The organism is Hydrogenophaga sp. (genome assembly GCF_019264445.1).
Taxonomy (GTDB): domain Bacteria; phylum Pseudomonadota; class Gammaproteobacteria; order Burkholderiales; family Burkholderiaceae_C; genus Hydrogenophaga.
Genome location: NZ_JAHVAB010000009.1, coordinates 1 through 42,137 on the forward strand (window position 1 = coordinate 1; position 42,137 = coordinate 42,137).

At 62.1% G+C, this 42,137-nt stretch carries 38 protein-coding genes and 5 pseudogenes; 32 read left to right on the forward strand and 11 right to left on the reverse strand.

Going from position 1 to position 42,137, the window contains the following annotated elements; all coding sequences use genetic code 11:
• Window positions 1-187, forward strand: a 187-nt coding sequence (locus KXJ60_RS00765) for a hypothetical protein (protein ID WP_291123459.1), incomplete at its 5' end; no start/stop codon positions are given.
• On the opposite strand, the gene KXJ60_RS00770 is transcribed toward KXJ60_RS00765, so the two are convergent.
• From KXJ60_RS00770 to merT, 3 genes are read right to left on the reverse strand one after another with little or no spacing between them, the layout of a single operon-like run.
• Window positions 161-385 carry a GDCCVxC domain-containing (seleno)protein gene (locus KXJ60_RS00770; RefSeq protein WP_291123394.1) on the reverse strand — a complete coding sequence of 75 codons (225 nt, stop codon included), beginning with the start codon at window positions 383-385 and terminating at the stop codon, window positions 161-163. The genes KXJ60_RS00765 and KXJ60_RS00770 overlap by 27 nt on opposite strands.
• A complete protein-coding gene (merP, locus tag KXJ60_RS00775) occupies window positions 382-678 on the reverse strand; it encodes a mercury resistance system periplasmic binding protein MerP (protein ID WP_291123395.1) in 297 nt (98 codons plus the stop codon). The genes KXJ60_RS00770 and merP overlap by 4 nt, the downstream gene beginning before the upstream one ends.
• Entirely contained in the window at window positions 678-1,067 is a 390-nt protein-coding gene (merT, locus tag KXJ60_RS00780; RefSeq protein WP_291123397.1) for a mercuric ion transporter MerT, read from the reverse strand. Before merT ends, merP begins: the two co-directional genes overlap by 1 nt.
• Window positions 1,068-1,109: 42 nt before the next feature.
• Here merT and KXJ60_RS00785 point away from each other — a divergent pair, with 42 nt between their 5' ends.
• Window positions 1,110-1,550: a MerR family DNA-binding protein gene (locus tag KXJ60_RS00785; protein ID WP_291123399.1), complete on the forward strand. Its 441-nt coding sequence runs from the start codon at window positions 1,110-1,112 to the stop codon at window positions 1,548-1,550.
• A 35-nt stretch (window positions 1,551-1,585) separates the two neighbouring features.
• On the opposite strand, the gene KXJ60_RS00790 is transcribed toward KXJ60_RS00785, so the two are convergent.
• On the reverse strand, window positions 1,586-1,996 hold the full coding sequence (locus KXJ60_RS00790; protein ID WP_291123401.1) for a DUF305 domain-containing protein: 411 nt from the start codon (window positions 1,994-1,996) through the stop codon (window positions 1,586-1,588).
• Between the two features lie 592 nt (window positions 1,997-2,588).
• Here KXJ60_RS00790 and KXJ60_RS00795 point away from each other — a divergent pair.
• The 19 genes and pseudogenes from KXJ60_RS00795 to KXJ60_RS00885 all read left to right on the forward strand — a co-directional run bounded on the left by KXJ60_RS00795 (window position 2,589) and on the right by KXJ60_RS00885 (window position 21,772).
• Complete coding sequence (locus tag KXJ60_RS00795; RefSeq protein ID WP_366017791.1) at window positions 2,589-3,290, forward strand: hypothetical protein; 702 nt, start codon at window positions 2,589-2,591, stop codon at window positions 3,288-3,290.
• Window positions 3,277-4,215: an NAD(P)/FAD-dependent oxidoreductase gene (locus KXJ60_RS00800; protein WP_291123452.1), complete on the forward strand. Its 939-nt coding sequence runs from the start codon at window positions 3,277-3,279 to the stop codon at window positions 4,213-4,215. The genes KXJ60_RS00795 and KXJ60_RS00800 overlap by 14 nt, the downstream gene beginning before the upstream one ends.
• Window positions 4,216-4,220: 5 nt before the next feature.
• Window positions 4,221-4,532: pseudogene (locus KXJ60_RS00805) on the forward strand (HAD family hydrolase); the annotation flags it as partial.
• A pseudogene (locus KXJ60_RS00810) lies at window positions 4,524-4,740 on the forward strand (hypothetical protein); the annotation flags it as partial. The pseudogenes KXJ60_RS00805 and KXJ60_RS00810, both read left to right, overlap by 9 nt.
• 253 nt (window positions 4,741-4,993) lie before the next feature.
• Window positions 4,994-5,260, forward strand: a complete 267-nt coding sequence (locus tag KXJ60_RS00815; RefSeq protein ID WP_291123403.1) for a zf-TFIIB domain-containing protein — start codon at window positions 4,994-4,996, stop codon at window positions 5,258-5,260.
• A 55-nt stretch (window positions 5,261-5,315) separates the two neighbouring features.
• Window positions 5,316-5,456 (forward strand): annotated as a pseudogene (locus KXJ60_RS00820) (helix-turn-helix domain-containing protein); the annotation flags it as partial.
• 276 nt (window positions 5,457-5,732) lie between these two features.
• Window positions 5,733-6,032: pseudogene (locus tag KXJ60_RS00825) on the forward strand (integrase core domain-containing protein); the annotation flags it as partial.
• A gap of 857 nt (window positions 6,033-6,889) precedes the next feature.
• Window positions 6,890-7,360 carry a hypothetical protein gene (locus tag KXJ60_RS00830; RefSeq protein ID WP_291123405.1) on the forward strand — a complete coding sequence of 157 codons (471 nt, stop codon included), beginning with the start codon at window positions 6,890-6,892 and terminating at the stop codon, window positions 7,358-7,360.
• Between the two features lie 79 nt (window positions 7,361-7,439).
• Window positions 7,440-8,585, forward strand: a complete 1,146-nt coding sequence (locus KXJ60_RS00835) for an efflux RND transporter periplasmic adaptor subunit (protein ID WP_291123407.1) — start codon at window positions 7,440-7,442, stop codon at window positions 8,583-8,585.
• 40 nt (window positions 8,586-8,625) lie between these two features.
• A complete protein-coding gene (locus KXJ60_RS00840) occupies window positions 8,626-11,748 on the forward strand; it encodes a CusA/CzcA family heavy metal efflux RND transporter (RefSeq protein WP_291123409.1) in 3,123 nt (1,040 codons plus the stop codon).
• Window positions 11,741-12,043 (forward strand): DUF3240 family protein, encoded by a 303-nt coding sequence (locus KXJ60_RS00845; RefSeq protein WP_291123410.1) that lies wholly within the window; start codon window positions 11,741-11,743, stop codon window positions 12,041-12,043. The genes KXJ60_RS00840 and KXJ60_RS00845 overlap by 8 nt, the downstream gene beginning before the upstream one ends.
• A 23-nt stretch (window positions 12,044-12,066) precedes the next feature.
• Entirely contained in the window at window positions 12,067-13,284 is a 1,218-nt protein-coding gene (locus tag KXJ60_RS00850; protein WP_291123412.1) for a TolC family protein, read from the forward strand.
• A 15-nt stretch (window positions 13,285-13,299) separates the two neighbouring features.
• Window positions 13,300-14,601 carry an MFS transporter gene (locus KXJ60_RS00855; protein WP_291123414.1) on the forward strand — a complete coding sequence of 434 codons (1,302 nt, stop codon included), beginning with the start codon at window positions 13,300-13,302 and terminating at the stop codon, window positions 14,599-14,601.
• A gap of 147 nt (window positions 14,602-14,748) precedes the next feature.
• Window positions 14,749-15,087 (forward strand): PepSY domain-containing protein, encoded by a 339-nt coding sequence (locus KXJ60_RS00860; RefSeq protein ID WP_291123416.1) that lies wholly within the window; start codon window positions 14,749-14,751, stop codon window positions 15,085-15,087.
• 197 nt (window positions 15,088-15,284) lie between these two features.
• Window positions 15,285-15,851 (forward strand): phosphatase PAP2 family protein, encoded by a 567-nt coding sequence (locus KXJ60_RS00865; protein ID WP_291123417.1) that lies wholly within the window; start codon window positions 15,285-15,287, stop codon window positions 15,849-15,851.
• A gap of 14 nt (window positions 15,852-15,865) precedes the next feature.
• Entirely contained in the window at window positions 15,866-18,505 is a 2,640-nt protein-coding gene (gene mprF / locus KXJ60_RS00870) for a bifunctional lysylphosphatidylglycerol flippase/synthetase MprF (RefSeq protein ID WP_291123418.1), read from the forward strand.
• Between the two features lie 209 nt (window positions 18,506-18,714).
• Entirely contained in the window at window positions 18,715-19,740 is a 1,026-nt protein-coding gene (locus KXJ60_RS00875) for a permease (RefSeq protein WP_291123420.1), read from the forward strand.
• 126 nt (window positions 19,741-19,866) lie between these two features.
• Window positions 19,867-21,381, forward strand: coding sequence for a Do family serine endopeptidase (locus tag KXJ60_RS00880; protein ID WP_291123421.1), 1,515 nt, complete (start codon window positions 19,867-19,869; stop codon window positions 21,379-21,381).
• Between the two features lie 157 nt (window positions 21,382-21,538).
• Window positions 21,539-21,772 carry a hypothetical protein gene (locus KXJ60_RS00885; protein ID WP_291123423.1) on the forward strand — a complete coding sequence of 78 codons (234 nt, stop codon included), beginning with the start codon at window positions 21,539-21,541 and terminating at the stop codon, window positions 21,770-21,772.
• Window positions 21,773-21,895: 123 nt separating this feature from the next.
• Here KXJ60_RS00885 and KXJ60_RS00890 read toward each other — a convergent pair whose 3' ends face one another.
• Window positions 21,896-22,609 (reverse strand): phosphatase PAP2 family protein, encoded by a 714-nt coding sequence (locus KXJ60_RS00890; protein ID WP_291123425.1) that lies wholly within the window; start codon window positions 22,607-22,609, stop codon window positions 21,896-21,898.
• Window positions 22,610-23,127: 518 nt separating this feature from the next.
• On the opposite strand from KXJ60_RS00890, the gene KXJ60_RS00895 reads away from it, so the two are divergent.
• From KXJ60_RS00895 to KXJ60_RS00905, 3 genes are all read left to right on the forward strand, one after another.
• Window positions 23,128-23,787, forward strand: coding sequence for a response regulator transcription factor (locus tag KXJ60_RS00895; protein ID WP_291123426.1), 660 nt, complete (start codon window positions 23,128-23,130; stop codon window positions 23,785-23,787).
• Window positions 23,787-25,160, forward strand: coding sequence for an ATP-binding protein (locus tag KXJ60_RS00900; protein WP_291123428.1), 1,374 nt, complete (start codon window positions 23,787-23,789; stop codon window positions 25,158-25,160). The genes KXJ60_RS00895 and KXJ60_RS00900 overlap by 1 nt, the downstream gene beginning before the upstream one ends.
• Window positions 25,161-25,273: 113 nt before the next feature.
• Entirely contained in the window at window positions 25,274-25,666 is a 393-nt protein-coding gene (locus KXJ60_RS00905; protein ID WP_291123430.1) for a YkvA family protein, read from the forward strand.
• 24 nt (window positions 25,667-25,690) lie between these two features.
• Here KXJ60_RS00905 and KXJ60_RS21645 read toward each other — a convergent pair whose 3' ends face one another.
• The gene (locus tag KXJ60_RS21645) at window positions 25,691-26,413 is read right to left on the reverse strand and encodes a phosphatase PAP2 family protein (RefSeq protein WP_363318043.1); all 723 of its coding nucleotides are present in this window, start codon (window positions 26,411-26,413) and stop codon (window positions 25,691-25,693) included.
• A 12-nt stretch (window positions 26,414-26,425) separates the two neighbouring features.
• Window positions 26,426-28,090: a phosphoethanolamine--lipid A transferase gene (locus tag KXJ60_RS00915; protein WP_291123432.1), complete on the reverse strand. Its 1,665-nt coding sequence runs from the start codon at window positions 28,088-28,090 to the stop codon at window positions 26,426-26,428.
• 360 nt (window positions 28,091-28,450) lie between these two features.
• On the opposite strand from KXJ60_RS00915, the gene KXJ60_RS00920 reads away from it, so the two are divergent.
• The 7 genes and pseudogenes from KXJ60_RS00920 (at window position 28,451) to KXJ60_RS00950 (ending at window position 34,708) form a co-directional block, all read left to right on the forward strand.
• Window positions 28,451-29,254: a hypothetical protein gene (locus KXJ60_RS00920; protein ID WP_291123434.1), complete on the forward strand. Its 804-nt coding sequence runs from the start codon at window positions 28,451-28,453 to the stop codon at window positions 29,252-29,254.
• Between the two features lie 4 nt (window positions 29,255-29,258).
• A pseudogene (locus tag KXJ60_RS00925) lies at window positions 29,259-29,933 on the forward strand (VIT1/CCC1 transporter family protein).
• 120 nt (window positions 29,934-30,053) lie between these two features.
• Window positions 30,054-30,560 carry a cupredoxin family protein gene (locus tag KXJ60_RS00930; protein ID WP_291123436.1) on the forward strand — a complete coding sequence of 169 codons (507 nt, stop codon included), beginning with the start codon at window positions 30,054-30,056 and terminating at the stop codon, window positions 30,558-30,560.
• A 213-nt stretch (window positions 30,561-30,773) separates the two neighbouring features.
• Window positions 30,774-31,043: a copper-binding protein gene (locus tag KXJ60_RS00935; RefSeq protein ID WP_291123455.1), complete on the forward strand. Its 270-nt coding sequence runs from the start codon at window positions 30,774-30,776 to the stop codon at window positions 31,041-31,043.
• 24 nt (window positions 31,044-31,067) lie between these two features.
• Complete coding sequence (locus KXJ60_RS00940; RefSeq protein WP_291123438.1) at window positions 31,068-32,903, forward strand: copper resistance system multicopper oxidase; 1,836 nt, start codon at window positions 31,068-31,070, stop codon at window positions 32,901-32,903.
• An 11-nt stretch (window positions 32,904-32,914) separates the two neighbouring features.
• Window positions 32,915-33,610, forward strand: a complete 696-nt coding sequence (locus KXJ60_RS00945) for a copper resistance protein B (protein ID WP_291123441.1) — start codon at window positions 32,915-32,917, stop codon at window positions 33,608-33,610.
• Between the two features lie 57 nt (window positions 33,611-33,667).
• Window positions 33,668-34,708 (forward strand): site-specific integrase, encoded by a 1,041-nt coding sequence (locus KXJ60_RS00950; protein ID WP_291123443.1) that lies wholly within the window; start codon window positions 33,668-33,670, stop codon window positions 34,706-34,708.
• A 238-nt stretch (window positions 34,709-34,946) separates the two neighbouring features.
• On the opposite strand, the gene KXJ60_RS00955 is transcribed toward KXJ60_RS00950, so the two are convergent.
• Complete coding sequence (locus KXJ60_RS00955) at window positions 34,947-37,991, reverse strand: Tn3 family transposase (protein ID WP_291123444.1); 3,045 nt, start codon at window positions 37,989-37,991, stop codon at window positions 34,947-34,949.
• Window positions 37,992-38,222: 231 nt separating this feature from the next.
• Here KXJ60_RS00955 and KXJ60_RS00960 point away from each other — a divergent pair, with 231 nt between their 5' ends.
• Window positions 38,223-38,729 (forward strand): hypothetical protein, encoded by a 507-nt coding sequence (locus tag KXJ60_RS00960; RefSeq protein ID WP_291123457.1) that lies wholly within the window; start codon window positions 38,223-38,225, stop codon window positions 38,727-38,729.
• Window positions 38,730-38,804: 75 nt separating this feature from the next.
• On the opposite strand, the gene KXJ60_RS00965 is transcribed toward KXJ60_RS00960, so the two are convergent.
• The 3 genes from KXJ60_RS00965 to KXJ60_RS00975 all read right to left on the reverse strand — a co-directional run.
• Window positions 38,805-39,578, reverse strand: coding sequence for a hypothetical protein (locus tag KXJ60_RS00965; protein WP_291123446.1), 774 nt, complete (start codon window positions 39,576-39,578; stop codon window positions 38,805-38,807).
• Entirely contained in the window at window positions 39,572-40,525 is a 954-nt protein-coding gene (locus KXJ60_RS00970; protein ID WP_291123448.1) for a hypothetical protein, read from the reverse strand. The genes KXJ60_RS00965 and KXJ60_RS00970 overlap by 7 nt, the downstream gene beginning before the upstream one ends.
• Before the next feature lie 148 nt (window positions 40,526-40,673).
• On the reverse strand, window positions 40,674-42,137 hold a 1,464-nt coding region (locus KXJ60_RS00975), incomplete at its 5' end, for a site-specific integrase (RefSeq protein ID WP_291123450.1).

The window sequence follows — 42,137 nt, forward strand, 5'->3', positions numbered from 1 at the left end:
CGTCGGTAGCGGCATCAGCGAACATCAAAATCTCCCAGAAACTGATGCCTATTGGAATTCAAACCGGGAGTTTTGGGTATCCGTGATCACCCCGAAACATAAGCATTCATGCGGGCGTCAGGGGTTTTGCAGGAGCGACTACATCTTGGTCAGCATAAACTCAGCAGGCCCCGCCGCCACTCATTGAACCTCCCTCTTGCATCGGTGGGCACGGCACCGTTCCGTAGGAGCAGAACACGCAGCAGTCACCCGCCTTCGGCCGAAGGACCGCGTGGCATGCTTCGCACTCATAAAACCATTGGCATGCATCGGTGGGCATGAGTTCAGCTCTGGCATGCCCACACTGAGGACAGGTCAACACCGACGTCAGCAGCACCTCGGTCAAGGCCTGACTCCCGTGACGGTTGACGGGAAGCCGGCGTCCTTGGTCGCCCGGATCAGAGCGTCCAATGAAACCTGGGTATCGTCGTAAACCACCGTGGTCTCCCGCCTGCCCAGGTTGGACTTCACGTCGACCACGCCACCCAGTTTCGTCAACGCCTTCTTGACCGTGATCGGGCAGGTGGCGCAGGACATGCCGGGGACGGAGAGCGTGGCGGTTTGCTGCGCTGCCCATGCAAGCGGACTCAGCACAAATCCGACAGCGATCAAGATGTGTTTCACAGCCAGGCCTTTCATCAATAGAACCAGTGGGCGATCAGCGGGAATGCCATCGCGGTGGCGAGCAGCAGCACCACGACACCGAACAGCAGTTTGTAGGTGCGGTTGACGCGGGGAATCGCACACACCTGACCTGGTTCGCAGGCAGGCGCTGGCCTCCAGATGCTTCTTGCAGCAAAGAACAGCGCCGCCAGCGATGCACCCATGAACAGCGGTTGATAGGGCTCCAAGGCCGTGAGATGGCTGATCCAGGCACCCGAGATGCCCACCATGATCAGCACCAGAGGACCCAGGCAGCAGGCCGATGCAAAGTGGGCAGCCAGACCACCGGCCAGCAGGGCTTTGCCGCCGTGCTCAGTAGCGGGACCGAAGGTGGGTGTGTTTGGGGTGGTGGTGTGCGGTGGCATGGGATAACCTTAACGCCGTACCCAAGTACGGAGTCAAGCGACATGAGCGATATCCACACACGCGGTGAGCCCAGCATGACGATCGGCGGATTGGCCAAGGCCGCCGAGGTCCATGTCGAGACCATCCGCCTTTACCAGCGCAAGGGATTGATGCCTGAGCCGCTGCGCCGCTGCGGCGGAATTCGGCGCTATGCAGAAGCGGACCGATCTCGACTGCATTTCATCAAGTCGGCGCAGCGCCTGGGATTCAGCTTGGACGAGATAGCCGAACTGCTGCAGCTCGACGATGGCGCCAGTTGTGTGCAAGCCCGAACCAAAGCACAGGCCAAGCTCGCGGATGTGCGGGCCAGGCTGGAGGACCTGCGCCGGATGGAAGGTGCGCTGGAGGAGCTGATCCGTCTGTGTGGCGCATCAAGGGGCAAGGTGCCATGCCCGCTCATTGCGGCCTTGGAGGGACTCCATCAGATCGTGTTGGTGAGCTGAGTGGTATGCCCGCCGGGCCCGCACAAAGCGCGAAATTACTTCTGCTTGGCAAGCCACTTGTCGAACTGAGCAATCTCTTTCTTTTGCGCCACGATGATCTGCTTTGCCATGGCCTTCATCTCGGGTGACTTGCCAGTCTTGAGCTGCATCTCGGCCATGTTCAAAGCCTGCTGATGATGAATTTTCATCATCATTGCGAAGTCCTTGTCGGTGTCGCCCGACATGGGCATCTTTTGCATTTCCTCCATGCCCATCATCATGGAACCTTTCATGTCGTGTGCCCCTTTGGCGCCTTTGTGCATATCGGCCATAGGCATCGTCGCTGGGCCAGTGGCTGGCGAGGACTGTGCCTGCGCCGACAGGGACATGAGAACAGTCAGCGAAATGGCACACAGAGCCTTGACAGGGACAGCGGTGAAGCGTTTTGTGGTGAGTTGTTGGTTCATGTGACTTCCTAAAAAGTGCCAGAAGGCGGATTGACCATCATCGGCACAGATGCTCGCATTGACTGTGCGCTGGCGTACCTCTGAGTCGCACGCAGTTGCTGAATCGAAGTCTTTAACCACGCCGCACCACCCAAGACGGACACAAGTTCGATACCGGTGGCGCTGGGACTGTTGGCCTTTGAGCGTGCTGGCGAGAACGCGGGCATGGAGCTGGGCACAGACCTGACCATCAAGATGACCGCGTGCGTGGGCGTGGCACCGCACCACACGCGGTACCGCTCCTGTCTGGGTAGGCCAGCGCACAGACGCGCAGCCTGGAACCTTCGTATTCTCGGGTTGGTGCTGCCAGCGCTTCGTGACTTCGAATGGTCACTTCACCCCGCGGGGACGTCCTTACAACCCATCCGCGCTCATGGCTCATCAAAAGGGAAGCCGGATGCAAATCGGTATGGTTGGATTGGGTCGAGGCAGTGCCAGCACAGTGCGGCGCTTGCTCAGCGACAGTCACTTGTGCGTGGTTCACGACGTGCAGCCGGCTCCTGGCGCTGGTCTTGTCAAGCACGGCGCCACTGGGGCCGCGTGGTTGAAGGAGATGGTCTCCAAGCTAGGCCAGCCGCGAACGAGCTGGTTGACGGTGCCGGCCGAGGTTGCCGATGGGGCGCATGGTGATCTGGGTGTGGTCGAAGGTTGGTGGCCGACTTTGTCTTCCTTGGCGCCGGGCATCGACGCTGCACTGCGGATTTCTGGCCGTAGGGCCGGCGCGAGCACGGCGGAATCAGGCTTCTTTTTGCGCTGCGGCCCACAAGGGTCCGGGCACTTCGTCAAGATGGCCCACAACGGCATCGACCACGGCGTGATGGCGGCTTACGCAGAAGGCTTGAACATCCTTCGCCGTGCCAACGTCGGCCGGCACGACCGACCAGAGCAAGCCCGGCCCGGTGCCGAGACCACGCCGCTGCGCGATCCCGGGTTGTGTCGGTTCGAAATGTACCTGCCGGAGATTGCCGAGCTGTGTTGGCGCGCCCGCGTCATTGAGTCATGGCTGCTCGACCTGACCGCCACTGCCCCGCCGAAGGATCGCGAGCTGGTCGGAATGGTGGCCGTGTGTCGAATTCATGAGAAGGCCGCTGGACCATCCAGACGGCCATCAATGCAGGGGTGCCGGTGCTCAGCGCCGCGCCGTTCGAGCGTTTCACGTCGCGCGGCGATGTCGACTCTGCAAAGCGGGTCCTGTCGGCCATGCAGCACGGGTTCGGCGGCCATGCGGAGAGGCCAGCGTGATGACATCCGATGAGCGAGCCAGCGCTGCAGGCCTTGACAGCAGCGACATCCTGGACTGCGTGGTGGTCGGCGGCGGACCCGCCGGGTTGACTGCAGCCCTTTACCTGCGGCGCTTTCATCGCCGGGTGCGCGTCATCGACGCTGGCGCTGGTCGTGCCCGGAAAATCTCGCGTTCGCACAATGTGGCGGGCTTCCCGGACGGCGTGGCCGGGGCGCAGTTGCTGGACCTGATGCAGCGACACCTGCGCCAGGCCGGCGGGGATGTGATCGCTGACACGGTCGCCCACATCGAACGCAGCGCCAACGGCTTGTTTGTGATTGATCTGACGGGAGGTCCTGCAAACGAACGGCTGTTGGCGCGCAACATCCTGCTGTGCACCGGCGTGAAGGACAGGCTGCCGCCGCTGCCCGGCGCCGATATGGTCCAGGCCGCCGACCTGCTGCGCTACTGCCCGGTGTGCGACGGCTACGAACACACGGGCCAGCGTATCGGCGTGATCGGAAACTCGAGTCACGGCGTCAGGGAAGCCGCCTTCCTCCTCGAAGCCTTCAGCAGCGACGTGTGGTTCGTCGAAGTCGAAGGATCCAACGAAGACTTGGAACCCGTCTTGCGGCGCGCTGGCGTGCGCCGGTTGGCGGGCCTTGCCCGGCATCTCGGCGTCGACCACGACCAGCACGCGCTGGTGACGACGGAGGATGGCGCCGTGCACCGTTTCGACGTGCTGTACGCCGGTCTCGGCGTGGATCCTCGAACGCAATTGGCGGCGTCCCTGGGCGCCGCACTCAGCGCGTCGGGAAGCATCGTCACCGATGCGCATGGACGCACCAACATCGACAACTTGTACGCCGCAGGCGATGTGGCGAACGCGCTCGACCAAATCGGTGTGGCCGTCGGCCATGCTGCCATCGCCGCCACCGCCATCCACAACAGCCTCTGATCCGAATGGCCTCGTTTGCATCCACCGTCGCACGGGCACAAACCGGGGGCGATGCTAACGAGGGCATCGTGTTCCTGCTCGACGTGGACAACACGTTGCTCGACAACGACCAGGTCATCGCCGACCTGCGCAGCCACCTGGAGATTGAGTTCGGTGCCACCAGTGCGGCACGCTACTGGGCAATTTTTGAGGGCTTGCGCAGGGATCTCGGCTATGCGGACTACCTGGGTGCGCTGCAGCGCTACCGTCTCGATGGCGAGATCGGGCAAGGCAGTGACCAGCGTTTGCTGCAGATGTCGGCTTACCTCATCGACTATGTGAGCCCGCAGCAGCGCCACACCGGGCAGGATCAGGCCATCCTGGCCGCACGCGCTGTATCTCCAGGCCCAGGAGCGCCACCCGGCGCGCTGGTCGGGCGCTACCAGAGACTGGTCGCTCATCGACGTGGTGACCCTCAATCCCGAACGCGACGAGGTGGTCAAGATGGCTGCCTGCGTTCAACATACTCAGCTCAAGGCTGCGTGACTCAGGCGACAACTACATTGACGCGCGCCGGGGCATCGAGCATCGACGAAGTGCGCATGAGCAAGCGGCTGCCTGATCAGCTCGACAAACGAACTTGTAGAGGAGGTTCGGAGGCAAAGCGTGCGAAGATCGATGCATGGAAATGGAGTGCTTTTTCCAGCACCCGTGTGCTTGGCAATGGTGGTTTGCGGCTTGTGTGTCGAGCAAATCGGCGATACACGGTCATCCCAGTGTTCTCATCAAGGAATAACAAATGAAATGTCCTCATTGCGCCGAAGCCACGCTGGTTATGTCCGAGCGCCAAGGTATCGAAATCGACTATTGTCCACAGTGCCGGGGGGTGTGGCTTGACCGCGGTGAGCTAGACAAGCTGATAGAGCGGGCGGTGTCCCCTGCTCAAGCTCAGCAGCCTCAGAGCACCTTGCAGCAGCGTCGACCAGACTTCGTCGATTCTGATCATGGCCGTTCGGGTGGACACTACAAGAAGCGAAAGTCTTGGTTGGGTGAGATATTTGATTGAAATCGGGCGGATTCAAGTCTGAAGTGCAACACCTGCCACCGAGTAAGGTCCGCAGATGCAAAGCACCCCAGCCAGGCGTTACCAACACCTCCAGCCTGAAGACCGCGTGACGCTGGCCAGCTTGATCCAGCATAAGTACAGCGTTCGCGCCATGGCCCAAGTCTTGGGGCGATCCCCGAGCACGGTCAGCCGCGAGCTGCGGCGCAATGCTCAGCCGGCAGGCTACGCCAGCACCCCAGCGCGTGCCTGCGCCCAACGGCGGCGTCTGCAGGGCCGCCCACTAGGCAAGCTCCATCGTGATGGCCTCCTGTTCGGGGTGATGCGTCACTTCCTGGAGCAGCGCTGGTCACCCGAACAGATTGCCCTGACACTGGCCTGCATCTTTCCCAGAAGCCATGAGCACCGCGTGTCACACGAGACCATCTACAACTGCATCTACAACTGCATCTACGCTCAGCCCGTGGGGGAGCTCAACGGCGCGGCGTTTCGCTCGCGCGAGTTCGCACGGGCCTGCCAGGCGCTGGGCATCGTGCACAAGTTCACCAGGGCCTACCGACCACAAACCAACGGCAAGGCCGAGCGCTTCATTCAGTCGGCTCTGCGCGAGTGGGCCTACGGTTGGATTTACCAGAACTCGGAGCACCGCACACAGGCCCTGGCCGGCTGGCAACACCACTACAACTGGCGCCGCCCCCAAAGTGGCATCGGCGGATTGCCTCCCATGTCCAGACTCAGCTCGTCAAGAAACAACCTCTTGACTCTTCACATTTAGCCGCACAGATCAGCAGCACGTTCTGATTGATCGCTGCGTGCTCCAGGCTTCTTCATGCCGCCGAGGCCGGCATGGCGTCCTCGCCATGTCGGATAACTGGGCGCCAAACCACCGCTGCAACGCCGACACGAGCGCTGCGTTTCCCGGGGAGTAGCTCAGCTCGGCGTTGGAATGGATATCCTTGTAGGTGAGGCAATGTGACCCGGGCTGGACGCCTTCAACTCGGCCAGACCGGGCATGTCCTGGCCATGAATGCGGGTGGGCCCCGAAAAATCGCCCTAAAGAAACTGGTCGCGAATCTCCCGCAGATGCAGGCGCGTGAGCCTCACCTTGCTCGGTGTCGCTGGCGTTTTCACCACCATCTGCTGAATCCCGCTGGGGTCGTCTTCGTGAAGATGTGGGTGGCTGCGGCCAGAGTGAAGGGAATGACCCTTCACGGGTCGCTGATCAGCGGTTCGGTATTGCTCCGCGGCGCCGTCGGACACATGGCTAGGCCTAAGGGTCGCCCGTCGCAAATCTCCAAGCCTGTATCCTCCCCACTAGGATAAGATGCAGCCGTGGAATCAATTGGGATTCACGTTTCGCATGACGCTGTTGCAAGGCACGTAGGTGGGTCCACGGCCATTTTATGAACGTGATTGATATGTTGTTGGAAGATGGTGTCTGTCTTGACGTGGCGCAGCGGTGGCATGCTGTTGCTGCGGAGAGTAAGCAACTGATTTATGACCACATCGATCACTGTCTCGACTACGCCCTGGGTGCATCCGTCACCTCGTCGCGTTAGGCGCTGGGCGATTTCACGCTAGTCACCAAGCTCCTTTGATTCGACCCCACTCACGACCTAACCCGCGTCCGCCATGACACCGACAGCCCAGCCGCCCGAGCACCAGCGTCCCTGCGACGCCGCAGCGCTGCTGCGTCTGGTGTTCAGCTGGCTGCTGGTGGCCGTGCTGGCCGTCGATCTGATCACCTCGCCACTGCATGCTCACCGCCACGACGGAGATTGGGCGGTCGGTGCACGCCTCGCGGCCTCCGCAGAACATCCGAGCGAACTGTTCGGTGCAGACAGCGTTGGCGTCTCCACGCATGTTGATCGGGACGATGGACCTAGCATCTCGCATTCGATCACAGCCTTGCGAGGTTCGATCGAAGTGATGATCGGTGCAGAGCCCTTGGATGAGCATGCTACTGGACATTGGTTCGTTTCAGCGCCGCGGTCGTCCAGTCGTGCCGCAGCATGGGTCTGGCCACCAGACGGGCACCGAGCAGGAGCCGGTGCCTTCAAGAGCCTGCCGCCCCACGGCAGGGCGCCGCCCGTCCACGCCTGAAGCCCCGCCGCAGTGCCGCCCGCGCTGCGCTAGCACTCGCCCCGGCATCGGGGCGAGGCCTTCTGTTCGTGGAGTTCCTATGCCTATCCATCTTCGCTCTTGCGGCGCCTTGCGCGCTGCTGCTTACCTGTCCCTTGCTCTAAACAACGCCGTGCTGGTGCCTGCCTTGGCCGCCGAACCCAATGCCGAGTTCGTCGTTTCCGCCGAACAGATGAAAACGCTGGGCGTCACGCTGCTCAAACTCGAACAACCAGCCGCCATCGCCGGCATCGCGTATGCCGCCAAGGTGACGCTTCCCCCTGGGCAGGAACAGATGGTCAGTGCGCCAGTTGCAGGGGTAGTGGATCAGTTGCTCGTCGGCGAGCAGCAGGCCGTCAAGGCCGGCCAGCCGCTGCTGCGGCTGAACAGCCCGCAGTTTGGGGAAATGCAACTCAAGCTGCTCGAGGCCGCCAGCCGAGCCCGGTTGTCGCAGCAGACGTTGCAGCGCGAGAAAGCGCTGCTGACCGAAGGCATCATTCCCGAGCGGCGAGTACAGGAGGCCGAGTCTGCGGCGCAGGACGATGCCGCTCGCCAGCGCCAGGCCGAGGCGGCGCTTCGGCTGGCGGGTATCGACGCAGGTTCGATCCGACGCATCGCCGCCGGCGGCACGGTACAGGACGGCGTGGTGGTTCGGGCCCGTGCCGCCGGGGTGGTGCTGGGCGTCGACATCAAGCCAGGCCAGCGCGTGCAGGAGGCCGATGCACTGCTGCGCCTGGCCAGCCTGCAGACCTTGTGGCTGGACATCGCCATGCCGGCAGACCGCCAGCCGGCCACGCTGCTCGAGAAAAACAAGGCGGAGATCGAGATCGTGGGCCGAGATGCGGTGGCCATACCCTTGTCCGTAGGCGCCATGGTCAGCGACAGCCAGACCGTCACGCTGCGTGCGCAGGTCACGCGTGGCGCCGGCCGGCTGCGCCCCGGTGAGGTGGTGCAGGCTCGGGTGCCGTTTGCGGCCAACGCCGCTGGCTGGGCGCTGCCGCTGCAGGCGGTTACGCGGCAGGACGACCAAGCTTTCGTATTCGTGCGCACCGACAAGGGCTTCATCGCCCGGCAAGTGAGCGTGGCATCGAGTGCCGGCGCCTCGGTGCAGGTCACCGGCGATCTCAAGCCCGGGCAGGAGGTGGCGACCGCCTCGGTCATCGCGCTGAAGGCGGCGTGGCAGGGCAAGAGCGGAGGTGACAAGTGAACACCATACTCATACCGCTTTCCACGACGGGAGTTCGACCATGCTGAACCGCCTCGTGCAATTCGCGCTCACGCAGCGCCTATTCGTGCTGCTGGCCGCCGTGCTGCTGGCCGGCTTCGGCTGGTATGCCTTCCGCACGCTGCCCATCGATGCCTTCCCCGACGTGTCGAGCACGCAGGTGAAGATCATCATGAAAGCGCCGGGCATGACCCCGGAGGAGATCGAGAGCCGCATCGCGGTGCCGATCGAGGTCGAGATGCTGGGGATCCCGAAGCAGCGCATCCTGCGCTCGGTGACTAAGTACGGCCTGGTCGATGTCACGGTCGATTTCCAGGACGGCACCGACCTGTACTGGGCGCGCCAGCAGGTGGCCGAGCGGCTGAACAACATCGTCGGCGACCTGCCCTCTGGCATCACCGGCGGCATCGCGCCGATCACCACGCCGCTGGGCGAGATGTTCATGTTCACGATCGAGGCGCCGCAGCTAACGTTGGAGGAGCGGCGCAGCCTGCTCGACTGGGTCGTCCGCCCCGCGCTTCGTGCGGTGCCCGGCGTGGCCGACGTGAACGCCCTGGGCGGGAAGGTGCACAGCTTCGAGGTGCTGCCCGACCCGGCCAAGCTGCAAGCGCTGGGCCTGTCGATGGCTCAGATCAAGACCGCCGTCGAAGCGAACAACCGCAACGACGGTGCTGGCCGCCTCGGTGAGGGCGGCGAGGTGCTCTTGGTACGCACCGAAGGCAGCATCAAGACGCAGGATGACCTGCGCGCAGTGGTAGTGGCGCGCAAGGACGGCAATGCCGTGCGCCTGGGCGACGTGGCGCTGGTGCGCGACGGCAGCACCACGCGCTACGGCGTCGTCACCAAGGACGGCAAGGCCGAGGCCGTGCAAGGCCTGGTGCTGGGCCTGGCCGGCGCCAACGCGCAGCAGGTGGTGAATGGCGTGAAGGCCAAGATCGCCGAACTGCAGCCCACGCTGCCGCCGGGCGTGACGCTGCAGGTCTTCTACGACCGTGCTTCGCTCGTCGAGAAGGCCGTGGGCACGGTTTCCAAGGCTCTGCTCGAGGCCACACTGATCGTGCTGGTGCTGCTGGGCGCCTTTCTGGGCAATTTGCGCGCCGCCGTGGCCGTGGCGGTGGTGCTGCCGCTGGCTGCGCTGGGCACCTTCATTCTGATGCGGGGCTACGGCATGTCGGCCAACCTGATGAGCCTGGGTGGTCTGGCCATCGCTTTGGGCATGCTGGTGGACGCGGCCATCGTCGTGGTGGAAAACATCGTGCAGCACCTGGGCCGGCAGACCGCCGGCGGCAAGCTACCGAGGTTGCACATCGTGCTGCGCGCGGTGCGTGAGGTGGCCGTCCCAGTGGCTGCAGGCGTGCTGATCATTGTTACTGTGTTCCTGCCGCTGCTGACGTTGCAGGGCTTGGAGGGCAAGTACTTCATTCCCGTCGCACTGACCATCGTGTTTGCGTTGGCGAGTTCGCTGCTGTTGTCACTGACTGTGATCCCGGTGCTAGCCTCGTTCCTGCTTAAGCGCGTCTCGCACGACGAACCCTGGCTACCGCGCCAACTGCTGCGCCTGTACGAGCCGACGCTGGCCTGGGCGCTGAAGCGGCAGACGGTGGTTTTCGTAGTGGCGGGGGCCCTGCTGGTGCTCGCAGCTGGCGTCTACACCCAGGTTGGCAAGACCTTTCTGCCCGAGATGGATGAGGGCGACATCATCGTCGGCATCGAGAAGCTGCCCTCCGTGAGCCTGGAGGAAACAGCGGCACTGGACCTGATGGTCCATCAGACGCTGATGAAGAACATCCCTGAGATCACCGGCGTGGTCGCACGCGCCGGCTCCGACGAAATCGGCCTCGACCCGATGGGCCTGAACCAGACCGATACCTTCCTGGTGCTGAAGCCGCGTGCGGAATGGAGCATGGCGAGCAAGGATGCGCTGATCGATCGCATCCGCGAGGTACTGGATCAAATGCCCGGCATCAGCTACAGCTTCACCCAGCCGATCGACATGCGCGTCTCGGAAATGATCATCGGCGTGCGCGGCGACCTGGCCATCAAAATCTTCGGCCCCGACCTCACCAAGCTCAACGAGTTGGCGGCGCAGATTGAGGGGCTGATGAAGACGGTGGCGGGGAGTCAGGACGTCTACACAGTCGAAAACGATGGCGTGCAGTACCTGCGCGTGGTGGTGGACCGCCTAGCAGCCGGGCGCTACGGCCTCTCGGTGGAAGACGTGCAGGATGCGCTGCGCGTGCAGATCGAGGGCCAGCGCGCTGGCACCGTGATCGACGGTAACCAGCGCATCCCCATCGTCATCCGCGGGCCGGACATGGTCCGGCTCTCACCGGCCGATTTCGCCGCGCTGCGCATCGCCACGCCAGACGGGCAGAACGTGCCGCTGGAGACCGTGGCCAAGCTCACCCGAGAAAGCGGCCCGGTGAAGATCGACCGCGAGATGGGTAGCCGCTACAGCGTGGTCATCGCCAACGTCACCGGGCGCGACCTGGTGGGCTTTGTCGACGAGGCCAAGGCCAAGGTGGACGCCGAAGTGAAGCTGCCCACCGGCTACCGCATCAGCTGGGGCGGCCAGTTCGAGAACCAGCAGCGTGCCGCGGCGCGCCTGGCGCTCGTGGTGCCGCTGGCGATTGGGTTCATCTTCCTGATCCTGTTCTCCACCTTCGGCTCGGTCCGGCAGGCTTTGCTGGTGCTGAGCAACATCCCGTTCGCCATGGTCGGCGGCATCGTGGCGCTGTGGGTCACGGGAGAATACCTGTCGGTGCCGGCCTCGGTGGGCTTCATCGCGCTGCTGGGCATCGCGGTGCTCAACGGCGTGGTGCTGGTGAGCTACTTCAACCAGTTGCACGCCGAAGGGGATGACCTGCTCACCAGTGTGACGCAGGGCGCGCGAAGGCGCTTGAGACCGGTGCTGATGACGGCTTCGATCACGGCCTTCGGCCTGATCCCGCTGCTGTTTGCCACCGGGCCGGGTTCGGAGATCCAACGCCCGCTGGCCATCGTCGTGATCGGCGGGCTGATCACTGCCACCGCGCTGACGCTGATTCTGCTGCCCATCCTCTACCTGCGCTTTGCGCATCCGCGTCCGGCTTCGCGCGCGGCCGAGCGCGAAGCTGCCCTGCCCACGGAGGTCGCCCATGGCTGACTTTTGCCTGACCCTGATCTGCCCACCAACGGTGGAGGAGAAGCTGCTCGACGTTTTGCTGGCGCAGGCCGACGGCGAGGTCTTCACCAGCACGCCGACCCACAGCCACGGCAGTGGCCAGCAGCGGCTCAGCGCCACCGAGCAGGTGATGGGCCGCAGCCGAGCGATGCAGATCAACGTGCTGCTGACCACCGAGGAACTCGGGCAGCTGCGCGACCTGCTGCAACGCGACTTTGCCGGTACCGGTGTTCGTTACTGGGCCACGCCGCTGGCCTTCGAAGGGGAGTTTTCATGAAACGATTTGGACTGGCAGGGATCGTGGCCCTGCTGATTGGCACAGTGGCTGCCGCACAAGGCGTGGCGACGCCGAGAGATTTGCCCTCGACCGAACTGGCTGTGGCCTGGATCGACAACGATCCGGCCGTGATCGAGGCGCAACGCGCCTTGGCCGCAGCCGGCCACGGTGCAGCGGTGCTGGCCGCCGGGCCGCACGAATGGACGGCCAACGCCAGCACGCAGCGGCGCAACGTGGGCGGCGTCGGCAACACCACCGAATGGTCGATCGGCGTCGAGCGCGGCATCCGCATCGGTGGCAAGGCCGGGCTCGACCGCCGACTGGGAGAGGCCGACATTGAGATCGGCCGCGCCCGCGTGGGTGAAGCGAGGCGCGAGGTGGCGCGCGCCTTGTCGGATTTGTGGCTTGATGTGCAGGCAGCCCATGGCGCACAAGTGCTGTTGAAGGAGCAACTGTCGTTTGCAGAGGCCAACCTGGCCGCCGTCGACAAGCGCAAACGTGCCGGCGATGCCTCGGAGCTGGACCTCAGCATCGCGCAGTCCGACTTGGCCGAGGTGAGACTCCAGGCCAGCCAGGCCGACTCCGCACTGGCCAAGGCGCGTGCCAAGTTGACGCTGCGCTTCCCGAAGGCCTCGCCGGCGCTGGGGGCGTTCTCCGACCCGACCGAACCGCCATGGCCTGAGGTCCGCTGGCGCGAGCGCATCCTGGCTGGGGCCGGACCGCTCAAAGTGGCTGACGCGCAGCTGCGCAGGGCCGAGCTTGCAGCCTCGCGAACCCAGGCCGACAAGGTGGCGGACCCGACCGTGGGCGTGTTCACGTCGAATGAAGCCTTCCGCAACGAGCGCGTGGTCGGCATCAGCGTCAACATTCCTTTCGGTGGAGCGGTGCGTGAGCGGCGACTCCAACAGGCGCTGCAGGAGGTGGAGGTTGCACGTGCGGCGCTCGACCGCACCCGCCAGGGCACTGAGATCCAGATAGCAGAGACCTTTGCGGACGCCGTTGGCAGCGTCGAGCGCTGGCGCATCGCCGAGCGGGGCGCGGAGGCCGCGCGCGAGAGTGCCCGCCTTACCCAGCGCGCCTACACCCTCGGCGAGGTGGACTTGCAATCGCTGCTGCTCGTCCGCCGCCAGTCCCTGAATTCGCTGCGCGCAGCGGGTGAGGCGCGCGCTGAAGCCCTGCGCTGGAACCACCGCCTGTTGATCGACGCCCACTTGATTTGGGAGCTCTCATTGGACCAATGACCGGAGATATCTGCCATGTTCGACGTGCTTTCCAACACCGTCTATCGCCGACTGTTCTTCGCCCAGGTCATCGCCTTGCTCGGCACCGGCCTGGCGACGGTCGCCTTGAGCCTGCTTGCCTTCGACCTGGCCGGGTCCGACGCGGGTGCGGTGCTTGGCACCGCACTGGCGATCAAGATGCTGGCCTACATCGGGGTGGCGCCCGTCGCGCAGGCGTTCGCCGAACGGCTGCCGCGGCGTGCGATGCTGGTCGGACTGGACCTGATGCGTGCAGCGGTGGCGCTGCTGCTGCCCTTTGCCAGCGAGGTGTGGCACATCTACGTGCTGATCTTCGTCTTGCAATCTGGCTCGGCGGCGTTCACGCCGGCTTTCCAGGCCACCATTCCAGACGTGCTGCCCGACGAGCGCGACTACACCAAAGCGCTGTCGCTGTCTCGCCTGGCCTACGACCTCGAGAACCTGGCGAGCCCGGCCATCGCAGCACTGCTGCTGGGCGTCATCAGCTACCAAGGCCTGTACGTTGGCACGGTGGTGGGCTTCCTTGCATCTGCGGCACTGGTGCTGTCGGTGATGCTGCCGCGCGTGGAGCCGGGGCCGCCGCGCAGCATCTACGAACGCACGACGCGCGGTCTTCGCATCTACCTTGCAACACCCCGGTTGCGCGGGCTGTTGGCGCTGAATCTGGCCATCGCTGCCGGCAGCGCGATGGTCATCGTCAACACCGTCGTGCTGGTTCAGGGCCGTTTTGGTCTGACACCCAACGCGACCGCGTTGGCGCTGGCGGCCTTTGGCGGCGGCTCGATGCTGGTGGCGCTGTGCCTGCCGGCGCTGCTCGACCGAAGACCTGAGCGGCAAGTGATGTTCAGCGGTGCTGCGCTGATCGCTTGTGGGCTGCTTGCCGGATGGTTCGCGGCGTCGCGCTATGCCACGCTGCTGCCGCTGTGGTTCGCGCTCGGCGTGGGCTATGCGCTGGCGCAGACACCATCGGGGCGGCTGCTGCGCCGTTCGGCACACGAGGGCGATCGGCCAGCGCTGTTCGCGGCACAGTTCGCCCTTTCGCACGCGTGCTGGTTGCTGACCTATCCGCTGGCAGGGTGGCTCGGCGCGCGCGGTGGCATCGAGGCGAGCCTGCTCGCGCTCGGTGTGCTGGCTGGCGTGGCCACACTGCTGGCTCTAAAGCTCTGGTCTGCCGACGACCCCATCGCAATCGAACATCGTCACGACAATCTGCCGCCAGGTCATGCTCATGCGGTCATCGCCGACGGAACACATGGCCACGCCTACGTCATCGACGATGAGCACCCGCACTGGCCATGACCATCGGCCGAACTGTACGGAAATCTAAACTTCCAGGGATTCAGGGAGGTCCAGTGTGAAGCCTAAGCGGGGCCTAAGTCATGGGCGAGATAGTTCATCTGTCGGTTGGCAGTACCGCCCTGACACAACTCCCAAAAGGAACTCACCATGAACCGCAACACCAAAATCTCCGCGCTCTTGCTCGCTGCTGGCCTGGCCACGGCTGGCACGCTGGCCTTTGCAAAGGCCAATGAAAACGACGCAGTCACCGACCTGGCCAAAGCCAAGATCTCGCTGAGCCAGGCCATCACGGCGGCTGAAGCACATGCCACCGGTAAAGCCGCAAAGGCCGAGCTGGAGAGCGAGCGAGGCGCCTTGCACTACGAGGTGGAGGTCGTCACGGCCGACGCCAAGGTCTTCGACGTCAAGGTCGACGCGGCCGACGGCAAGGTCCTGTCCAGCCAGCTCGACGAGGCCGACCAGGGCAACGACAAAGACGACTCTTGATCGAACACAGGAGGGGCGCATGGCGCCCCTCCTGGCGTTGCGTTTTCGCTTCGCGCACGCGCTCGATGGTCGTCTGAACGCAGCGCTTCCCGTGTCTCCCAAACTGAACCAGGCACCCGGCTACCCGCCGTCGCTGTGGCTACCTGCCACACGCCCATCACGTCGGCCCCCAGCCTCACTGCCCACGAAAGCGCCCCATGAACGCGGTCAACATTCAGCTGTTCGATTTATTGAATCTCAGCGCCAATGCATCACCGTGGCTTGTCAAATTGGCGATACTGACATCCACCGTCCTGCCCGGTTTTCTACTGTCATCTGTGATTTCGGCCATTGCAATTGGGCGCCCCCGCTGGCGCATCACAGCCATTCAGGCCACACTCGCGATGGCGCTGAGCTTGCCGATCGCACGCCTTCTGGCATCGGTCATTGACGCTTCGAGGCCATTTGTTTTGGGTCTTGGGCACCAGTGGATGGCGCACGCGTCCACACCTGGATTTCCAAGCACCCATGCCACGGTTGCTGCCGCCTTCGCTGCGGCTGTTTGGTGGGGCAACCCCAAGTCATCGCAGCGTTGGCTTGGGCCCTTCGCTGCTCTTGCGATCGGGTGGAGCCGGGTCGCAACGGGGGTTCATTTCCCGGTCGATATCTTGGCCGGTTTTGCGTTGGGAGGCACCGTGGGCTGGAGTATCGTGCAGGGGTGCAGCTACATGGTGAGGCGCGTCGACAATCGGCGCTCGGCTGCGTTTCAGCAATCAAACCTATAGCCCACGTCCAAATTGTGAGCCGCGTCAGCACCAGTTTCACGGCAGGTACACCGCCGGCAAGGCTGCCGTCAATCCCATGGCGGTGGCTGGTCGCGCTGGCGGGCGCGGTCCTGCTGGCGTGGATGTTCTGGGCGATGCATCAACAGCTGGGCGCGTTGCGCTTGGTGGACGTTCAGCAGGCTTGGCACGCTGTTCCGCTCTCTTCGGTAATTTGGGCGGGACTGGCAACGCTGCTGAGCTACGTGGCTTTGATGGGGTACGACGCGCTTGCCTTGCGGCAACTGGGACACCACCTGAGCGCAACGCGGACGTGTCTGGCCTCGTTCGTGGCAACCGCTATTGGAAACAACGTGGGGGTGGCGCTGGTCAGCGCAGGTGCGGTGCGCATGCGCTTGTACAGCAACTGGGGCCTTTCAGCCAGCGAAGTCGGTGTGCTGATTGGGATCGTCGGCACAACGTTTGGTGTTGGCGTTGCCCTCTGCGGTGGGCTTGCTCTGCTGCTGGAGCCGCCATCCATGCTGGCAACGCTGCAGATCAACACGGCTTGGGGACGCGCTGCGGGGGCGTTGCTGCTGCTGATCCCTGCGGGATACCTGGGACTGGCCTTGCGAGGGGCACGATCCCTGCAATGGAAGAGCTGGGTCATGCACACGCCTGGACCGCTGCTGGCACTGGGACAAATTCTGCTCGCGGTGGTTGATCTGGGCGCGGCTTCACTCGCTCTTTGGGTGCTGCTACCCGACACGGCGCCAGCATGGCCTGTTTTCCTCGGTGTGTTCGTGCTTGCGGTCGTCTTGGGAGTCGTGAGCCATGTGCCAGCAGGTTTGGGTGTTTTCGAGGCCGTGATGATCCTGGGCCTGCCGTCCATTGCGCACGAACAGCTGTTGGCGTCGATCCTTGCCTATCGAGTGATTTACTACTTCGTGCCGCTGGGCCTTGCCGGCGCGCTGGGTGGCGCGTTGTCTCTCAAAGGAAGTTTCGCTGGACTTAAAAAACTGGAAGCCTTTACCCAGCCATTGATCAACTGGATCGCGCCACCCGTGGTCAGTGTTGCGGTGTTTGTGGCGGGGACCCTGCTGCTGTTGTCGGGCAGTCTTCCAGCCCAATTTGATCGTCTGTCCTTGCTCCTGACACTGGTGCCGCTTCCAGTGATTGAGGTTTCTCACTTGGCCGGCAGCCTCATCGGGCTGGCCATGGTGGTTCTGGCGCATGCGCTGTACCGCCGGATTCGAGTGGCTCACCAGTTTGTCAGCTGGCTTCTGGTGGCAGGGGTATTGGTGTCTCTTTTGAAGGGCGTTGACGTTGAAGAAGCCATCATCGCGGCGCTGGTTTGGGTGCTTCTGTGGTCGAGTCGAGCGGTCTTCGACCGGCCCGCTCGGATGGGTTTGCGGCTTCTCGGGCCGGAGAATTGGTTTGCTGTTGCCGCGGTTGTGTCCGCAACAATCGTGCTTGGGCTGTTCTCATACAAGCATGTGGACTACTCCGCCGACCTGTGGTGGCAGTTTGCATTGCGGGGTGATGCGCCGCGTTACCTTCGAGCGGCTGTGCTCGTTGCAGGCCTGACTCTGACCATGGCACTGTGGCAGCTCTTGAGGCCGCAGCCTGTTGAACGCGAGGTTCCCTCAACAAACGATCTGGCGAAGGTGTCAGAAATCATCAAAACGTGGCCTGTGGCGGACGCAGCGCTGGCCTTGCTTGGGGACAAGCGCATTCTTTTCGATGATGAGGAAGACGCGTTTTTGATGTACCAGGTTCAGGGCCGCAGCTGGGTAGTGATGGGCGATCCGATCGGATCACCGCAGGCGGCCGAGAGACTCGTGTGGCGGATACGGGAAATGACAGACCGACACGGTGCACGACCGGTTTTTTACCAGGTGGGGGACACCCGATTGGGCATGTATGCAGATCTCGGGCTGGTCGCGATCAAAATGGGTGAAGAGGCGCTGGTTTCTCTGGGCCAGTTTTCTCTGGACGGTCCTCATCGTGCCAATCTTCGACGCACGCACAGGCGCGCCCAACGAGATGGGATGAGTTTCGAGATTGTGTCGGGGGCTCAAGTGGCGGACTTGATGGAGGAGTTCCGGGAGGTGTCTGACTCATGGCTTCGCAGCAAGGGCGCACATGAGAAAGGATTCTCGCTGGGCCGTTTTGATGAGCCCTATCTGCGTCACTTCCGCTTTGGGGTGGTCAAGCATGGCGACCAAATCGTGGCATTTGCCAATCTCTGGACCGCCGATGGCAAGGGGGAGTTGTCGATTGACCTGATGCGACACCGGCATGACGCTCCTGATGGAACCATGGATTTCCTGTTCACAGAGCTTATGCTTTGGGGCGCTCATGAGGGGTATGCGTTCTTCAACCTGGGGATGGCACCCCTTGCCGGATTGGATTCACGCCCCCTGGCGCCGCTGTGGCATCGGCTGGGAACGGCACTGTTTCGCAATGGAGAACAGTTCTACAACTTTCAAGGTCTGCGCGCTTACAAGAACAAGTTTGGGCCGGTGTGGCGATCGAGGTATCTCGCAGCGCCCGGGGGTATCGGCCTGACGGGCGCCTTGATCGATGTCGCCGCGCTGGTCAACAAGCGGATGTCCACGGAACGTGTTGATCAATCGCAGCGCGACCCTTTGCCCAGTGATTCCGTCGCGTCGTAGTGCCGCGCCAGGAGGCTGCGCAGGAGCGCCCAAGTCCATTTGGCTGTGCCCTCGCAGTCCGTGAGGCGAGAGGCGCGACGTTGATGAGCTTGTTGCGGTACCGTCTTCAGAGAGGCATTCCTGCTCGAGAAAACACGTGCCCCGGGCGCTCCTTATACATCGGTCAGATGTGTTCGCACCTGGCATGAAATGAGTGAGAAAACCGAAGCATGATCCAACCAACCGACTTCAAACTGAGCACGGCTGCCATTTCGGTGGTGGGTGTTGCGCTGCTGTGGGTGCCCATCCTGTCGCTGCACCTGACGCCTGCGTTGTTCGCCGCACTGCTCACCTTCGGCGGTTCGCGCGCTACATCTGCGATGCTCCGCCGTATCTGGCCGGCGCTGCGCCACTCGCAGGGGTGGGGTTTGATTTTGTTTGTGTTGGTGGTCGTGCTGACGACGTCTTTGCTGGTTGAGCAAGCAGCCGAGGCAACGGCCGCGGGCGGTGGCTATGCAGCGGTCCTTCAACAAATGGCTGCGGCGCTGGATCAGTTGCGACTGACGTTGCCACCGTGGCTGGCCAGCCATGTGCCGGCTTCGCTTGAGACGCTGCGAACCGCTGCTGTGGGTTGGCTCACGTCGCACGCCGCACAAGTACAACTTTGGGGAGGGCACACCGTTCGAGGCTTGGGGTACGCCCTCGCAGGTATCGTGATCGGTGCACTGCTCACGCTTCAACGGGCAGATCGGGAGGTCGGTGTCGAGCGCAAACCTCCCCTGAGTTTGGCCGTCAGCAACCAGTTTGATGGCCTCGTCACCAGTTTCACGGCCGTGGTGTTCGCTCAATTTCGAATCGCTGCCGTGAACACAGCGCTTACCGCGGTGTACCTGTTGGGCGTGCTGCCTCTGTTGGGGACGCCCATTCCGCTGGCCGGCACGCTCGTGGTTGCGACATTCGTCGCCAGCTTGGTGCCTGTGTTGGGCAATTTGGTCTCCAACACCATGATTGTTGGGGTCAGTCTGACCCACTCGCTGGGCGTGGCGGCACTCTCGCTGGGATGGTTGGTGGGCATTCACAAGCTGGAGTATTTTCTCAATGCGCACATTGTGGGTCAAAGAATCCGTGCTCAGGCTTGGGAACTGTTGACATCCATGTTGGTGCTCGAAGCTCTCTTCGGTATCGCTGGACTCGTGAGTGCTCCCATCATCTATGCACAACTGAAAAGTGTCTGGTATTCGCGCGGTTGGATCTGAGCACACTGAACTGGGCAGCGCACTTCTGATGGGGGCGTGTGGTCGTCCACAAGAAGATTAAGAACTGTCTAAGTGTCCGGCAACACACTGGCCACCTGTTCAACATCTTCCCATTCAGGAGTTCACATGACCACCCGTTCCATGACTTCCACACGCCTTGTTCTTGCATTGACCGCAGCCGGCATCCTCGGCGGCGCAGGCGCAAATTTTGTGTCTGGCACGCACGCTCGTGCCGAGGCGCCGAGCATCGTTGCCCAGGCCGTCTCTCCTGCTACCTCGACCATGGGAATGCCCGGCATCAACGGCGCGCCCGACTTCTCGCAAATCACCCAACGCAACGGTGCTGCTGTAGTGAACATCAGTGTCAGTGGCCTGCGACAAGTCTCCAGTGAATCAGGAGAAGCGCCGGCAGCCCACCGCCGAGCTCCGCAGGGCGTGGACCCCAGCGACCCGTTCTCCGAGTTTTTCAAGCGCTTTGAAGGTCCCAGTGACGGCCAGCCGGGAGACCGAGCGTCGCCAGTGCGGGGTCAGGGATCTGGCTTTATTGTCAGTGCGGATGGATTGATTCTGACCAACGCCCACGTTGTGCGCGACGCGCAGGTCGTGACCGTCAAGCTCACGGATCGCCGTGAGTACACGGCCACAGTCCTGGGTTCGGATCCCAAGACCGACGTGGCCGTTCTCAAGATTGACGCAAAAGACCTGCCCACGGTGACCATGGGGAACTCGAATGATCTGAAGGTCGGAGAATGGGTGCTGGCGATCGGCTCCCCGTATGGATTCGAGAACAGCGTGAGTGCGGGCGTGGTCAGTGCCAAGGGCCGTTCATTGCCCGAGGACAGCGTCGTGCCGTTCATCCAGACCGACGTTGCCGTCAATCCGGGCAATTCCGGCGGACCGCTGTTCAACGCACGCGGCGAGGTGGTGGGCATCAACTCGCAGATTTACAGCCGCACGGGCGGCTACCAGGGCTTGTCCTTCGCCATCCCGATCGACCTGGTCAACAAGATCAAGGACCAGATTGTCGCCACAGGCAGGGCCAGCCACGCACGCCTGGGCGTAGCGATCCAAGAGGTGAATCAGGCTTTGGCCGACTCATTCAAGCTTGACAAACCCGAGGGCGCTCTGGTGTCCAGCGTGGATGCCGGCAGCCCCGCCGAGCAAGCGGGGCTGAAATACGGCGATGTGATTCGCAAGGTCAATGGTCAGCCCATCGTTGCTTCGGGTGATCTGCCCGCCCTGATCGGCCAAGCCACGCCGGGTGAAGTGGTGACACTCGAAGTCTGGCGCCAAGGCAAGCGCGAGGACTTCGCGGCCAAGCTGGGCGACGCTGTCACCAAGAAAGTGCAGATGGCCAAGAGCACTGGTGCCGCGGACAAAGGCAAACTGGGTCTGGCTCTGCGCGCGCTTGAGCCTCAGGAACGGCGCGTTGCCGGCGTTGACGGGCTGCTCATTGAAGAGGCTGCTGGTCCCGCCGCAATGGCAGGAGTGCAAGCGGGCGACGTTCTGATGGCCATCAACGGTACGCAAGTGAAGAACATTGAGCAAGTGCGTGCGGCGGTGGCCAGCAACAAGAAGTCCGTGGCATTGTTGATTCAACGCGACGGCGAGAAGATTTTTGTGCCGGTGCAGGTAGGCTGATGGAACACAAGACGGCGCAACGGCCAGTGCGTCATGCGTGGGTCCACGCATGACGAAGCGGACCGCTCTTCATCCGCCCGACCATGCCGGGGGACCTACAAGCAATGGACTCTCGGCTCACATCCTGCCAACATCGGCCACGATGACCGGTGTGTGCATGACGACGCTCTACATCAGCCTGCTTGGCCCTTTGATGACGCGTCGCGTAATCGTCGACAAACTCATGGCGGTCGACGCGTTGGTGTTCCTGGCCAGCGCCGTGCTGTCATTCATGTCGATGCGGTCCGAGCGGTTTGGCTCTCGTCTGGAGGGGTATGCGGAATGGGTGTTCTTGACGGCTCTGGCACTTCTGGCACTCGGCGCGGTGGTGCTGGCATTCGCAGTCACTTGAACGGTGGGGCAGAGAGACACGCTGAGGGGTCGTCGCCCTCAGGTTTTCTAGCCCGGAACTCGCGTTCCCATCACCACCGCCGTGGGTTGAATTCAAGTTCTGCGCGGTGGAATGCGGTCCCTTTCAAGCGGATTCAGACCGGTCGCGAGCGTCAAACCAGCCTGTCGCGTTGGCGATAATCCAGTTCGCCAACGCCCAAGCTGAGCCCGCAGCCCAGCCGGCCAGCACATCGCTGGGCCAGTGCACGCCCAATGCAACACGACTCACGCCCACAGCCAGCGCCACACCGATGGCCAGCACCAGCAAGATCACGCGCGCTGCCCTGGGCTGCATCCGAAAAGTCAGCAATGCCGCCAGTGTCAAGTACACCATTGCCGCCCCGAACGCGTGTCCGCTGGGGAAGCTGGCGTTCGCCACGATCACCTCGTGAGGCACCAGGTCGGGTCGCGCTCGCTCGAACGCGTGCTTCAGGCCCGTGTTGAGCAGTGCACCCCCCGACGTTGCCACGACGATAAAGAGTGCCAAACGCCGCTGATGCATCGCAATCAAAACCCCACCAACACCCCCGACCAGCAGCACAAGGAACCAGGGACTACCCAGCGCGGTCACTTCCCGAGCGAGCTGAAGCGCAGAGGCGCCGCCCAACAATGTCGCCACGTCATTGGGCGCACGGAGGGAGAGCAGCCACTGCCGATCACGCAGCAGGGTCTCGCCCTCCCGCATTTCGTCAGCGGTCCAGACGAACACGCCAGCAGCCAGTGACATCAGCAAAACCAGCAGGAGAGCCGCTGGCTCAAGCAGATGTCGAGAACGCAGTACCCGCAAGCTTTTTTGCATAACGCCTTCTGTCCTTCAACGTGAAGCGGGAGCCAATCCGCACGCCGTTTTGCTCGCGGATATTTGTCCAGCCAATGACCGCGTCAAAGACCAATGCCTTCGCATTGAGGAGGGCAGCCCGAAACTCGCTGTATTTGGAGCGGCCATCAGGCCTCGCCTTGGCACTCTGCACAGGGCAAAACTCTCGATGCGGTACGGCCCGAGTAGTCTATGCGCAGTGACAGCCTGGTTGAAGTTGTGGAAGCCACCGGGTTACAGTGATGAGATGGGGACTGTCACCGATCCCAAGCTCTCGGAGATCGTTTGGCCGCGACAATAGGGAATGTAGAGTGGTCGTTCGTAGTGGTTCTGATAGAGCTGCCGCGATAGCCGCGATGCGGTGGCCAAGGATGAAGTGCACCTCAATGTAAGGGCGGGTGAACACGGCGTCCTTGATCTCAATAGAACCTGGCTAAATCCCCAACCAGTGGACTGCCTTTTTGCGAGTATTCCCGCGACTGACCCGCTCGCGTTCATCTATGCGAATCTTGCTGATTGAAGACGATCCCATGATCGGTAGGGCCGTGAAGCGTGGTGTGACCAAAGCGGGCTTCGTCGTTGATTGGGTTACCGATGGGCGAGAAGCCGAGTGTTCACTGGCAAACCGCGTGTACGACCTCGCGATCCTGGACCTGGGTTTGCCCAAGAAGGATGGTATGGCCATCCTTGCGACGCTTCGCCATGGGGGCAACTCCATGCCCGTGCTGATCGTATCGGCGCGCGATACGGTGCGAGACCGCATTTCGGGCTTGGAGGCCGGTGCCGATGACTACTTGCTGAAACCTTTCGACCTCGACGAGTTGATCGCTCGGGTACGAGCCTTGTTGCGTCGCCATGCCGGCAGCGGCGTGCCCATGCTGCGCTGCGGTGAACTGCAACTGGACCCCGTCAACAAACTGGTCACAAAGGGTGGTGCAACTGTCGACGTGACTGCAAAGGAGTTTGCGGTCCTTGAAGCCCTCATGCAAAGGCCAGGCGCAGTCCTGTCAAGAGAAAAGCTCGAGGATTCCGTTTATGGGTGGGGCAGCGAAGTCGGCAGCAATGCCATCGAAGTGCACCTGCATTACCTGCGCAAGAAGCTCGGTGCATCGGCTATCAAGAATGTGCGTGGCGTTGGATACCGCATTGCGGAGATGTGATGAGTTCGATCGAACGTACCCTGCTGACCTGGATTCTTGGGGCGTTGAGTCTGGGCGCCTTGCTGGTTGCGTTGCTCACATACGTTGTCACACTCGATGAAATGCACGAGGTCTTTGACGCAGATCTCAAGAACATTGCACAAGCGGTAGCGAGTTACCACCACGCCGGGTACGGGCCAGGGGACGACAGTGTTGTGATGCTGCCCAATCGAACCGACACGCCGGAAGATTCTGAGATCGTGACACTGACCTGGACGCGCGAAGGCAAGCGCGTGTTCGCTTCTGATCCCCGGGTTGAACTTCCGTTCAGCAGCACGCAAGGACTGTCGCGCACCTCCGCAAATGGAGAAGACTGGATCGTCTATTCGAGCGTCAATGACGATGGGGTAGCCCAAGCAGCCCAGCGCGTATCTGCCCGTCAGGAGATGGCCGGGGAGTCGGCATCCAAAGTGCTCCCGCCCCTGTTGGGCCTTGTTGTTGTCGTTGGTGGACTGTTGATTTTTGGCTTGCGCAAAGGACTCAAGCCACTTCAAGGCGCAGCGCAAGACGTCTCACAGCGCAGCGCACATTCGCTGGACCCCATCTCACTGGATGGGGTTCCAAATGAGATCCAGCCGCTTGTGGTTTCGATCAACGACCTGATGACGCGCTTGGGCGAAGCGTTTGCGACGCAGCGTCGATTTTTGGCCGATGCGGCGCACGAGTTGCGAACTCCAATCACGGCGCTTCGTTTGCAGCTCCAGTTGCTCCAGGGGAGCGGCAACGATGCAGAGCGTTCGCAAGCGATGACTGAGTTTGCCAATGGGGTTGACCGCTCCCAACGGCTGGTGGAGCAGTTGCTGAACATTGCAAGAGCCGACGCCAACAGTGACCATTTTTCTCCGCAGCCGCTCAATTTGACGGAACTGGTGCAGTCGGTGGTGGCACGCTTCAGTCTGAAAGCGGACGTGCTCGACATTGATCTGGGAGCCAGTAGCGAGCCGACTTCCACTGGCGTTTGGGTGAATGGGGACTCTGAACAACTCACCGTCCTGCTGAACAACTTGGTCGAAAACGCGCTTCGATTCACGCCGGCGGGTGGTGTGGTCGACGTCAACATCTCCCAAGAGCATGACGCACCCCCAGTGGTTCGAGTCATCGACAATGGGCCGGGAATTTCAGATGTTGAACGGGAACGGGTTTTTGATCGTTTCTACCGCGGAAGCGAAGCCACGGCCTTGGCACGCGATGGCTATGGCAGTGGTCTCGGGCTGGCTATCGTGCGAGCGATTGCTGAACGCCATGGCGCCCTTGTCAGTTTGGCATCGCCTGCGGATCATGTGGGCCTTGAGGTCACTGTTCGGTTTCGGCTCGACGATCAGGCCGCAGAGTAGCGCCGCCAACTCCTTCAAGCCCAGGCGAATCGTTTCATGCCTTGATTTGCAGAAAACATCTTCCGTGATGCTTGAATTCAGAGGCATGAGTGAAGGTGTGGCATGCTCAAAAAATGGAACTTAGCGGCAAACTCAAGAGTTGGGCGGGGCGAATCAAACGAGACGGTGTGACCCTCTGGTTCGCTGGCAAACATCATGCAACGCCGTGGTATGCGAAAGCACTGGGAGCTTTCGTCGTGGCCTACGCGCTCAGTCCAATTGACCTGATCCCAGACTTCATCCCGGTGCTCGGCTACGTGGACGATGTTTTGTTGCTGCCCGGACTCATCTGGCTCACTATTCGCCTATTGCCAAGTATAGTTCTGGCCGATTGCCGCGAACAGGCCGACGAGTGGATGAAGGTGCAGGGATCGAAACCGAGCAGCCGATTCGGTGCAACTCTGATCGTTCTCATCTGGATTGTGGTTTCTGCGGCTCTCTGGCTATGGCTCACCCGTAGAATGTAGACACTAACTGAGGATGGACAGAATCTAGGCCGGAGCTGGCTGGCTAGATCTGCCTCCAACTCTCCACCGGCGTGTGCTGTGAAACGAAGCGGTCGTCACTGCCAAGCAGATCCAGGCCGTCCATAGCGAATGACTCAGGTAGTGGGCGCCTCGCATCATCTGCACCCAACCCAACAGCAGACCCGCTGTCACGGTGAGAATCAGCCACCATTTGGCTGCGAGAGGCGCGCGCTCGCGCAATGCGAACCAGCCTGCCAAAAATCCAAATGCGCTTGAAGCGTGCCCAGCTGGAAAGCAACCGCCGGGTCCACCGTCGCTGTAGCCAAGCAGCCAGTGCGGCACGTACCTGGCTTCGCCACCAAACTCGACCAATGACCATGGGCAACTTGTCGAACTCACCTGCTTGAGCAGAGGGATCAAGGTCACGCAGAGCAAGATGGTTCCCAACATCCATATCCGACCTCGTTGGGACACTGAACGCAGGAGCGGAACCGACAACCAAACGCTCAAGACCACGTAAGCGAGCAGGCTCAGTGCCACTGCGCGTGCGCCGCCGTGTAGAAGGCCACCCGTGAGCCAGTGGTTGCGCCATGAAAATCCCTCAGCATTGCCGTACAAACGCGCCAGTGGCAAGTCGAGTCCGCTCACCTCCCAAAGCACCAGCAGCAGGAGCAGAGCACCAACGCCGATAGCGTCCCGCCATGCTGCCTGTTCGTATGCTCTGGATTCGTGTTCAGAAAGTGCCATCTTTATGTGCGCTTATTCGGGCCTACATCCCGCCGAGATATCGAATTTGCGTTCGTACACGCTGGTCTGCACCTGCAACAGCCCGAGTACCGTGTGAAACAACTCATCGTGTGCCCATGGCTTGGTGGTTTGCTTTTTCAGACAGTTCTGGTCAAGTCCAAAGCTTTTTGTGAACCCCGCCGACAACCACCACACCATCGGCACCTTGATTTGCACGTCGGGCGCGATGGCGTACGGAACGCCATGGAGGTACAGGCCACTTTCTCCCAGTGACTCCCCATGGTCAGACACGTACATCAAGGCTGTGTCGAAGGTCTGCTCTTGTTGCTTCAGAAAGTTGATCGTCTTGGACAGAATGTGGTCTGTGTAAAGCAAGGCGTTGTCGTAGGCATTGACGATCTCCTCCTTGGTGCATTTTCGAAGTTCGCCCGTGTCGCATGTCGGTAAGAAGCGCCTGAACGCATCGGGGTATCGCTTGTAGTACGTCGGTCCATGGTTGCCAAGCATGTGCAGAACGACCACCAGATTGCCCTTTGCATCCCGCGCGACCGTGTCCAGTCCGCTCAGCAAGGCGTCATCCAAGCACCGACCCTCAACGCACAGTTCGGGCAATTGCGCAGGATCAATCTGCTGGGTGGGAAGACCATCGCATACCCCTTTGCATCCAGACTGGTTATCGCGCCAGAGCACCTGAAAGCCAGCTCGGTTCAGCACGTGCAACAAAGACTCACTGCCGCGGATGCGCTCTTCGTCGTAGTTTCGGCGACCGACTGCGGAGAACATGCACGGCAGCGAAGTTTCCGTGTTGGTTCCGCAGGCGGTTACATCGGTGAAGTTCAGGACATCCTGTTTGGCGAGCTCGGGTGTGGTCTGTCGGACGTAGCCATTCAGTCCCCAGTTTGCAGCGCGAGCAGTCTCTCCGATGGCCAACACCAACAGGGTGGGTCGTGGCCGTGCGCTCCATGAGGCGCTCTGTCGTGCATCCGCGCCCACCGTCAATCGTGCGGCCGTGGCTTGCCGCGTATCGGCTGTCAGAACCCGTGCAGTTGAATAAAGGAAGTTCGCGGGAGTAACGAGATAACGCATCTCCTTTTGGTTGCGCATGAGCGCCGAGAAGTCCTGATACACAACGAACACCGAGCCAATCAACAAGACTCCCGTCGCCATCAGCGCCAATCCACGCAACGCGAGTGATCGCATCAACGAGCGGTTGGCGATCTGAACACGCCACAGGAGCAGAAGCGGAAGTCCGGCGAAGACCGTCAGATGAGGCACCATGCCAAAGCTGAACAGCTCACGGGCTTCAGCGACATCGGTTCGCAACACATTGCGCAGCATGCTCGGGTCCATGAAGACGCCAAACCGCTGCATGTAGTAACTTGCGAAAGCTGTTGCAATGAGTAGAGCGCTCAACAGCACACGCGCGAACGATCTGTGTAGCACCAGCAAGAGCAAGAACAAGTGGAGCGTGGTGAGCATCACCAGCATTGCACTGCCGAATATCCAGGTTGAAGGATCGGACTCCACCCGTCCATCCAACGCGGCCTTCAAGAACTGCGAGTTGCTGGCAAGTGCAAAAAACAGGCTGGCCGCAAGCGCGAGAGACTCGATACCAACCTGTGGGCGTATTCGGAGCAAGCGGCCAAGAAGCGTGCTGAGATAGTGTTTCAGCCTCATCTTGGGAAGATTCCCAGCGCGTTGGCTGGCTCGGAGCGTTGTTCAGGGCATGACATCGCCCGCATTCTTTGCCGCCGTAAATTAAGTGCGACTTAAGTCCAGTGAAATGCACCGACCGTTCGCCACGCTCACGCGGCGGTTGCCTGAACCGCCCATTGGTGGCGAAGCTGCAGCAACCCGGGTGGCGGCATCCAAGATGAGTGCTCTTGGGGTCTTGTGTGCTGCAAAGCGAGCGCTGAAGCGGCAGGGAAAACTGGTCGGTCGTGCAGTTGGCAGTACGCGTGTGCCCGCCGCATAAGTCTTCCTTAAGTGCCAGAACCACAAAATTGCGCTCCCATTTATGCAACAACGGAAGCTGAAATGAAAGACACACCCAGCTCGGTAATGGCGCAGACGAAGTTGAACAAGGTGCCACAGGTGACCTTGTACTTTTGGATGATCAAGATCATGGCCACCACTGTCGGCGAGACCGCCGCCGACTTCCTTAATACCAATCTCAACCTGGGGCTGACCAACACGTCGTTGGTGATGGGTGTACTTCTGCTTGGGGCGCTCGTGTTGCAGTTCCGCGAAGACCGCTACGTACCGTGGATTTACTGGGTCGCCGTGGTCCTCATCAGCGTGGTCGGTACCCTGATCACAGACAACCTGACCGACCACTTCGGTGTCGCCCTTCAATTTACGACGGCTGTGTTCTCGGCTACGCTTGCTGTCACCTTTGCAGTCTGGTTTTCAGTGGAGAAGACGCTGTCAATCCACACCATCTTCACCACCCAGCGCGAGTTGTTTTACTGGGCGACGATCCTGTTCACCTTCGCGCTCGGCACGGCTGCTGGTGACCTGCTTGCCGAACAGCTCAAGCTCGGCTACCTGCATTCGGCCATGGTGTTTGGCGCCGGCATCGTGGTCACCTATGGCGCATACCGATTGTTCAACCTGAATGCGGTCGCCGCGTTCTGGATCGCCTACATCCTGACGCGGCCCTTCGGCGCGTCGTTCGGCGATCTCCTGTCGCAGTCGCACACCAATGGCGGCCTCGGGCTTGGGACTGTCGGCACGAGCGCGATCTTTCTCAGTGTGATCTTGGTGCTGATCATTGTGATGACGAAGGCGCAGCGCGGCGTGGCGCTCCAGGCATCGGGCGATTCGGCAACGTCGCAGTGATGCGATGAGGCATGACGAACGCCATCGAAGCGGGGTCATCGGCTGGTTACGGGCCGCGGTCTTGGCGCGAACGACGGCATCGTATCGACGGCCAGCCTGCTGGTCGGCATCGCAGCCTCGGGGGCGGATCGCCGGAGCCTCGTGGTGATGGGCGTGGCCGCGCTGGTGGCCGGCGCCGCTGCGATGGCGGCTGGCGAGTACGTCTCCGTGGCCTCGCAGGCCGATACCGAAAGCGCCGACCTTGAGCGCGAAAGCAAAGAATAGGCGGCTGAGCATGGCGAGCTGGCCGCCATCTACGTGGCGCGAGGCCTAGCGCCGGACTTGGCTGATGAAGTCGCGCGGCAGTTGATGGCTCGCGACTGTTTGGCTGCGCATGCGCGGGACGAGCTCGGGTCGTCCGACCAACTGGCCGCGCGGCCGACACAGGCTGCGCTGGCCTCTGCAGCGAGCTTCGCCGTGGTCGCGGGTTGGCCTTTGTTGGTTGGTGTTGGTGCTGGCGCCACGCGCCAGCCTGACGGGCTGGCTCGTCGGAGGCAGCCTCGTCGGGCTGGCAGCGCTGGGCATCCTGGCCGCCTACATCGGCCGGGCGCCCAAGATGCGGTCCGCCTTGCGGATTCTGTTGTGTGGCGCTGGAGCCATGTCGCTGATCGCCGCCGCAGGAGCGCTCTTCCCCGCGTAGCTGGCACGGACAAAGCTGACCTTTTCGTAATGTTCTCGTCAGCACATTGGTGGTCAGCGTGAGTAAGCTGTGGAATTGGTACCGCTCCAATCGTCGTTTCAACTTAACAAGGAACTTCCAATGAACTCCAGATCCATCCGTCCGTTGCTGTTCGTTACGGCGCTGCTCGCCGCATCCGCCACGTTGGCCGCCCCCGGCCACGGCAGCAACCCTGTTGGCGAACCCGGCAAGGCCTCGCAGGTTACCCGTACCGTCGAGGTCGACATGACGGACAACATGCGCTTCACGCCTGCACAGATTTCGGTGCGGCAAGGCGAGACCGTGCGCTTCGTCGTGAAGAACTCCGGCGCGGTCAAGCACGAGCTGGTGTTCGGCACGCCCGAAGAGTTGAAGGAGCACTACGCGATGATGGTGAAGATGCCCGGCATGGAACACGCCGACGACAACATGGTCACCGTGGCGCCCGGCAAGACCGGCGAGGTTGTGTGGCGCTTTACCAAAGCCGGCAAGGTGGACTTCGCCTGCCTGCAGCCCGGCCACTATGATGCCGGCATGAAGGGTCTCGTCACTGTGGCACAGAAGGCCGGCGCTCCCAATGCCGGAGGGCACGGCGGTCACAAACACTGATGGTCCGTTGGCATACCGTGAAGTGACGATCAGCACGGTATGGCAGTACCGCGCGGCGCCGGACGATGTCGGACGCCTGCGCCAAGGTTCTTTTTTTACATGTACGGAGTTGTCGCTATGAAAAATTTCAAACCTTTCCTCGCTGTTCTGGCATTTGTGGCTTCTGCGCCATTTGCCATGAGCGTTCAAGCCCAGGCGATGGACCACAGCAAAATGTCTGGCATGAACATGCCCAGCATGAAGATGGACGGTATGCCCGCCTCGATGACCGAAGGCGAAGTGCGCAAAATTGACAAGGAAACCAAGAAGATCACGCTCAAGCACGGCGAGATCAAGAACCTGGACATGCCCGGCATGACGATGGTCTTCCAGGTCAAGGACACCGCGCTACTGGACAAGGTCAAGGCCGGCGACAAGGTGAACTTCACCGCCGAAAAAGCCGATGGTGGCATCGTCGTCACCGCGATCGAAGCCGTCAAATAAATACGGTAGAGGAGGCTCGACCCCATGGACACACCCAAACGCCGAACCTTGCAAACCCTGGCTGGCTTGGGCGCGCTGGCCGCCTTGCCAAGCGCCTGGGCTCAGGTGCGGGCCGTCGAACTGCGCAACACCCCAGTGTCGCGCGAGTACGACCTGAGCGTGGCAGAGACCCCGCTCAACATCACCGGCAAACCAGCTCAAGGTATCACCATCAACGGCACGATGCCGGGACCGGTTCTGCGCTTCCGCGAAGGCGACGAAGTGGTGATCCGCGTCACGAACAAACTGCGCGAGGTCACCGGTATCCACTGGCACGGCTTACTCGTTCCCAACGATCAGGACGGCGTGCCCGGCGTCACTTACCCCGGCATTCGCCCCGGCGAGACCTTCACTTACCGCTTCAAGCTGCGCCAGTCTGGCACCTATTGGTATCACAGCCATGCCGCGCTGCAAGAGGCTGCAGGCTACTTCGCGCCGCTCATTGTCGAACCAGCGCGTCCCGACCCGTTTCAGTATGACCGTGACTACATCGTCGTGATTTCCGACTGGATCGATACGCCGCCGCAGCAGGTGCTGGCCAATCTGAAGAAGCAGGACGGCTATTACAACTACCGCCGCGTGACAACCCCTCAGTTCTTTGCCCAACTGCGCAGCGCTCCCGACGCCAAGGCGCGCGACACGCTGTGGGCCGAGCGCATGGAATGGGCCAAGATGCGCATGGACCCCACCGATTACAGCGACGGTGGCGACGAGTGGTCGTTCCTTCTGCAGGGCAAGCGCCCCGACGAGAACTGGACCGGCCTGTTCAAGCCCGGGGAGCGGGTGCGACTGCGCTTCATCAACGCCTCGCCGATGAACCTGTACGACGTGCGCATCCCGGGCCTGCCGATGACGGTGGTGCAAGCCGATGGCCAGAACGTCAACCCGGTGGAGGTGGACGAGTTCCGCATCGGCAACGGCGAGACCTACGACGTGATCGTGCAGCCGAAGGAAGCCAAGGCTTACACGATCTTCGTGCCCACCATCGCCCGTGTCGGCTATGCGCGCGGCACGTTGGCGCCGGAGGTCGGCATGAGTGCGCCGGTGCCCGAGCTAGGACCCAAGCCCGTCCGCACGATGGCCGACATGGGAATGGCCGGCATGGACATGAGTGGCGGCGGTGGTATGGCCGGAATGGATATGGGCCAAGCGCCGGCAGGTGAGGCGGCGGCCGCAGGCCATGCCGGTATGGCGATGCCAGCGCCGGCCAAAGCTGTCGCCCCGGACTCAGGCATGTCGGGCATGTCGGGCATGACCGTGAAGCCGACCGATCCACATGCCGGCATGGCGATGCCAGCACCGACCAAGCCCGCCGATCCACACGCGGGTATGCCCGGCATGGCGGGTATGGCCGAGATGCCGGGCATGAGTGCCGCGGCCCCGAAGATCGAGCCCAGCTCGGACGGCCTGCGCCGGCTGACGTACGCGCATCTGCGTGCCGCAACCCGCAATGCCGACGACCGCGCGCCAGAAAAAGAACTGCTGGTCCGGCTCACCGGCGACATGGCGCGTTACTTCTGGACCATGAACGGCCAGAAAATGTCGCAGGCGGCGCCCTTCGAGATGGGCTTGGGCCAGCGCGTGCGCATCAAGTTCGTCAACGAAACCATGATGGAACACCCGATGCACTTGCACGGCGTGTTCATGGAACTCGTCAACGGCAACGGTGTGTTCGGCCCGCGCAAGCACACGATCATCGTGCCGCCGGCGCAGACCGTCGAGCTTGATGCCACCTTTGAGGATGAAGGCATGTGGGCATTCCACTGTCACCTTTTCTACCACGCTGCTACCGGGATGATGCGCCTGGTCAAAGTGGCCTAAGGATCACACCGATGGAGAAAAAAATGAGGATGGCGCTGCGGCACGCGGGCACCGCGCTGCTGGTCACCGTTGCTTTGGGTGCGCAGGCGATGGAGGACGAGTCGATCTACTCCTACGCGCTGGTCGAGGCTGGCGCCGCCAAAGTGCGCGGGGCTGCTGGCTCGGTACAGTCACTGGCCGTCGATGGCTGGATTGGTGGTGACTTCAACCGTCTGTGGTATTCGCTCGACGCGGAGCAGCGCAGCGGGCGAACCGAAGCGGCTGAGCTGCAAGTTCTCTATGGCCGGTACATTCGGCCGTTCTGGGACGCACAGATCGGCCTGCGTCGCGACGAGCGGCCCCAGCAACGCGACTACCTCGCGCTCGGTGTGCGTGGGCTCGCGCCCTACGCCTTCGATGTCGATCTGAAGCTGTTCATTCGTGACGACGGAAAGGTCTTCGCTCGAACGCGCTTTGAAAACAGTTTTCTGATCACGAATCGCTTCATCGTTTCGCCTTCGGTTGACTTGGAGTGGTCGGCATCCGATATCGATACGACAGTACGCCGCGGCGCATATCAGGTCGATGTGGGTGTGCAGGCCCGTTACGAGTTCAACCGGCGCGTCGCACCTTACCTGGGCTTGAAACGAACGTTTTATCCAAGGTCGCAGTCCGGCGGGGAGACAGCTGCTACCAAGTGGCAAGCTGGGCTTCGCTTGCTGTTCTAGGCGGCGTCTCCAATCCGATCCTCAACCTCGGCTCTTCACCGCTAGCTAGCTGGGAAAATGGCCCGTCTTGCAAAGTATCTCGAGGCAGCCGAGAGCGACAGCACGCGCAGGAGCTACGCATCGGCAATTCGGCATTTTGAAGTTGAGTGCAAAGGTTTGCTGCCCTCCACGGCAGACGCCATCGCCCGCTACTTGGCCGATCATGCGGCTACCCTGGCGATCAACACCCTGCGCCAACGTCTTGCGGCGTTGTCGCGGTGGCACACCGACCAGGGCTTTCCCGACCCCACCAAAGCGGCCTTGGTGCGCCAAGTCCTCAAAGGCATTCGCTCCGTGCACAGCGTGCGGGAAAAGCGTGCACGCCCCCTGGAACTGGCGGCGCTCCAGCAGATCGATCAGTGGCTCGATGCCGCCATCTGCAACGCCCAGCGGACCGGCGACCACCCGGCCTCGCTGCGCCACACGCGCGACCGCAGCCTGATATTGCTGGGATTCTGGCGCGGCTTTCGCTCCGACGAACTGGTCAACCTGCGCGTCGAGAACACCGAGGTCACGCCGGGCCAGGGCATGACCTGCTACCTGGGCCGCAGCAAAGGCGACAGGCAGCGTGAGGGCCGCGTTTTCAGATGCCCGGCGCTGTCCCGCCTGTGTCCCGTGACTGCCTTCAATGCTTGGGTCAGCCTCGCTGGATTGACCGAGGGACCGGTGTTCCGCAAGATTGACCGCTGGGGCCATGTTGCCGAGGAGAGCCTGCACGTCAACAGTCTGATCCCCTTGCTGCGCAGTCTGTTCGCAGAATCAGGCGTCGAGTCACCTGAGAAATACAGCAGCCACTCCATGCGTCGCGGCTTTGCCGGCTGGGCACGCGCCAGCGGCTGGGACATCAAGGAGTTGATGGAGTACGTAGGTTGGAAGGATGTCAAATCGGCCATGCGCTACCTGGATGCGTCGGATTCCAGCCTGCAAGCCCGGTTTGAGCAGGGCCTGACCGCCCTGGCGCCAGCGGCGCAGTTGCCTCCGCCTCCGCTGCTCCTCCTGACAGAGCTGACGGGCATTGCGCACCCACCGGCCGAGTCTGCTGGAAACCTCGACTCCTGAGCCCTCCGCCGATGAACATTGGGATTGAGTCGATGGGTGTACTGGCAGCCAGGCGGGGTCGCTGCCGCAAATGACCACGCTACTGTAAGAGCAGCGAATCCTTGTCAACTCCATCACCTTGAGCAGCCACGTCTACACGCTGAAGGTGCAAGGCCTCCGCACCGCCCACGCCGAAAGCGCACGATCAGCTCGACCGACCAACCAGCGCGAGTGATGGCACCAACTCCGAAAGCTGCGGCTATGACATCTTGGGCAACCGGGTCAGCTTGCGGCGCCTCGCTTCGGCGGGCGTTTCTTCCGCCACCTTGCTTAGCAGGACGCCAGCGTATTTCTCGATGGAAAAGCTCATGATGCCGCGGAAGTTGATGTTCCCGAAAAATACCGGACCCAGCCGCCGCACAATGTCGTCGTTCACACCCCCACCGGCGGACCTCAGCTTGGCAACGACCTCGTTAAGCTTGTTGGTGTTCCACGCGATGATGAGGTTTGTGAGGAGTACGTGCGAGCCCGAAATGGCTCTCAGTTCATCGCGCCGACGGCCGCGTTCGGCGGCGATGCGGCCGTAATACACGGCGCGCTGAAGCTGGTGAACCGACTCACCACGATTCAACAAAGTGTGGATCTCGCGGCGGAACTGCTCTTTGGTGAAGTAGTCGCATAGGTACACGGACCGCAGCATCCGACCGTAATGATCCAGGGCACGATGAAGTTTGTCGCCAATGGCTGCGCTGCCATTGCGCGCCAACGCCCAGCCCACGCTGACCCGCCCAGTCAGGATGGACGCCACCAAACGCAGCATCACGTCCCAGCCGCGCACGATGGCGCGCTCGGAAACGTTGGTCAGTGCGATCGCGTCCAGCTCCTCGGGGACCTCGGTCTTGCGTGTCACCCAGAGCTTGCAATCCGGCAGTCCTGCGAGCTGCGGGCAGAGGTCGAACCGAAGATGCTTGGCCAGCGCCATCGCGCCGTACGTGTAGCCATGCGTATCCACCGCCAGCAGCTGAATCTTGATGCGCTCCTCGCTGGAGCTGTTGTACTGCTCGACACCTTCGACCGCTGGGCCGCCCTGGCGCGTGAGCAGCACGATAGGCTGATCGTAGAAGACGGGGTAACTGCCGAGCACATGGGTGTAGATGCCTGCAGCGGGGGTTTTTCGTCGCGGATCGGTCCGGGCGATGCCCAAGTGCCTCGTCGTGTCCATGGCCATCATGTCGGCGGATGCCTTGGTGCCATCGCTCCAAAGTTTCACGATGGGAATACTTTGCTGATACGCCACGACGGCATTGTTCGCAGCTCGCAATCGGCCCGGGGTTTCCAACTCCCGCATGGCGGCAGTCACCTCGGCCACGGTTACGCCGCTGACCATGGCGGCAGCCGACTTGGCATCGATCTCGGTTCCGTGGGCCAGCAATGCGGCATACAAGGCGATCAGCTCCCTGGTCGTTTTGGCATCGCGGCCCAGCAGCTTGGAGCTGAAGCGGGTCTGGGCGTCCATCTCCAGGATCAGGTCGGGTAACTGGACGGGACCAATCATCTCCTGCACCGCCTGGGCCGTTCTCTTGAGCTCAGGCTCTTCCGCCATCGCGTTCAGTGCGGGCAGACGAACGCAAGCTTGCTCGTCGATCTCAAGCAGGCCGTTGGCCAGCCCTTCTTTGACGCGCTGCAGGCCGTCCATGAGCAATGCCATCTGGCGCGCAATCGCGACCTGCGGGTCGATCTCCAAGCCAAAAGCCGTGCAAAACTTTTCTCGATCGCGCTCCCACTCTTCCTCGGGAATCAGGCTGTCGGTGCGGCTACGAAAGTTGGCGCTGTGCGGCACCCACAGTCGCCCGCCCTGCAAGCCCTTGCGGATTCGTAGCAGCGCGCAGGCCTTGAATGCCTTCAGCGCCTTGACACGGTCCTCGTCGTCGACGAGCGGACGCCAGGCGGCTTCGATGCCCGAGACGTCCCAGTCCTTGGGCAGCTCCTTCAGGCCTTCGGTGCGAATCTTCTTGAGCTGTTCGACGAGGGTCAGATCCTTCTTGCTCTCATCGCCCTCGATGTTGAGGCAGTCCATTGTGTCCAGCACGGTCGCGACCCGTTCGCCTTGCTCCACAAGCGTTTCGCGCACGATGTCGGCGTGGCTGACCCTTGGCATATTCAACACCTCACTGGCAACCCTGACGATCTCCGCGATCCGCTCTTCTGCGGTTTTGTCCGCATCCTGCGCGAGGTTCAGCATGGACTGAACCGACTCGCGGTAGATGCCACTGCGGCTGGCCTGCTTGGACTGCACGCGCTTCGCACCCATGCGCACCAGATCGCCGGTGCGCCGGCCCATCCGGAAAATGGCTTCGTCTGTCAACTCCCAGAGCGTGGCCTTCAAGAAGCAGATGACCTCCACGATCTGCGTCTCCAGCACGCGGCGGGAGGTCTCGGAAGGTGGTCGGTGCGCAACACGCTGCGCGAAGGCCTGGATGCGCGTCTGGGACAGCGATGTGAGGTTCCAATCAGCGACGCCGAGTGTCTTCAGGTAATCGACGCGCGAGGACACCTCCTCCAGGTTCTTGACCCCATGCTTGCCTGCCGAGGTTTTGAGCCATTCGAGGACAGTGGAGTCTTCCGACGGCCCCTGGTCAAACATAATCTTCAAGATCGCGCGCTGGCGGGCCGGCTTGATCGCGCCGTTGATGACCTCCATCGCGAGGGTTTCGATCGCGCGGAAGGCCGCATTGGCTCGGTCCTCCAGCGTCGAGACGCCGGGCAGGACGATCCTGCGCTCGTAGAGCCATTCCTCGGCGAACGTCACCAACTCGGCCTGACTCGCTGCGTCCCGTGCGCGCATGGTGAGCGTGGCGGCCAGCTCCCTTTCTATTTCAGGCGCAAAGACCTCAAACCCCAGCGTCTGCCGTGCCCACGTGCGCTGCTCGCGCAACCGGCGTTCGACGGAACCTTCCGCCTGGGGACCGGCCTTGCCACGGTAGATCGACTTGATGGTCGCGATGGCCGTGGCATCCGTCCCCAATTGGTTGGCCAGCACCTTGACCATGTTGGCCGGAAAGCTGTCCGTCACGCCGGCCAACCTGCCAGTCAGTCCAAGAAACATGAGCTGGAGGGCGTAGCCCAGGCGCAAATCTAGAGGCGGCCGCCCGCGCTTAGCGTTGCCATCGTCATCGACGCGGCTGACGATGGGGATCGCTGCGAGCTGCTCGTCGCTGAGCTTGCAGTGCTCGATCGCCTCTGCCTCCGTCATCTTTGAGGGAAGCTGTTGCTTGCCGAGGAACTTGTACCGGTAGCTCGCCATCGCGCCTCCAAAGACTGGATTGCGAGCCACTATACGGGCACTGGGCCGCAGGCGCCCGGCGAGTCCGCTTGACCAACTGGTCAGCTGTGAATCGCCGAGCACCACGATGACGACGCCGATCCACTTGAGCTGTCACTGGAGGTAGTGGAACCCGGCGTACAGGTTTCGGGTCGTTTTCGGATTTTGTCGACGATTCCCAAAAAACCGAGATGACCCCGTGCACCACGGGTCATCCTCACGCGGCTCAATGCCGCTGGGCTGCTGGAGCGGGTAGGGCGTGGTCTCTATCGCCTGACAGATACACAAGTGTCGGAGTTCGAGAGCCTCGGTGCAGTCGCTGCCAAGGTGCCACAGGCCGTGTTCTGCCTGTTCACTGCGCTGCAGTTCCATGAACTGACCACCCAGCTGCCGCGCCAGGTCTGGATCGCCATGCCACGCGGGAGCCACTCGCCCCGGATCGACTACCCGCCGATCAAGATGGTGCAGTTCACGGGTGAGGCCTTTTCCGCGGGGGTCGAAGAGGTGGCGCGCGATGGCGTCAGGCTGCGGGTCTACGGCGTGGCCAAGACGGTAGCGGACAGTTTCAAGCACCGGAACAAGATCGGCCTGGACGTGGCTCTGGAGGCGCTCAAGGACGCCCGTTCCCGCAACAAGGCTTCGGTGGATGAGATCTGGCGCTGCGCAACGATCTGCCGCGTGGCCAACGTGATGCGGCCTTACCTGGAAAGCATCGGATGAGTCGTCTCAGTGGTGGGCCGAATGGCTTCACCACTGCACCAGCGCACATTGCGTGCCCGGATCTCACATGGTCACTCAAACAGAGGCCTGTAGCCCATAGGCCCGCGCAATACGCGCCACCAGTTCGGCGACGCTGACCTTCCCGAGCTGAAGGACTTGCGGATCGATGGAGGTGTCCGCGACTACCTCGGCGAGAAACCGGGCGAGGTCCGAACCGATTTTGGGGTCGAGTTGAATGCGGGTGGTGGGCGCCAGTAGTTGCGACAGGCGCAGCACGTCGTTGAGATGTTTTCGGATATCTCTGGCATCGATGGCGGCGCCCTGGCTTTTCCGTTTTGTCAGATCCAGCCATGCGATGGCCTTCAGCGGAATCAGCCGGTCTTCTCCCACCCAGGACAGGCCTCCCATCTCACGTCGGCCAGCGAGGATGAACGCGTAGTAGGTTTCATCCAGCAAGATGGCAGAGAGACTGGACACCGCCTCATCCAGTGGGATCGGGGTGAGCTGGCTGCCCTCGGCGGGCGTCAAGCCATCGGGAGCCCGTGCAAACAGTTCGATCATGGCCGGGTAGCGTTCATCCGCGGGCTTCTGGAAGCGGTAGAACTTCGGCTTTCCGGTTTCGCTGACCTGCTGCAGCTGATAGCCCCCAGCGTTCACGAACTGCCAGAACGCCGCGCCAAAGGCAGGTGTCAGCACCTCCACATGCAGGACGATGTCCAGGTCCTTGGTCGCCCGAAACTGGAGCCCCGCGTCCTCCATCGTCAGGCTCGCGGCGGTCCCACCAATCAGCAGATACTGATCAGCGTAAGCGGCAAACGTTTCCCGGAAGATATCCAGTCCTCTCACCATGGAAGTTGCCCTTTCAGTTCGTCCAGGGCCTGCAGGACGCGCTCATCGGTGCTGTGCTGCAGACTGAGGGTCAGCGACAGTGGGTCGACAGTCGCCCGACCTGGCACCAGCGCCGGATCGTAGATCCAGAGCTCAAGCTCTTGTGCCGCATCGGATGGTTCCGGCGCCTCGCGGGCACCGGCTCTCGTGGCCTCCCGCCATTCTGCGAAGGTGGTGGCGTAAACCGGCTGCCGCGGTTCCGTGAGCATGGAATCGCGCGCGAGTGCGCTCAGGCCGGCCAGCCGCCACTGCCGACCTGCTGGCAAGGTATCGCTCATGGCCCACACCGTTCGGCGCACAGGGCTGCGGAGCAAGGGTCTTGCCATTTCCCAGATGTCCCGTGGCGGCAACTCGCGGTGCAGATACTGCGAACGCCCCAATTTGCGCGTCGCGGCGAGGCCCGCCGCGTTCAGCTCCCTGACCGCCCGGGACAGTGTCATGGGGGTGTAGCCCATGGGCGATGCCAGGCGGGCGGGTTGCCAGTCGGTGGCCAGGGGTTCGTTCATCAACGCAGCGATGAGGATCGCCTGCGTCGATGGGCTCAGGGCGGTACCTGTGGTTGGCGCCCGCTGCCTGAAGTGTTCGCGAAGGTCCAGGCCCAGGTCGGGCAGGTAGAGCTGGTTGCCTGGCACGATGAACGGAACCCTCTGCTCGATCAGGCGTTTGCGCTCGTACGACGCCAAGGCATCGGTCACGAACACAACCGGCGGCTCTCCCTGCGCGCGCACCTTGTCTAGCCGGGCACGGATGTCACCCAGGGCTTGTTTTTCGCTGGATGGAGTGATCGCGAGCACGATGGGATGGCCCAGCAGTTCAAGCTCGGCAAACTGGAACGCGTCTTGAAGGAAATACGGCAGCGCGCCGGCTTGCGCCCAGGGCTTTTCCTTGGGCGTGGGAATGCCCAACACCTCGTTGAGGTACTTCCGGGTGGCGGCTACAAGCTTCAACGCTCAGTCTTTCATAACATCAAATTTGAACAATAACATTAACGATGTTATCGTGCAATCATATGTTAAGTTGGCCCGGCTTTGGGATTCCGACCAGCTGCGCCGAAGCTCATGCGGACACCGCAGACGATGAAGCGCTCTGTCCCAGGATGTCATCAATCCGCTGCCCCAGCTTCTCCCAGGCCGCCTTCTTCTCGTCGGCGAACTCGTGGTGCAGGTAGTGGCGCCGGACCCGACTGCCGGCCATCACGTGGTTTTGGCAGCGGTCGATGATGTCGGGCAGGATGCCCAGCGCTTGCATCATGGTGGCGCCGGTGCGTCGCATGTCGTGCGGTGTCCACTCGCGGAGGCTGCCGCTCTTGAGCACCAGTGCGTTGTCGTTGGCCCGGCGTGACAGGTCCTTGCGGGTCTTGAACTGGATCTGTCGGTCGCCCACCTGCTTGGACACGGTCTTGACGTCGATGTGGCTGTCTTCCTTGTGGTTGCGGGCCGGGAAGCAGTAGGGCGATGTTCCGGTCAGGGTCTTGAGCGCCTGGAACTGGCGCAGCGAGAAGTCAGAGAGGTAGACCCGGTGGCCCTGCTTCTTGCCCATCGGTCCCTTGACGTTCTCGATCGGGATGGTCCAGTAGCGCTCCACCAGGTCCACGTCTTCCCACCGGGTCATCAGCAGCTCGCCGATGCGGCACAGCGTGCCCAGGCAGATCCAGATCGCCAGCTGGGTCTCGCGCTTGAGCGGGCGCGGCACCTCGTATTTGTGACCGGCGGGGGTCGCTTCGTAGTCGGCCTCCATGCGCTCAAAGATCGACTGCAGTTCCTGCAGCTCCTTGGCCGTGAGCACGCGGTCGCGTTCGTTGACCATGTCGAAGTCCTTGGAGACGATCTTGCGAATCTCGATCAGGTCGGCGGGGTTGCCTTCGATCAGCAGGCCGCGCCAGGGCTGGCGCTTCTCGGCCCAGGCGAACAGCTGCACCAGGTCCTGGTGCACGCGCACGGACATGCGATTCACGCCACGGGCCACCATGGTTCGCAGGACCTTGCGCAGGTCGTGTTCGGTGATGCTGCGCACGGGTTTGTCGCCCAGCACGGGCAGCACGTCCTTCTCGAAGGAGCGGCGCAGTTCGGCGTTGCCGTCCTTACGAGCCACTCCATCGGCCAGCCAGGCGTCGAACATGTCCTTGAACGGCTTGTTTTGGCTGGCCTCTGCGGCGGCCTGCGCAATCGTCGCTTCGACCGCCGCCTGGTTCTCGATGCGTTCGGCCTTCTTCTGGTCGTTGGGGTTGACGCCGGAACGGACCAGGTCACGCGCCTCATCCCGTTGCCGGCGGATCTGTTCCATGGACATGGCCGGCCAGGTGCCACAGTAGTGCCAGGCCACTTTGCCGTTCCATTTGAAGGCGAACTTGAAATGGATGGAGATGGTCTGGTCGCCAACGACCCGGACTTCGCCGGTCAGTCCGTCTCCGTCGCTCAGCATGTCGCCGCGCCACGCCAGGGGCACGGCCTTGAGCTCCAGAGCCGTGCACGTTTTGCCTTTTCCTGACTTCGGGTTTCGCGTCCTACGGGTCCTGGGGGG

Bases quoted from the DNA above. Each gene is read 5' to 3' on its own strand.
- merP (WP_291123395.1), bottom strand. From the start codon at position 678: ATGAAAGGCCTGGCTGTGAAACACATCTTGATCGCTGTCGGATTTGTG.
- merT (WP_291123397.1), bottom strand. From the start codon at position 1,067: ATGCCACCGCACACCACCACCCCAAACACACCCACCTTCGGTCCCGCT.
- KXJ60_RS00785 (WP_291123399.1), top strand. From the start codon at position 1,110: ATGAGCGATATCCACACACGCGGTGAGCCCAGCATGACGATCGGCGGA.
- KXJ60_RS00790 (WP_291123401.1), bottom strand. From the start codon at position 1,996: ATGAACCAACAACTCACCACAAAACGCTTCACCGCTGTCCCTGTCAAG.
- KXJ60_RS00795 (WP_366017791.1), top strand. From the start codon at position 2,589: ATGGTCTCCAAGCTAGGCCAGCCGCGAACGAGCTGGTTGACGGTGCCG.
- KXJ60_RS00800 (WP_291123452.1), top strand. From the start codon at position 3,277: ATGACATCCGATGAGCGAGCCAGCGCTGCAGGCCTTGACAGCAGCGAC.
- KXJ60_RS00815 (WP_291123403.1), top strand. From the start codon at position 4,994: ATGAAATGTCCTCATTGCGCCGAAGCCACGCTGGTTATGTCCGAGCGC.
- KXJ60_RS00830 (WP_291123405.1), top strand. From the start codon at position 6,890: ATGACACCGACAGCCCAGCCGCCCGAGCACCAGCGTCCCTGCGACGCC.
- KXJ60_RS00835 (WP_291123407.1), top strand. From the start codon at position 7,440: ATGCCTATCCATCTTCGCTCTTGCGGCGCCTTGCGCGCTGCTGCTTAC.
- KXJ60_RS00840 (WP_291123409.1), top strand. From the start codon at position 8,626: ATGCTGAACCGCCTCGTGCAATTCGCGCTCACGCAGCGCCTATTCGTG.
- KXJ60_RS00845 (WP_291123410.1), top strand. From the start codon at position 11,741: ATGGCTGACTTTTGCCTGACCCTGATCTGCCCACCAACGGTGGAGGAG.
- KXJ60_RS00855 (WP_291123414.1), top strand. From the start codon at position 13,300: ATGTTCGACGTGCTTTCCAACACCGTCTATCGCCGACTGTTCTTCGCC.
- KXJ60_RS00860 (WP_291123416.1), top strand. From the start codon at position 14,749: ATGAACCGCAACACCAAAATCTCCGCGCTCTTGCTCGCTGCTGGCCTG.
- KXJ60_RS00865 (WP_291123417.1), top strand. From the start codon at position 15,285: ATGAACGCGGTCAACATTCAGCTGTTCGATTTATTGAATCTCAGCGCC.
- KXJ60_RS00875 (WP_291123420.1), top strand. From the start codon at position 18,715: ATGATCCAACCAACCGACTTCAAACTGAGCACGGCTGCCATTTCGGTG.
- KXJ60_RS00880 (WP_291123421.1), top strand. From the start codon at position 19,867: ATGACCACCCGTTCCATGACTTCCACACGCCTTGTTCTTGCATTGACC.
- KXJ60_RS00885 (WP_291123423.1), top strand. From the start codon at position 21,539: ATGACGACGCTCTACATCAGCCTGCTTGGCCCTTTGATGACGCGTCGC.
- KXJ60_RS00890 (WP_291123425.1), bottom strand. From the start codon at position 22,609: ATGCAAAAAAGCTTGCGGGTACTGCGTTCTCGACATCTGCTTGAGCCA.
- KXJ60_RS00895 (WP_291123426.1), top strand. From the start codon at position 23,128: ATGCGAATCTTGCTGATTGAAGACGATCCCATGATCGGTAGGGCCGTG.
- KXJ60_RS00900 (WP_291123428.1), top strand. From the start codon at position 23,787: ATGAGTTCGATCGAACGTACCCTGCTGACCTGGATTCTTGGGGCGTTG.
- KXJ60_RS00905 (WP_291123430.1), top strand. From the start codon at position 25,274: ATGGAACTTAGCGGCAAACTCAAGAGTTGGGCGGGGCGAATCAAACGA.
- KXJ60_RS21645 (WP_363318043.1), bottom strand. From the start codon at position 26,413: ATGGCACTTTCTGAACACGAATCCAGAGCATACGAACAGGCAGCATGG.
- KXJ60_RS00915 (WP_291123432.1), bottom strand. From the start codon at position 28,090: ATGAGGCTGAAACACTATCTCAGCACGCTTCTTGGCCGCTTGCTCCGA.
- KXJ60_RS00920 (WP_291123434.1), top strand. From the start codon at position 28,451: ATGAAAGACACACCCAGCTCGGTAATGGCGCAGACGAAGTTGAACAAG.
- KXJ60_RS00930 (WP_291123436.1), top strand. From the start codon at position 30,054: ATGAACTCCAGATCCATCCGTCCGTTGCTGTTCGTTACGGCGCTGCTC.
- KXJ60_RS00935 (WP_291123455.1), top strand. From the start codon at position 30,774: ATGTCTGGCATGAACATGCCCAGCATGAAGATGGACGGTATGCCCGCC.
- KXJ60_RS00940 (WP_291123438.1), top strand. From the start codon at position 31,068: ATGGACACACCCAAACGCCGAACCTTGCAAACCCTGGCTGGCTTGGGC.
- KXJ60_RS00945 (WP_291123441.1), top strand. From the start codon at position 32,915: ATGGAGAAAAAAATGAGGATGGCGCTGCGGCACGCGGGCACCGCGCTG.
- KXJ60_RS00950 (WP_291123443.1), top strand. From the start codon at position 33,668: ATGGCCCGTCTTGCAAAGTATCTCGAGGCAGCCGAGAGCGACAGCACG.
- KXJ60_RS00955 (WP_291123444.1), bottom strand. From the start codon at position 37,991: ATGGCGAGCTACCGGTACAAGTTCCTCGGCAAGCAACAGCTTCCCTCA.
- KXJ60_RS00965 (WP_291123446.1), bottom strand. From the start codon at position 39,578: ATGGTGAGAGGACTGGATATCTTCCGGGAAACGTTTGCCGCTTACGCT.